Below are 55,761 nucleotides of genomic sequence, written 5' to 3'. Positions count from 1 at the left end.
CCGGGCGAAGTCGATCAGATGGGCGCGAATCGCGTCCTTGTCGTCGGCGTCCGGCCCCAGGATGAGCCGCGCCATCTGCGGTACGGCGTTGGGCCAGGTCGCCATGCCGCACAGGGTCAGCAGGGTGCGTCCGACGTCACCCGAGGGCTCGGCTCCCAGACCGGTCGCCAGCCTCTCCAGCTTCTCGCGGTAGTGGGCGCGCCGCCCCTCCTCGAAGTCCCGCTGGTCGCCGTACTGCAGCGCCTCCCACAGCATCAGGCGCAGCAGGTCCGGGTGCGCCCGGTGGTAGTCGTACATGCGCGCGACATAGTCACCGACGTCGTCGACGTCCTGGGTGACCATCTCGACGACCTCGTCCAGCACCTGGCTCATGACGGCGTCGAACAGCTTCTCCTTGTTGCCGAAATGCCCGTAGATGCGCTCCTTGTTGACTCCCGCACGCTCAGCGATGCGGTCGACCCGGGCCCCGGCGATGCCGTAGGCCGCGAACTCAGCCCGCGCGGCGGTGAGCAGGGCTTCTCTGGTGGCTTCGGCGGTGGATCTCGGCATGGCATGAGCCTATCCGATTTCTCCGTCCAACTGGTTGGTTGACCTCCAACCGGTTGGTTGGCTATCGTTCCGGCCATGACGACGTTGATCTCCTCGAACCGCGCCGCCGCCCCGGAGGCCAACGCCCCGGCGACGACGGCCCACGCCCCGTTCCTGCCGACCCTGGTGACGTTCGTGGCGACGGCGCTCCTGGCCACCGGCCAGCTGTACGGCGTGATCCCCCTGCTGGGCGCGATGGGCCGGGAGTGGCACGCCCCCGCCTCCGCGCTGACGTGGATGGCGAGCGCGTTCGGCTTCGGATACGCCGCCGGGTTCCTCGTGTTCGGGCCGCTGTCGGACCGCTTCGGGCGGCGCCGGATCATCGTGACGGGCATCGCCGCGACGGCGGTGACGACCACCCTGGTGAGCCTGGCCCCCGGCCTCGGCGCGGCGATCGCCCTGCGGGTGCTGCAGGGGATGACGACGGCCGCCTTCGCGCCCGTCGCGTTCACCTACATCGCCGAACGCGTCGAGCAGCGTCACCGCGCCACGTTGTTGTCGGCGGTGATCGGAGCGTTCCTCGCCTCGGCGGTGTTCGGTCAGCTCGCGGCCCAGGGCATCGCGGCGGTGGCGGGCTGGCGCGCGGTGTTCGCGGTCTTCGCGGTGGCCTTCGCCCTGGTCGCGGCGGCGCTCCGGAAGGTCATGCTACCCGGCCACCCCGGCACCGCCGGCTCCCCGCTGGACGCCTACCGCGCCATGCCGAGACTCCTGGCCCACCGGCGGCTCATCCCCCTCTACCTCGCCACGCCGGTCGTCCTCGGCTCGTTCGTGGCCCTCTACACGGGCCTGGCCCTGACCGGCGCGGCCGGCGGAGCAGCGGCCCTGCTCGCGCTCCGCGCCGCCGCGCTGCCCGCGATCCTCGCGATCCCCTTCGTGACGCCCGCGCTGCAGCGCTTCGCCGGAACGCACCGGGCCACCGGCGCCCTGACGCTGACCGCCGTGGCCGCCGCGCTCATCGGGTTCACCCACCCGGGCACGCTGGGCCTCGCCATCCTGCTGAACGCCTTCGTCGCCGGCGTCGGGCTCACCGCTCCGGCCCTCATCGAGACCATCGGCGGCCACGCCGGTCCCGCGCGGGGCACCGCGGTCTCCCTGTTCACCTTCATCCTGTTCGTCGGCGCCAGCGTCGGCCCGCAGGTCGCCGGGGCGCTGAGCGCCCACGGCCTGCCCGCCCTCGCGTACGTCCTCGGCGCCCTGCTCGCCCTCGGCGCGACGCTCACCCTGACCGCCCGCCGCTGAGCACGAGCACCGAGGTCGACGGCGACCGCACCCGCGCTCAGGCGGGCGCGGTCGCCGTGCGGGGATTCGATCCGGGACCTCGGTGCCATAGGAGATCACGCTGCACGCGCGGAGGCGGCAAGGCGGCGCCCCTGCCTCGAACCGCGATCACGTACGACCATCCACGACCGGCTCAGCCCATGGACTTGGCGCCGTCCAGGGACTCGCGGATGATGTCCGCGTGGCCGGCGTGCTGCGAGGTCTCGGCGATCACTTGGAGCAGCACCGTGCGCGCCGACCATCGGGCGCCCGGCTCGAACCACGGCCGCTCCGGCAGCGGCTGGGTGGCGTCCAGGTCGGGCAGCGCGGCCACGATCTCCTCGGTACGGCGCGCCACCTCGTCGTACGCCTCGAGCAGCCCGGCGATGGTCTCCCCCTCGCCCATGCGGAACCCCGCCGCCCAGTCCTCCGGATCGCCGGTCTCCATGGCGCTCGGTCCCTCGACGATGAAGCCCGCCCACCGCCGCTCGACGTCGGTGACGTGCTTGATCAGCCCGCCGAGGCACAGCTCGCTGACCGTCGTGCGCCGGGCGGCCTGCTCGTCCGTCAGGTCGCGGAGCGTGAACCGCAGGAAGTGCCGGCTCTTCCGCAGGCCCGCCAGGAGGTCCACCCGCTCGCCCGTGAGGGTGGTCTCGCCGTTCGTTGTCATGATCGCTGCCTCCGTGGCCATCTGGAACGTCCGTCGGAGACGACGCTACGCTGCCATGCGGACAGTTTCCGGCCTCAATTCGAACCCGGTCCGCTCGGCGGTACCCCCGTCACACCGTCGCGGTGAAGGCACGGCGGTAGGCCGACGGTGACGTGCGCATCGCCCGTACGAAGTGCGAGCGGTAGGTGACCGGACTGGCGAACCCCACGGTGCGGGCGATCTCCTCGACCGGCGCGGCGGTCTTCTCCAGGAGCGGCAGGCTCGCCTGGATGCGCTGGTCGATCAGCCAGCGGGTGGGGCTGGTCCCGGTGCACCGCGCGAAGTGGCGCAGGAAGGTACGGGCGGACATGTGCGCGCGACGCGCGAGGACGTCGACGGTGATCTCCTCGCGCAGGTTGGCCATCACCCATGTCATGGCCTGGGCGATCCGGTCGTCGCCGGCGTCCCTGGGCACGGGCGCCTCGATGAACTGTGCCTGCCCGCCGTCGCGATGCGGCGGGACGACGAGCCGCCGCGCCACCGCGTTGGCGACGCTCGGCCCGTGGTCCCGGCGGACCAGGTGTACGCACAGGTCGAGGCCCGCCGCGCTTCCGGCGCTGGTCAACACGTCGCCGTCGTCGATGTAGAGGACGTCGGGATCGACCCGGACGAGCGGAAATCGGCGGCGCAGCAGGTCGGCGTACTGCCAGTGGGTGGTCGCCGGGCGGTGGTCCAGCAGACCGGCGGCGGCCAGCGCGAACGCCCCCGAGCAGATGGAGACGATCCGGGCGCCCCCGTCGTGCGCCCGGCGCAATGCGGCCACCAGTTCCGGCGAGCACTCGCCCCGTACGTCGCTCACGCCGGGCACGATGACGGTCTCGGCCGCGGCGAAGACGTCCAGGCCGTGCTCGGTGTGGACGGTCGCACCGCCGACGATGGGCACCGGGCCGGGCCGCTCGGCGCAGACCGTCAGGCGGTACCACGGCACGTCCAGCTCCGGCCTCGGCAGGCCGAACACCTCGGTGACGATGCCGGTCTCGAACGGGGACATCCCCTCGTAGGCGAGCACCGCGACCGTCGCACCGGGCTTCGGCTGGATCCGCATGGCGGGATCCTATCGATGGGCGGCATCCACGCCACTGTCCGAGGACGCACGCCGTCGGCCACGATCGTCGGCATGTCGAATGTTCTCGCCACCGCGCCGGCTCCTCCGGAGGAGGCCGCCCGCCACTTCGCCGCACGTCTGGCCTTCGAGACGGACGTGTCCGACGTCCATACCGACCTGGAGGCCGGCGTGCCCGGCCTGGTCGTCGTCGACTCCCGCAGCACCGAGTCCTGGGCGCAGGGCCACCTGCCGGGGGCCGTGCACCTGCCGACGGCACTGATCACCGAGCGGGCGCCCCTGCTCGTCCCCCACGACGCGACCGTCGTCACCTACTGCTGGGGCCCCGGGTGCAACGGGGCGACCCGCGCCGCGCTGACCTTCGCCCGCCTGGGTTACCGGGTGAAGGAGATGATCGGCGGCTACGAGTACTGGGCGCGCGAGGGGTTCGCCGTCGAGACCGCGACCGGCCGGGTCAGCACGCCCCCCGACCCCCTGACCGCCCCAGTGGCGGCGGGCGCGGTCTGCGGCTGCTGATCACCCCTTGGTGGGCGGCCACCACGGTCCGGTGGCCGCGGGCGCGGTCTGCGGCTGCCGATCACCCCGCGGCGGGCGGCCACCGCCGGTTGCGCCATGGTCGTTACAGGAGGGCGGAGAAACGGGCGGCCTGGACCTCCCAGCGCCACTCTCGCTCCACCCAGGAACGTCCTCGCTTGCCCATCGCCTGCGCCGCGGACGGGTCGCGCAGCAGGCCGATGACGGCCTGGGCGATCGCGCGGACGGAGCGGCCGTCGACCACGACGCCGGTCTCGCCGTCGAGGACGGCGTCGGGCGCGCCGCCCGAGTCGCCCGCCACCACCGGGAGCCCGGTGGCGGACGCCTCGAGGTAGACGATGCCGAGCCCCTCGACGTCGAGGCCGCGCCGACGGGTCCGGCAGGGCATGGCGAACACGTCGCCGGCGTCGTAGTGCGCCGACAGCTCTTCCCAGGGGACGGCGCCCGTCAGCCGTACGGCGTGGGCGACGCCCAGCTCGACGCGAAGCCGTTCCAGGTCGGCGCGGTACGGGCCGCCGCCGACGATCAGCAGGGTGGCGTCCGGCACCGCGCGCAGCACGTGCGGCCAGGCGTGGATCAGCGCGTCCTGGCCCTTGCGCGGGACCAGGCGGGAGACGCACACGACGACGGGCCGGTCCGCCAGGCCGTGCCGCGCCCGGATCTCCTCGCCGCCCGCGCCGGGGCGGAACACCGTCTCGTCGACGCCCGGGGCCAGCCGCCGCATCCGCGTGACCGCCGAGGGCGACAGCGCGCGGGCCATCCGGCTGAGGGTGTAGTCCCCCAGGTAGGTCAGGACGTCCACCTCGTCGCCGATCCGGCGCAGCAGCCGCCGCGACCCGGGCAGGGCAGCCCAGCCCGCCTCGTGGCCGTGCGTGATGCCGACGAACCGGTCGACGCCCGACCGCCGCAGCGGCGCGGTGAGCAGTCCGAGGGGTGCCGCCGCGCCGAAGACGACCGAGTCGCAGCCCTCCGCCCGGACGATCTCGCGGGCGCGCCGCAGCACCGCGGGCACGGGGAGCATCAGCGTCGTCGGATGCCGGACCACCGGGAACGGCTGCGCCGCGTCGAACTCCGCCGCGCCCTCCCACGCGGGCGCGTACACGACGAGCGAGCCCGGCGGCCGGCGGACCGCCAGGTTGTGCACGAACGCCTGGATGCCGCCCGGCCGGGGCGGGAAGTCGTTGGTCACGACGAGCGTCTTCCTCATCATTGCCAGCATCGCACGAGTGATCGGATTGACCTGACGCGCCCCCGTGACCAATGCGAAACACGGAGTTAGTGTTAAGGCGCGTCATTTGTGGCCGCCCATCCCCGCCGGGCCCGCGATGTTACGGACCTGACGAGGCACGGCGGTGGGAGCTTCACGACGAGGAGGAGCCACCCATGACCGAGACCCCCCGACCCCCGACCACCCCGCCATCCGGGATCGCCGACCCCGCCCCGCTCGGGCTCGCGGCGTTCGCCCTCACCACGTTCCTTCTCTCCGCCAAGAACGCCGGGTGGACCGACGGCACGGACGCCTGGCTCGGATACGCGTTCGCCTACGGCGGGCTCTGCCAGCTGCTCGCCGGCATGTGGGAGTTCCGCAACCGGAACGTCTTCGGAGCCACCGCCTTCTCGACGTACGGCGGGTTCTGGATCGGCCTGGCCCTGTACGTCCACTGGGTCGTGCCGACGGCCGCCGCGACGGCCGCGGCCACGAAGGCGAACCCGGAGGACCTGGTCCAGAACGACCTCGGCTGGATCCTGCTGGCGTTCGCGATCTTCAACACGTACATGCTCCTGTGGAGCACCCAGGTGAGCACGGCGGTGTTCGGGGTGTTCCTCACCCTGGAGCTGACCGAGATCATCCTGTTCATCGGCAACCTCTCCCACAGCAGCGGCACGGTGAAGCTCGGCGGCTGGATCGGCGTCCTCACCGCCCTGGTCGCCTGGTACACCTCGGCGGCCGGCGTCGCGAACGGAATGGGCGGCCGGCTCGCCCTGCCCGTCGGCGGGCCGCTCGGCGCCCGCCCGGCCGTCGCCACCACCAGCCCCGTCACCGAATAACCGGCGCACTCACCGCCCGTACGCCCCTGGGCTCGAAGTTCAGGGGCGTGCGGGCGGCGGCACGGGGACGTGGTGCAGGCGCGCCCAGGCCCGTCCCATCGCGATGCGCTCCGGCCCCGAAGGATGGGTGTTCCACAGCGCGTAGGCGAACGGGTTCGGCGACAGGTCGTCGAGGTCGGTCACGCCGAGGGACCGCTGCATCGCCGTGAACGTCGCCGGGTCGCGCGTCAGGTCGAGAGAGTGCACGTCGGCCCGTGCCTCGATGCGGCGGCTGATGAGATTCTCCGCGGGCCCGGCGATCTGGGTCAGGACGGTCACCGCGGCCAGCAGCAGCGCGGTGGAGCGCGGGTCGGCCGCCGAGCGCACGCCCGCGCGGCGCAGCAGCCGCGGCGAGGTCATCGCCAGGTAGAGGACGCACGCGCCGACCGCGACCCCGATGCCGCCGACGAGGGTCCCCGTCAGCACGTCGTTCCGCTTGGCGTGGCCGAGCTCGTGCGCGACGACGGCTTCGACCTCCTTCGGCGACTCCGACACGAGGAGGGTGTCGTAGACCACGATCCGCCGGGTCGACCCGAATCCGGAGACGTAGGCGTTCAGCGTGGTGGTGCGCTTGGACGCGTCGGCGACCAGCACGTCGCGGACCGGCACGCCGTCCGCGCGGGCCATCCGGAGCAGATCCGTCCGCAGCGGTCCGGCGGGCATCGAGGTGAAGGAGTTGAACAGCGGCTCGACGACGACCGGGTAGGCGTACGAGACCGCCGTGACGAGCAGGAACCCGCCCGCGGCCGCCGCCGCCCACCAGTGGCGGGGGAAGCGGTGGATCAGCAGGTGGAGCCCCACGAGCGCCACGATCCAGATGACGAGGCTCACCCCGAAGCCCGTGAGCTGGTCGGTGAGCCACGACCCCCAGTTCTGGGTCGACAGGTGATAGCGCCGCAGCACGGACTCCGACCACGCGGCGAAGGGCAGCGTGATGAGCTGGGTCAGCGTGGAGAGCACGACCGCGACGGCGACCACCCGCACGGTCCGCCGCCACAGCGGGACGTTCGCACCCGCCGTGGCGGACCGGCGTGACCCGGTGACCAGGCCGAGCAGCCGGCCGCCCCAGGGCGTCAGCCCCAGGCCGAGGACGACGACCAGGCCGACGACGAGCGAGGCGTACGCGGGGGGATCCAGCGCGGCGCTGAAGGCCTCGCTGCGCGCCATCTGGTCCCGGGTGAAGTCGAGCGCCGGGTCGGCGGCGATCCGGCCGCCGGGCAGCGGATGCCAGGGCGTCACCACCGCGGCCACGACGACGAGCAGCGCGCCGAGCACCGCCGCGGCGACGGCGGCGGTCCGCCGGGAGCCCTCCGACGGCGCTGCGCGGCCGGGTTCGCGATCGGACACGAGAGCGGACGGCGACGCACCGCCCGGCTCCGTCACGCGAGCTCCTCGCGCAGAGAGCCGCCCCGCCACCACGCCGCAAGCTCCGCTGTGGGCTTCATACCGTCCCGCTCCATCACGTGAGCTCCTCGCGCAGGCAACCGCCCCGCCACCACGCCGCAGGCTCCACTGTGGGCTTCATATGGCCCGGTTCGGTCACGTGAGCTCCTTGCGTAGGTAGGCGCGCCACTGCGCGGCGAACTCGCTCGAACGTATGCCGAGTACCGCCCGCAGGGCGCGGTCCTCGATCCGCGGGTCGCCCGCGTCGCCGGGCTCCGCCTCTGCGGTCCGGTACAGCCGCACCAGCCGACCCTCTCCATAGCGTTCCGCGATCATCCGGCACGCCAGCCATGCCTCCTCGTACGCGGCGGACAGGCGCTCGCCCGAGCCGCTGAACGCGTTCCGGTCCGGTGGCGCGGCCGGCACGTCACCGGCGGCCAGTTGCGCGGCGAGCTCGCGTCCCGCCGCACGCGTCGAGACGCCGGCCTTCTTGTAACCGACGTAGTCGGCGAGTCCTTCGATCAGCCACATGGGAGTGCGGCTGTCGCGGGCGCCGCCCATCGCCACGTGCACGAGCTCGTGGGTGAGCACGACGTGCCGTCCCAGTCCGTTCAGGCGGTCGAACGCCGTGGGGGTGATGATGACGCGATCGGCGCCGTGCTCCGAGTCGCCCGCCGTGCCGCTGACGGTGGCGAGCGCGGCGATGTCGCCGAGGTTCCGGACGTCGCCGACGAGCTCTTCGGCCTCCTGCTCCGTCGCCGGCGCGAAGGCGACGACCTGGCGTGACCAGCGGTCGCCGACGACGTCGGAGACCAGGCCGACGCCGGTGTCGAGCCGGCGGGCGATGTCGCGCAGCTCGGCGGTCCGCGTCTCCGGGCCGTCGGTGGCACCGGTGCCGTCCGCGACTCCGGTGTCGTCCTCGCCGATGACGAGGCTTCGCCGGCCGTGGATGACGGTGAGGGCGCCGCCGTCCCAGATCTGCGGGTCGTCGCGCAGGCCGTGCGTGGACCCGTCGCCGGACACGACCCAGCCCGCGTCCTTACTCCGGCCGAAGGTGAGGTACTGGGTGTAGGCGACGTCGGCCGCGTCGAAACCGCCCAGCCGGTAGGTGAGCGTCAGCCGGGCCGTCCAGCCGTCGTCGGCAGCGGCCGCGGCGCGGGTGTCCGCGAGCGACTCGCGCCAGGTCGCCAGGGGGATCTTCGTCAGGTTGTCGAACAACGTCTCCTGCCCGGCGCGGAACGCCTGGACCGACGGGTCGACGGTGGCGAGGAAGGCCGCGCGGTCATGGGCGAGGACCGCGCGGGAACGGCGCTGCAGGATGGCCGTCACCGTGGCCGTGCTGGGCGTGGGCGCCGCCGTGGCGCTGCGCAACGACGCGGCCGTACGGCCGGCGCCGTGGTGCAGCGCGACGTAGCCGACCGCGGTGACCAGGTTCAACGCGATCGCCACCCCGGTCAGCGCGGCGACCCGTGACTGCCCGGAGCCCGCCGACGACATGCGCGCGATAGTAGCGGGCGAAACTGAGAAGCCGGGGCCGCCCACCTGGACGACCCCGGCGAATCGAGCCGGTTCAGCCGGCTCAGTACGGGCGAGCCGCGCCGTAGAACTCGCTCCGGTAGTAGCTGTTGTTGTCGATCCGGACCTGCTTGATCTGCGTGCCGGTGTGCGACGCGTGGATCATCCAGATCTTGTGGCCCTTCACCTTGGAGATGATCCCGGTGTGGTTGTTGTAGTTGAAGTACACCAGGTCACCGACGGCGAGGTTCTGCCAGCGGATGTGCAGCTTGATGTGCCGGTGCTGCTGGCCCGCGGTGCGCGGCAGGCGGACGCCCGCCTTGCGGTAGGAGTACTGCACCAGACCGGAGCAGTCGAACGTCCTGGGGCCGGAGCCCCCGTAGCGGTACCACTTGCCGATCTGCTTACGCGCGACGGAGACCGCCTTCAGACCGACCTTGTGACGCTGGCTCCAGGACTTGTGCTTCTTCTGCGCCGTGACGGTGGTCGACTGGGGGGTCGCGGCGTGCGCCGCGGGGACCGTCAGGGCGATGGGTGCGAGGACCGCACCCGCGGCCACCATGCCTCCGGCGAGGCGCAGGCGCAGGGACGAAGCGGTCGAGGGGTTGCGAGACAGGGGTCTCTCCTTCCACTACGCCTACCGGGTTAGCTGTCGGGTTCGGACGTGGAAGCCGCCCTACGGCATGCCTGTGGGAGAACAGGCGCCCCGATTCACCCCCGTGAAGCCGCGCTCGTGCGCGGTTGGGTCCCCGGTTCCGCGTGCCCGCGGATTAGGCGTTCACGGTCACCCGCGGCCCCCGTCGGACCACGTCGGTGATGACCGTTTCTCTGCATTTCTGACAATCCGGAACCGGCCCGCCATCAGGGCGCTGTCCCTAGCGCCGCCTCTGGCGGAGACCCCGTCCGGTCGAGCGGCGCATGGCGTGCGCCGCAGGTAACACTCCGCACCGTCCCCCGGTGCGGAAGATCGCGATGACGTGACAGGCGGGCCGGATGCGCTCCGTGCCCCCGGTGAACCGGGTCTCTGCCCGGCCTGCCGCGTCCGCTGTTCAGTTGTCCGGCGGTCCTCAGACCAGCCGGCCGCCGCCCACCCAGGTGGAGGTGTACCAGGCGTCGCTCAGGTTGGAGATCTTCACGACGTCGCCGGTGTGCGGGGCGTGGAGGAACTTGCCCTTGCCGATGTAGATCCCCATGTGCCCGAGGTCGTGGAAGAAGACCAGGTCGCCGGGCTGCAGGTCCGCCTTGGACACCCGCTGGCTGGCGTCGTACTGGTCCGGCACCCAGTGGTTGAGCTTGATGCCGACCTTGGCGAAGGCCACCATCGTCAGCCCGGAGCAGTCCCAGACGTTCGGGCCCGACCCACCGAAGACGTACGGCTTGCCGAGCTGGGCACAGGCGAACTTCAGCACGATCTCCGCCTTGCCCGAGGCGAGGATCGAGCAGTTCTCCTTGGAGCTGCCGGGGTCGATGTTGCCGCCGAGCTTGGCGATCAGTTTCAGCTGCTTCTTGACGGCCGCGTCGGCCTGCGACTTCTGCTGCTCGAGCTGGGTCTTCTTCGTCTTGAGCTGCTGGGCCGCCTGCACGCGCAGCGCCTGCTCCCGCTCCAGCCGCTGGGCGGAGGCGAGGTACTGCTGGAACTCCGCCGAACGGTTGTGCGCGATCTGCGTGAACGCCGACATCTGCGAGAGCACGGCGTCCGGGTCCTTCGAGCCGAGCAGCTGGGGGATCGAGCCGTTGTCCCCGGTCTTGTAGGCGTCGACGGCCAGCTGGGCGACCCGCAGCCGCAGCGCCTGGAACGTCTTGCGCTCGGCCTGCACCGACTTGGCCAGGGCGTTGACCCGGCCCTGAGCGGCCTTGTAGTCCGCCTTGGTCTTGTTGTACTGGTTGCCGAGCTGGTCGACCTGGTCGTTGAGCTTCGCCAGCTGCTTCTTCGCCCCGCCCAGTGAGGAGGCGGGGTCGGCGTGCGCCGGAACGGCGGGCAGGGACAGCCCGGCGGCGGCGATGAACCCGGCGGTCGTGACGGACCATCGCGCGGTTCTGGACATGATCGTACGCTCCTTGGCCATGGTGATCGTGTCCTTAGAGCGCGCCCGCGCCGACGTAGTGCGAGCTGTACCAGACGTTGCTCAGGCTGTCGATCTTCACCCACGACCCGGTGTGCGGCGAGTGGATGAACTTGCCGCCGCCGACGTAGATGCCGACGTGCCCGAGGTTGTCGAAGAAGACCAGGTCGCCGGGCGACAGGTTGGCCCGCGAGACCCGGCTGGTCGCGTTGTACTGGTCGGGGACGACGCGCGGGATGCTCACACCGGCCGCAGCGTAGGCCGCCATCGTGAAGCCGGAGCAGTCGTAGCGCGGGCCATTGCCGCCGTAGAGGTACGGGGTGCCGCACTTGCTGTAGGCCCACACCAGCACGGTGCGCGCCTTGCCGGTCGCCGATCCCGTGTAGCCGCCGCCGCAGTTGCTCGGCATCGGACCGCTGTCGTCACCGCCGCCACCGGTGTCGGCAGCGGGGCCCAGCTTCTTGATCAGGGCCTTCTGCTGCTCGATCGTCTTCTCGATGTTCTTCTTGCCGGCGAGTGCGGCGTTCTTCTTCTGCGCCAGATCGGTCTCGGCCTGCTTGGCCTGCGACTCCTGCCGCTGCAGCAGTTGCGCGGCGTTCAGGAACTGGGTGAGCTCGGTGGAGCGGTTCTTCGACACCTGCGCGAACGCCGACATCTGGTCGAGGACGGACTGTGGGTCCTTGGCCGACACCAGGGTGGGGATGTCCGCGTCGTTCCCGCCGTTCTTGTACTGCGACGCGGCCATCTGCGCGACGCGGACCCGCAGGTCCGCCCAGGACTGCCGCTGCTGCTTGACCGAGGCGTTCAGCGCCTTGAGTCGCTTGTCGGCCGCCTCCCACTGGGACTTGGCCTTGTTGTAGACGTTGTCCTGCTGGTCGGCCTGTGAGTTCAGCTTGGTCAGCTTGGCCTTCGCCTGGCTCAGCGTCTGCTTCGGCTTCGCCTCCGCCGTGCCGACGGGCAGAACCAGGGCCGCCGAAGCGGCGATGCACAGGGTGGCCAGGACGCGACCGCCGATGCCGCCACTCACCGACCATCCGACGGCTGAGCCGTCGGCACTGCGCTGTGTTGCCACGATTGCGGCACGCCCCTCTCCCACTGACCGCCTACCGGGTTAGCTGACGGATTCGGGCGTGGAAGGCGCCCTACGGAGCGTGTGGCGCTCCGATTCACCCCGGAAACCTGGTTCCCCGGCTCGTCGTGTCGGTGAGAGGCTGGCGCCCGAACTACGGGCGACCTCACCGAACGTGACGACTCGGCGGTGGCCGTCGCCGTCGCCTGGGGGGCGACGAACCAGCGAGCGGCTCAGCGCGTGAGACTAGTCAAGTCTCACGCTGGTAACAACCGCTTCTCCTGGAATTCTAGCAATTCATATCATTCACGCAACACTGTGCGCGCGAATCGTCACGATGCGCGGTCGATGGAGATCGTCATCCGCAGGGGCGGGACGAGCCCCTCGGCGGCGAGAACTCCCAGCGCCCGACGTTCCAGCGGCCCGATCTTCAGGCCCGACGCCGGGATCAGCGGCATGGCGGAAACGACGCAATCGTCGCAGCCGACGTTGCGTACCTCACACTTCTCGCAGTCGATGAGCACGAATTCCTCCTCGTGTCTTCGTCATGACGAGACGTTAAGAGGACCCACCGACAAAAGGGCCCGGAGCGAGGACGACGCAGCGAGCGGAGTGGGCGGCCGAGGCACGAGGCCACCCGCGTAGCGAGTGAGGAGGACCGAGCGACCAGAAGGCACAGCGAGGACGACGCAGCGAGCGGAGCGGGCGGCCGAGGCAACGAGGCTGACCGAGGAACCGAAAGGCCGTCAGGTGCGGCCGAGGCGGCGCAGGAGGAGGGATGAGGGAGCCGGCCGGGCGTCGGCCCGCCGGGCGGAGTCGCAGACCTCCTGGTCGGAGGAGATGACCACGACGGCGCGCCCGCTGGGCTCCGCGCGTACGAGCTGGGCGATGAGCTCGTCGGCGGTCTGGCCCGGCGCGCTGAACAGCACGCGGACGCCGCGGGGCGCCTGGACGGCGACCGGGGCGTTCAGCTCCGCGCCGTCGAACACGCACGTCACCTCCGCCTTGGTCTGGGCGTGCAGCACGCCCAGGCCCGACACCAGGCGGGTCCGCTGGTCGGCCAGTGGCAGGTCGCCGTAGCCGGTCTTGGTGACGTTGTATCCGTCGACGATGAGGTGGACCTGCGGGAGGGTGAGCAGCTGGTCGAGGAGTGCGGGGTCGCTGTCGGCGAGGGCGCGCCCGGGCAGTGTGCGGTGCCCGGGGCGGGTCGGCGTGATGCCCCCGACGCTGTCGGCGGGCCGGGTGATGCCGGGAGGCAGCGCGATCTCGTCGCGGAGGCCCTTGGCGGCGTCGGTGAGGGCGTCCAGGAGGACGCGCAGCCGGGCCTCGTCGACGTTGCGGCCCTCCCGGGCGGCGCGCCGGGCGTTCTCCGCGGACGACTCGGCGTGGGACAGGCGGCTGCGCAGCCGGCGCAGCTCGGCCTCGGCGGTGGCCGCCGCGACGGACGCGGCCGTGCGCTCCTCGCCGAGGCGGCGGTCGAGGTCCTCCGCGCGCGCGTGCTCGCGTTTGGCCTTGCCCCGGGCTTCGTGCAGGCGTTTGCGGAGCTCGGCGTTCTCGCCGCGGAGGTCGCGCAGCTCCGCGCGGAGCCGGTCGGCCTCCTCGGAGCGGGTGGCCTTCGCGGCGGCGATCTGCTCGCGCAGCTCGGCCACCTGCCGGATGACCTTCGCCTCCTCGGCCGCCGTCGCCGACTGCTCGAGGTCGCGGCGCGCGGTATCGACCCGCTCCGCCCAGCCGGCAGGGCGGAGTAGGTAGGCGAGGGCGGCGACGGTGACGGGGTCGGCGGCCGGGGGCACCGTCCCCGCCAGGATCGCCTCGCCCAGCACGGGTTCGCTCTCTCGTACGACGTCGGCGACGCGCTCGCGGAAGGCGGTGTCGTCCTCGAGCTGGGTCGCGATGAGGGTGGCGGCGAGCCGGGCCCGGCGGCGCGGCTCGAACCGGGCGACGCGCCGGAGCGGTAGGGGTATCTCGTCGGGCCGGAGCGCGCCGATCACGTCGGCCGCGGCCTCGACGACGCGCTGCCGGACCGCTTCGGGGAGCGGCTGATCGAGGTGTTCGCCCGGGCCGGTGTCGATGATCTACTCCTCACGAGTCGAGCGGGTGGGGCTGGTGCGGGACGCGTGCACCGGGCTCCGTGTCGCCGTCGCTGCCCAGCGTAGACGCCCCGGCGACCTTCGGTCCGCAATCCCCTCGACGAATACCCCGCAGTATCCGGCACCGGTCCGTCGAGGGGTTTGTCGGTCGCCGCGCGTACGGTGCCGCCATGGCCTCCGTCGGCCCTGCCGTGCAGGGCACCCTCGATGACCTCGGCACCCCCTTGGCCGGCGTCACCTTCGTCGTCGTCGACCTCGAGACCACCGGGGGCTCGGCCAAGGAGGACGCGATCACCGAGATCGGCGCGGTCAAGGTGTGCGGCGGCGAGGTCGTCGGCGAGTTCGCCACGCTGGTCGACCCGGGGATGCCGATCCCCCCGTTCATCTCGGTGATCACCGGCATCACGCAGCAGATGGTGGTGGCCGCTCCCCCGATCGGCGAGGTCCTGCCCTCGTTCCTGGAGTTCGCCAGGGGCACCGTGCTGGTCGCGCACAACGCGCCGTTCGACATCGGCTTCCTGAAGGCCGCCTGCGCCGCGCAGGAGCGTCCCTGGCCGACGCCGGCGGTCGTGGACACCGCCGACCTCGCACGCCGCCTCCTCACCCGCGACGAGGTCCCCAACTGCAAGCTCGCCACCCTCGCCCGCTTCTTCCGGACCACCGTCGAGCCCTGCCACCGCGCACTCAGAGACGCGCAGGCCACCGTCGACGTCCTGCACGGGCTGCTGGAGCGCGCCGGCGCGTTCGGCGTCGACACCCTGGAGGAGCTGACCGGGTTCACCCGCGCGCCGACGCCCGAGCAGCGCAGCAAGCGCCACCTGGCCGACGGCGTGCCCGCCGCACCCGGCGTCTACCTCTTCGAGGACGCCCGCGGCGAGGTCCTCTACGTCGGCAAGAGCGGCCGGCTGCGCAGCCGCGTCACCTCGTACTTCACCGCGTCGGAGACCCGCCGCCACGTCCGCGAGATGATCGGGATCGCCGACCGGGTCCGGACCATCGTGTGCGCCAGCCCGCTCGAGGCGGAGGTCCGCGAGCTGCGGCTCATCGCGGCGCACAAGCCGCGCTACAACCGGCGGTCGCGCCACCCGGAGCGGGCGGTCTGGCTGAAGCTCACCGCCGAGGTGTTCTCCCGGCTGTCCATCGTCCGGGAGGTGCGCGACGACGGCGCCACCTACCTCGGCCCGTTCGGCAGCGTCCGCACGGCCGAGGAGGCGCGCGCCGCCGTGCACGACGCCGTCCCCCTCCGCCAGTGCACCCAGCGGCTCACCCTGCGGCTCATCGAGAGCGGCCGCGCCGCGACCTGTGCGCTGGGCGAGCTCGGGCGCTGCGGCGCGCCGTGCGAGGGCCGCCAGCCGCCGGAGGAGTACGTGCGGCACGCGTCCCTCGCCCGCACGATCCTGGAGGGCGACGTCCGGCCGGTCGTCGCCGCCGCGCGGGCCCGCATCGACCGGCTCTCCGCCGAGCTGCGTTACGAGGAGGCCGCCGTCCAGCGCGACCGGCTGGCCGCCTTCGTCCGCGGCGCCGCCCGCTGCCAGCGCCTGTCGGCCCTGGCCGGGCTCGCACAGCTGGTCGCGGCCCGCCCGGCCTTCGACGGCGGCTGGGAGCTGCACGTCGTCCGCCACGGCCGGCTCGCGGCCGCCGGCACCGTCCCGCCGAACGCCCACCCCGTCCCGTACGTCGAGGCGCTCGTCGCCACCGCCGAGACCGTCCGCCCCGGCATCGGGGCGACCCCACGGGCCTCCGCCGAGGAGATGGAGTGCGTCCTGCGCTGGCTGGATTCCCCGGGCGTGCGCCTGGTCGAGGTCGACGGCACATGGACCTGCCCGCCCCACGGCGCCGAAAGCGTCCGCCGGTGGATCGAAAATGCCGTTCAGGGCCCCGATTCCCGTAAGGTTGACCGCGCCGGTCGGCCGATGCGATAGGAGCAGGTGTGGCGCTGCCGCTGTACGACAACCAGCCGACGCGGCGCGCGCCCCTGGTCACCTACTTCCTGATCGCCGCCAACGTCGTCGTCTTCCTGCTGTCGCCGATCGCCTCGATCGGGCACCACGACCAGAGCGTGGAGCAGCGCAAGTGCGCGCAGGTGACGTTTCTGCTGAAGTACGGCGCGGTCCCGAACGAGCTGCTCTCCGACCGGGCGAACCCGGTGCCGGAGGAGGTCGCCGCGGCCTGCCACCCGAAGCCGTACCACAAGCGGCCGTGGCTGTCGGCGCTGTCGTCGATGTTCCTGCACGGCGGCGTCGCCCACATCCTCGGCAACATGGTCTACCTGTTCATCTTCGGCGCGGCGACCGAGGACCGTCTCGGACGGCTCCGGTTCCTGGTCTTCTATCTCCTCGTCGGCTACATCGCGGCGTACGGCTTCGCGATCACCTACCCCGACTCGTACACCCCGCTCGTCGGGGCGTCCGGCGCCATCGCCGGGGTGCTCGGCTCGCACCTGGTGCTCTACCCCCGGTCGCGGACGATCGCGCTGATCCTGTCGATCTTCCCGTTCCGGCTGCCCTCGTGGGCGCTGCTCGCCCAGTTCTTCGTATTCCAGTGGCTCAGCCTCGGCGACAGCCAGAGCCAGACCGCGTACGTCGCGCACATCTACGGCTTCGTCGCCGGAATGATCGTCGGCCTGCTCGTCCGGCGCGGCACCGTCGCCCGCAAGTCGGCCGCCCTCAGCTGGCAATAGTTCCATCGGCGGCGCATACGCCCGCCCATGATCGCGTCGAACGGCCTCCACTAGTCTGTGCGACGGGGCGACACCACGCCGCGCGCAACCACCGCAGGAGGCATTCCGTGATCACCGCCATCGTGCTCATCAAGGCCGACGTCTCGCGCATCCCGGAGGTCGCCGAGACCATCGCCGGGCTCGACGGAGTGAGCGAGGTCTACTCCGTGACCGGTGAGTTCGACCTGGTCGCGCTCGTGCGCGTGCGCCAGTACGAGCAGATCGCGGACGTCATCCCCGGCGCCCTCAACAAGGTCTCCGGCGTGACGCACACCGAGACCCACATCGCCTTCCGCACGTACTCCCAGCACGACCTGGAGGCCGCCTTCGCGCTCGGCCTGCCCGACGCGGACTGACGACCGCCTCCCCTGGCCCTGGGACGTCGGCGAACGTACCCCAGGCCGCCCCTGTCGCTAACGCGAATCGGCCCGCCACCCGGATCCTGGGTGGCGGGCCGATCACGTGGGACGGCGACCGTCAGTGGCGGCTGATCGCCTTGCTGTCGCCGGGCTCGACCTCTGCGTCGTGGTGCGAACCCGCGTCGTCGTGACCCTCGTCGTGGCCGTTGACGGACACCTCGTCCTCGGTGAGGGCGCGGTTGAGGCCCTTGCGCAGCTTGCCCAGCGGGCTGCGCGCCGACGGCGCCGGTACGCCGTTCTCGTCCTCTTCCTCCAGCGTCAGCTCGGGCAGCGGGACCTTGCCCGTGAGGACGGCCCTCTGCTCCTCGCCGGCCGGCTCGTGCACCTCGATGAACTCGCCACTCGGCAGCCGCTTGATGATGCCGGACTCCACGCCGTGGTGCGCGATGTCCGCGTCCTTGCGCTGCAGACCCAGGCAGAGCCGCTTGGTGACGAAGAACGCGATGGTGGGCCCGATGAAGACCGCGAACCGGAAGAACCACGTCGTCGCGTACAGGGACACGTGGAACTTGTCGGCGATGACGTCGTTGCCGCCGCCCAGCCACAGCAGCCCGTAGAACGTGACCGCGGTCATGCCCACGGCCGTACGGAACGGGGCGTTGCGCGGACGGTCGGCGATGTGGTGGATCCGCTTGTCACCGGTCGCCCACTGCTCGATGAACGGCCACAGCGCCGCGCCGGTCATGATCAGGCCCAGCGGCACGAGCGCGGGAACGAGGACGTTCCACGAGACCGTGTGACCCCACAGGTTGGTCTCCCAGTTGGGCATGATGCGCAGCGCGCCCTCGAGGAAGCCCATGTAGAAGTCCGGCTGTGAGCCCGCCGTGATCGAGTCGGGCGTGTACGGGCCGAACAGCCAGATCGGGTTGATCTGGGCGAACGTCCCGAGCAGCGCGATGACCATGAAGGTGAACATGAAGAAGGCACCAGCCTTGATCATGAACACCGGGTAGAACGGCTTGCCGAGGACGCTCTTCTCCTCGCGGTTCTTGCCGGGGAACTGCGTGTGCCCCTGGTGCCACAGGATCATGAAGTGCGCGCCGACCAGCGCCAGCAGGATGCCGGGGATCAGCAGCACGTGCACCGTGTAGAGGCGCGGGATGAAGTCGTGGCCGGGGAAGTCGCCGCCGAACGCGAAGTAGAACAGGTACGTGCCGACCAGCGGGATCGACTGCAGGACGCCCTGGGTGATCCGCAGACCCGTGCCGGACAGCAGGTCGTCCGGCAGCGAGTAGCCGAACAGACCCTCCAGCAGGGCGAGGGTGAACAGACCCAGGCCGATCAGCCAGTTGACCTCACGCGGCTTGCGGTACGCGCCGGTGAAGAAGACGCGCAGCATGTGCACCGTGAGCGAGGCCACGAACATGACCGCGGCCCAGTGGTGGATCTGCCGCATGAGCAGACCGCCGCGAACGTCGAAGCTGATGTTCAGCGTCGAGCTGTACGCCTCGCTCATCTTGACGCCGTACAGCTTCATGTAGTGACCCTGGTACACGACCTCCGACATGCTGGGCTTGAACCACAGCGTCAGGAACGTGCCGGTCGCCAGCAGGATGATGAAGGAGTAGAGCGCGATCTCCCCCAGCATGAACGACCAGTGGTCGGGGAAGACCTTCTTCATCTTGCCGCGGAGGAATCCCACGGTGCCGAAGCGCTCGTCGAGCCAGCCGATTGGGGCGTCGACCGCCTTCGGGGGTGCCTGTGTCGTCATTGGTCGCTCACCGATCCTCGCTCACCGAGTCGGTCGCCGATGAGTGTTGTCATGCCTTGGGCCTCCCCCGCTCCCAGAAGCTGGGTCCGACCGGCTCGTGGAAGTCACTCGTCGCGATCAGATAGCCCTCGGAGTCGACGCCGATGGGCAGCTGCGGCAGCGGCCGGGCCGCCGGGCCGAAGATCACCTTAGCGGCGTCGAGCGCGTCGAAGGTCGACTGGTGACACGGGCACAGGATGTGGTGCGTCGTCTGCTCGTACAGCGCGGCCGGGCAGCCGACGTGCGTGCAGATCTTGGAGTAGGCGATGATCCCGCCGACGTTCCAGTTCTCCCGGCCCTTCTTGACCTTGAGCTGGTCCTCCGGGACGTTGATCAGCACGACCGTGGCCTTGGCCAGCTCGTCGAGAGTGGGCTCGCCGTCCGGGTGATCCTTGTCCTTGGGGACTTCCGGGATGACGGTGATGATGCCGCCCGGCGAGTTGAAGTCGGACGGCTTCAGCGGCTGGCCGGTGCCGTCGACGATGAGCCGGGTGCCCTTCTTCCACATGGTGTGGCGGAGCTTCTTCTCCGGGAGCGGGCCCATGTCGCGCAGCAGGATCACCGGGATCAGGCCCAGCGGGGCGGAGGCCAGCAGCAGGGTGCGCCGCAGGAGCGGCCGCTTGGTGAGGCCGCTCTCCTCGGTGCCCTCCATGAAGTACTGGTTGAAGACCTGCCGGTCCTCCTGCGGGGAGGACAGCTCGTGCCGCTCCTGGATGATCTCCTTGGTCGTCATCAGATGACGGACCCAGATCGTCATGCCGACCGCGAGGCCGAGGAAGATCACCGTCAGCGCGGTGCCCAGCGCGTAGTTCGAGTGCATCGCGCGGTCGATGTCGTCGTTGCCGACGTGGCCCGGCCAGACGGCGTAGAAGACGATGAACGCGACGCCCGCGAGGAACGTCAGCGTGAAGAAGAACGCGACCGTGCGCTCGGCCCTGCGCGCCTTGGCCGGGTCGAGCACGTACTGGTCGTGGCCGCTCTCCCCGCCCGTCTCCGCGGACGGCAGCAGGTCATGGTTCTGCACCTGCGGCGGCGTGCCGATGACGCGCTTGGGCGTGCGCTCCTCCTCTTCGGAGGGCGCGCCGTGGGTGTCGTTGGTATCAGACATTGTGCTTCTTCTTGGGCTTCCTGGCGGTGATCCACATGGCCGCGATGATGATCAGTCCGAGTCCGACCAGCCAGCCGACGAGGCCTTCGGCCACCGGGCCGACGCGGCCGAGGCCGTTGCCGCCCGGGTTGGGCTCGGCGCGGGTCTGGGTGACGTACGCGATGATGGCGCGCTTCTGCTCGGGCGTCAGCGTCGTGTCGTTGAAGACCGGCATCGCCTGCGGACCGGTGAGCATGGCCTCGTAGATCTGCTGGGGCGTCGCCTTGGTCAGCGGCGGAGCGTACTTGCCTCCGGTCAGCGCGCCGCCCGAACCGGCGAAGTTGTGACACTGCGCGCAGTTGGCCCGGAAGAGCCTCCCGCCCATGGCCGCATCGCCGGTGTCCGGGTTGACCTGGTCCTTCGACGGGACCTCGGGGCCGCCGCCGAGAGAGGCGATGTACGCGGCGAGCTGACGCGTCTGCTCCTCGTTGAAGACCGGCTTCTTACGCGGAATCTGCGCGCCGAGGTTCATGGCCGGCATCCGGCCGGTGCTGACCTGGAAGTCGACCGAGGCCGCGCCGACGCCGAGAAGGCTGGGGGCGTTCTTCGTGCCCTCGGCGTTCGCGCCGTGGCAGCTCGAGCAGGCCTGGTTGAACAGCTGCTTGCCCTTGGCCACGTCCTGGTCCGACGCCGCGGCGGCGGCCGCCTGTGCCCGGTCAGAGCTCGGCGAAACACCGGCGTAGGCGACGCCGATGATCGCGAGCGCGGCCAGCACAACGGCGTAGCCCGCCCACGGGCGCCGTCGCCATGCGGTGATCCATTTCACGAAAGATCCCTCGTTCTGGGTCAGGTGAAGATCTTGTCGATCCCGTAGATGGTGAAGAACAGCCCCACCCAGACCGCATCGACAAAGTGCCAGTAGTAGGACACGACGATGGCGCTCGTCGCCTGCTCATGTGTCCAGCGCTTCGCGGCGTACGTGCGTCCAAGCATGAAGATGAACGCGATCAGTCCACCGGTCACGTGCAGGCCGTGAAAGCCCGTCGTCAGGTAGAAGACCGAGCCGTACGCGCTGCTGGAGATCGTCGTGCCCTCGCCGATGAGAGTGCGGTACTCATTCAGCTGGCCGGCCACGAAGACCGCGCCCATGAGGAAGGACAGGACGTACCACTCGCGCAGACCCCACCGCTTGAGGTTGAAGAGCGACCCCAGGCGCCTGACCTGCCCACGCTCCGCGGCGAACACGCCCATCTGGCAGGTCACACTGGACATCAGCAGGATGAAGGTGTTGGCCGAGGCGTACGGGATGTCCAAGTGGGCTTCCGGCCACGGGCCGCCGTCCCCCTTGGTCACCGACCGGATCGTGAAGTACATCGCGAACAGCGCCGCGAAGAACATGAGCTCAGACGACAGCCACACGATCGTGCCCACGCTTACGAGGTTGGGCCGGTTGGCGTGGGACCGGGGTGCCGTTTCTGTCGCGGTTGCTGTTGCCACGGGCAGCATTATTGCGGCACCTGTCGGTGCTCCGTGCAGGACCCCCCTGTGGAGGCGATTCCGCTCCTCACGAGGCGCATCCGGGCACGCCAGGGCGGGCGACCCGACCCGCGGTGTCATCTCCCGGTAACATCGGCTCGTATCCCGCGCCCACGTCACCCATGGATGAGCCGATGAGCACCGAAGAGACCATGAAGGTCCTCGTATACAGCGACGACGCGAACACCCGCAATGAGGTCATGCTCGCGATCGGCCGCCGTCCCGCGCCCGGCCTGCCGAAGGTCGAGTTCGTCGAGGTCGCGACGGAGCCCGCGGTGTTCGTCCACCTCGATCGGGGAGACATCGACGTGGTGATCCTCGACGGTGAGGCGCGCCCGGCCGGCGGCATGGGCATCGCCCGGCAGGCCAAGGACGAGATCTACCACTGCCCGCCGATCATGGTGATCATCGCCCGCCGCGACGACGGCTGGCTGGCGACCTGGTCCCGCGCCGACGCCGTGGCGAGCCAGCCGATCGACCCGGTCGCGCTCGCCGAGGGCGTCGCCGACCTGATGCGCCGCCGCCTCGAGGGGCACGTCGGCGACTCCGACCCTCGCCTGTCCCTCCAGTAGCCGTCCGCTCCCCGAAGGGGCACCCATGGACCCGCGTACGACGTGGCCCGCGCTGCTCAACGCGCTGATCGACGGAGAGTCGCTGTCGTCGGACGAGACCGCCTGGGCGATGAACGAGATCATGTCGGGCCAGGCGACCGACGTACAGATCGCCGGTTTCGCCGTGGCGCTGCGTGCCAAGGGCGAGACCGTCGCCGAGGTCGCCGGGCTCGCCGAGGGCATGCTCGCGCACGCACGGCCGATCACCGTCCCGGGGCCGGCGGTCGACCTCGTCGGCACGGGCGGTGACCGGGCGCACACCGTCAACGTCTCCACGATGGGCGCGATCGTCGCGGCGTCCGCGGGCGCGCGCATGGTCAAGCACGGCAACCGCGCCGCGTCGTCCTCCTGTGGAGCGGCGGACCTCCTCGAGGAGCTCGGCGTCGTCATCGACCTGCCCCCGGAGGCGACGGCGAAGGTCGCGGACGAGGTCGGCATCACGTTCTGCTTCGCGCCGCTCTACCACTCCGCGCTGAAGTACGCGTCCAAGACCCGGGGCGAGCTGCGGGTTCCGACCGTCTTCAACTTCCTCGGGCCGCTCACCAATCCCGCGCGTCCCTCCGCTCAGGCGGTCGGGGTCTTCCACCCGCGCATGGCGGGGATCATCGCCGGGGTGTTCGCCGAGCGGGGCTGCTCGTCGCTGGTGTTCCGCGGCGACGACGGGCTCGACGAGCTGACGACCACGTCGACGTCGATCATCTGGGTGGTCCGCGAGGGCACCGCCACCGAGACCGTCTTCGACCCGGCCGACCTCGGCATCCCCCGCGCCACCCCCGACGACCTGCGCGGCGCCGACGCCGCCCACAACGCCCGGGTGGCCCACGCGGTGCTGGGCGGCGAGCACGGGCCCGTACGCGACATCGTGGCTCTGAACGCCGCTGCGGCGCTCGTAGCCGCGGAGGGCACCCCACCGGCGGACACGCTGACCGCGGCCCTCGCCGACGCGTACACACGCGCCCTGCAGGCGATCGACTCCGGCGCGGCCACCGCTCTGCTGGACCGCTGGATCGCCGCCACGCGGCGCCAGGCGCGTTCCTGACGGACCGCCCGTCCGGCTGCGCGGCCGTTCTCCGGTCGCCGGGCAACGTCGCCCAGGCGGCGCGTCGCAGGGCGCCACGAACGGGATTTTCGCCACACCCTGGCCGCCTGACCCTCTCTACGCACGGAAGGCCGGCACCGCGGACGCGGTGCCGGCCTTCCGTGCGTACGGGGGCGTCTCAGTGCGAGAAGTGGCCCCGGTAGTACTCGAAGACGAACCCGATCGCGGCGAGCACGACCCCGAGCATGCCGATCAGCAGCAGCCACCAGCCGAACACGGCGCCGAGAGCGGCGGTCGCGGCGGCCAGCGCCGTGAACAGCGGCCACCAGCTGTGCGGGCTGAAGAAGCCCAGCTCGCCGGCGCCGTCGGCGATCTCCGCCTCTTTGTCGTCCTCCGGCCGCGGGTCGATCCGCCGGCCGGTGAACAGGAGGTAGAAGCCGGTCAGCCCGGCCAGCCCGATGGTCAGGGCCAGGGCCGTCGTACCGGTCGGGTCGTGCGACCACAGCCAGTAGATGACGTCCATGATCGCGAAGAACAGGGCGCAGAAGACGAACAGGTAACCCTCGATCTTCATGTCAGTCCTCCGCCCCGGTGGCGGCCGTCACCGCGGGCTTTTCCTCGTGCGGGTAGTGCAGGTCGAACGCCGGCCGCTCGGAGCGGATCCTCGGGATCGACGTGAAGTTGTGCCGCGGCGGCGGGCAGGAGGTCGCCCACTCGAGCGAGGCGCCGAAGCCCCACGGGTCGTCGACGTCGACCCGCTTGCCGTTCTTGGTGGTGATGAAGACGTTCCACAGGAACGGGATCATCGACACGGCGAGGATGAACGCGCCGATCGTCGAGACGACGTTCAGCGAGGTGAACTCCTTGGCGTAGTCCGGGACCCGGCGCTGCATGCCCTCCGCGCCCAGCCAGTGCTGGACCAGGAAGGTGGTGTGGAAGCCAATGAACAGCAGCCAGAAGTGGATCTTGCCCAGCGTCTCGTTGAGCATCTTCCCCGTCATCTTGGGCCACCAGAAGTAGAAGCCCGCGAACATGGCGAACACCACGGTGCCGAACAGCACGTAGTGGAAGTGCGCGACGACGAAGTAGGAGTCGTTGAGCTGGAAGTCCAGCGGCGGCGAGGCCAGGATGATGCCGGTCAGACCGCCGAACAGGAACGTCACCAGGAAGCCGAGCGACCAGAGCATCGGCGTCTCGAACGTCAGATGCCCGCGCCAGATCGTGCCGACCCAGTTGAAGAACTTCACGCCGGTCGGGACCGCGATCAGGAACGTCATGAACGAGAAGAACGGCAGCAGCACCTGGCCGGTGGGGAACATGTGGTGCGCCCACACCGTCACGGACAGGCCCGCGATCGCGATCGTGGCGCCGACCAGGCCGATGTAGCCGAAGACCGGCTTGCGGCTGAACACCGGCAGGATCTCGGTGATGATGCCGAAGAACGGCAACGCGACGATGTACACCTCGGGATGGCCGAAGAACCAGAACAGGTGCTGCCAGAGCATCGCACCGCCGGTGGCCGGGTCGAAGACGTGCGCGCCGAGCTTACGGTCGGCCTCCAGGGCCAGCAGCGCCGCGGCCAGCACCGGGAACGCCATCAGCACGAGGACCGAGGTCAGCAGGATGTTCCACGTGAAGATCGGCATCCGGAACATCGTCATGCCCGGCGCCCGCATGCAGAAGATCGTGGTGATGAAGTTGACGCCACCGAGGATCGTGCCGAGGCCGGAGAGCGTCAGACCCATGATCCACAGGTCGCCCCCGACCTCCGGGGACCGGACGATGTCCGAGAGCGGCGTGTAGGCGTACCAGCCGAAGCTGGCGGCGCCGCCCGGCGTGAGGAATCCGATGAGCGTGATGCTGCTGCCGAACAGGAAGAAGTAGAAGCTCAGCATGTTCATGCGCGGGAACGCCACGTCAGGCGACCCGATCTGCAGCGGCATGATCACGTTGCCGAAGCCGATGAACAGCGGCGTCGCGAACATGAGCAGCATGATCGTGCCGTGCATCGTGAACAGCTGGTTGAACTGCTCGGCGCTCATGATCTGCAGGCCCGGCTTGGCCAGCTCGCTGCGCATGAGCAGCGCCATGATGCCGCCGATGCCGAAGAACACGAACGACGTGATCAGGTACATGTACCCGATCACCTTGTGGTCCGTGGACGAGAGCCACGACACGAGGACGCGGCCCTTGCTCGGCCGCGGCTGGAAGGCCGGGGCGGAGGGGGTGGAATGAGTGATGGTGGTGGTCACTGAGCGCTCCCGCTCGCCTGGTGGCTCGAGATGAACTGCTGGAACTCCTGCGGCGAGACGATCTTCACCTGGAAGAGCATCCGACTGTGGTCGACACCGCAGAACTCAGCGCAGCGTCCCTCGAACGTTCCCGTCTTGGTCGGGGTGACCTCGAAGTCCTCGCCGGTCTTGGCCCCGGGGAGGATGTCCCGCTTGAAGATGAACGAGGGTACCCAGAAGGAGTGGATGACATCGGTCGAGACGAGGTGGAAACGCACCTTCTGTCCGACCGGGATCACGAGGACGGGCTTGTCGTTGCCGTCGGGGGACGTGGGCTGACCGACGATCGGCTTGGTGTGGTACTGCGGATAGTCGAACTGCCAGCTCCACTGGAAGGCGGTCACGTTCACCTGGGTGACCTGACCCGTCGACGTGCTGCTGCTGACCTTGTTGAGATACGTCTCGTCGCGCGCGGTGAAGTAGAACAGCACCGCGATGATGATGAACGGCACGACGGTGTAGAGCATCTCGATCGGCAGGTTGTACCGCACCTGCGGCGGCAGCTGGTCGGAACGCTTGCGGTGGAACAGCACCGCCCAGATGATCAGCCCCCAGACCAGCGCGCCCACGGCGAACGCCGCGATCCAGGACCCCTGCCACAGGGTCACGACGCGCTTGGCCTGCTCGGTCACCGGCGTCGGCAGGCCGAGACGCTTTTCCTGGTCGGAGCACGCCGTCGTGGCGAGCGCCAGCATCGAGAGCGCCGCAGCGCCCAGCAGGATGCGCCGACGCGGGCTCGGCGCTCCAGTGCGCGCGGGCATGTGCCGCTTCCTACGGCGGGTCGGACTCACGGATTGCCTTCCCACGATGAAGCCCGAATCACCGGGCGATCAGTTCGATGTTCACGCTTGTCGACCAAACATTAGCGTGAGGGTCGCGGACACCCATGTGGGACCCCCATTAGTGTCTGTTCCGTGGCCTACTTCGATGCGGCGTCCACCGAACCTCTGCATCCGGCGGCCCGGGAGGCCCTGATCACAGCCCTGGACGGCGGCTGGGCCGACCCGCAGCGGCTCTACGGTGACGCGCGGCGCGCCCGGCTCCTGCTCGACCAGGCGAGAGCCAAGATCGCCGTCGCGTTCGGCGTACGGCCCGACGAGACGTTCTTCACCACGTCCGGCACCCAGGCGGTGCACCTGGCGATGCTCGGCGCGCTGTCGGCCCGCCGGCGGACCGGCCGGCACCTCGTCGTCAGCGCGGTCGAGCACTCCAGCGTGCTGCACACCGCCGCGCTGCACGAGCGGGACGGCGGGAAGGTGACGACGGTCGGCGTCGACCGTGCGGGGCGCGTCGACCCGGAGGAGTTCGCGGCGGCGCTGCGCCCGGACACGGCGCTGGCCTGCCTGCAGTCGGCCAACCACGAGGTCGGCACCCTCCAGCCCGTCGCCGAGGTGGCCGAGGCCTGCCGGGAGGCGCGGGTCCCGCTGTTCGTCGACGCCGCCCAGTCGGCCGGGCGTACCGAGGTCCCGGCCGGCTGGTCGCTGCTGGCCGCCAGTGCCCACAAGTGGGGCGGTCCGCCGGGCGTCGGCGTGCTCATCGTCCGCAAGAACACCCGGTGGCGGTCGCCGCTGCCGGAGGACGAGCGGGAGGGCCGCCGGGTCCCCGGGTTCGAGAACGTCCCGGGCGCGGTGGCCGCCGCGGCGGCCCTGGAGGCGTACGCCGCCGAGATGAACCGCGACGGGCCCCGGCTGTCCGCGCTCGTCGACCGGATCCGCGAACGCGTGCCCCACCTCATCGAGGACGTCGAGGTCATCGGCGACCCCGTACGCCGCCTTCCCCACCTGGTGACCTTCTCGTGCCTGTACGTCGAGGGCGAGGCGCTCCTGACCGAACTCGACCGACTCGGTTTCGCCGTTTCTTCCGGCAGTTCCTGTACGGCCGATACGCTGCGTCCCAGCCATGTTCTGGAGGCGATGGGGGTGATTACCCATGGGAACGTCCGGGTATCGCTCCCTCGCGGCACAAGCGCGACGGATGTCGACCGGTTTCTGGCGGTTCTGCCCGACGCCGTGGCCCGCCTCCGCCGTACGGCAGGGGTGACCAGTAAGTGAGTAGGGAGATCATGCGATGGGGCTGAGGCGCCGCCGGGCCGAGCGGGAGACCCCCCGGGAGGCGACCCCCCCGGCGTACCACGGACCCATGCCGGTCCTGACCATCGACGCGTTGGGCCGCAAGTGCCCGATTCCCATCATCATGCTGGCCGAGCGCATCCACGAGGTGCCGGTCGGCCAGATCATCGCCGTGCAGGCCGACGACGTCGCCGCGCGCACCGACGTGCCGGCCTGGTGCCGCATGAAGTCACAGGACTTCGTCCGCGAGGAGACACTCCCCCGCGGCTGGGCGTTCCACATACGCCGTAACTACTGAACGACGCGCGAGCGCGGTGTTCGATGGCGCTCGCTCCGCGAGCGCGGTTCGCGGCGCCCCACGCGCCGTCTTCCCTCGTGCCGGATGGCGCTCGCCGACACGAGGGCGGTTCGCGACGCCCGATGTGTCCGTCCTCTGCCGTCTGTTCGCCGCGCTCCGCAGTCCAGATGATGGGGTGCGCTCGCTCCGGTCCGATCGTGAGCGGAGCGAGCGCTGGAGGGGCGGCTCAGAGGTGCTGGGCGACCTCGCCGGCGGCGTCCTTGCCGTACGCGTCGGCGAAGCGCTCGACGAAGTGCTCGCCGTGCAGGGTGTACTCCTGGGGCCCGGCGACCTCCAGGGCATGCGCGGCGAGGAGGTTGCCGGTCTGGGCGGCGCGCTCGAGGGACAGGCCCCAGGACAGCGCCGTGAGGAAGCCGGCGCGGAACGCGTCTCCGACGCCCGTCGGCTCGACCTTCTTGACCTCGGGGGCCGCGTCGACGTGCAGGCTCGGCTCGCCGGCGCGGTCGATCCGGACGCCCTTCGGGCCGAGCGTGGTCACGCGGACCCCGACGCGGGACAGGACCTCCTCGCCCGACCAGCCGGTCTTCTGCTCGCAGAGGGACTTCTCGTACTCGTTGGTGAACAGGTACGCGGCGCCGTCGATGAGCTCACGCACGTCGTCCATGCGGGCGAGCTGCTGCGAGGGGTCGGCCGCGAAGGGGATGCCGCGGGTCCGGCACTCCTCGGTGTGCCGGATCATCCCCTCGGGGTCGTCGGCTCCGATGAGGACCAGGTCGAGGCCGTCGACCCGGTCGACGATCGGCTGCAGCTCGATCTGGCGGGCCTCGCTCATCGCGCCGGCGTAGAAGGACGCGATCTGGTTGTGGTCCTGGTCGGTCGTGCACAGGAAGCGCGCCGTGTGATGGAGCTCCGACACGTGCACCGAGGACGTGTCGACGCCGTGCCGCTCCAGCCAGGAGCGGTAGTCGGCGAAGTCGTCGCCCACCGCGCCGACGAGGATCGGGCGCTGGCCGAGGAGGCCCATGCCGTAGCAGATGTTGGCCGCGACGCCGCCGCGCCGGATGTCGAGCTCGTCCACGAGGAACGACAGGGAAACGGTGTGCAGCTGATCGGGAATGAGCTGGTCCGCGAACCGGCCCGGGAAGCTCATCAGATGGTCGGTTGCGATGGAGCCGGCAACAGCGATGCGCACGACGTCGATCTCCTCGTCGGTTCGGCGGCCCCGTCATTGCCGCGAGGCCGTCTCGAATGGCGGTCCAAACCCGGCAAGGCTACTGCCTCACCGGCTCCGAACACGCCAGATGCCCGTGTCCGGGGGACCCGGTCACGGGCATCATCGCGCACAGCCTTTAAGCCTCGATGTCAGGAGGCCTTAAGGCTTAGTGGAACGAGTCGCCGCAGGCGCAGGAGCCACCGGCGTTCGGGTTGTCGATCGTGAAGCCCTGCTTCTCGATGGTGTCCACGAAGTCGATCGTGGCGCCCGTGAGGTACGGCACGCTCATCCGGTCGACGCGGACGTTGAGGCCGTTGAAGTCCTGGAGGAGGTCACCGTCCACCTCGCGGTCGTCGAAGTAGAGCTGGTAGATCAGGCCCGAGCACCCCCCCGGCTGGACCTGCACGCGAAGCGCAAGGCCTTCCTCGCCCTGCTGCTCGAGCAGGCTCTTGGCCTTCGCCGCCGCGGCGTCGGTGAGGACCACGCCCTGCTGCGTGTCGGTCTCGGCTGGAACCGTCATGTGCTGACTCCCGATTGGCTCGGTCGCTCCGTGGCGGCCGTCGTCGTTGCTTGCCTCTCCGCACAACGTACCCGCTACGGGGAGGCATTCCCCAATGGGCGGGTTCTTTCACCGCGGTCTCAGGCGGCTTGACCACCGCCGCCTACGATGACGTATCGTCAGAAAGACGATAAGTCCTTGCCAAGGGAGCCTCCCAGTGACCATCGACATCGGCAGTCCCCTGCTGCTTCTCGGCCGTGGGGCCGACCCGGCGAGCGAACGCGGCGTCTCCTGCCCCGGTGACCTGCCGCCCGCCTCGGACCCGGCCCTGGTGGAGCGGGCCCGCGCGGCGAAGGCCGCCCTGGGCGACCGGCTGTTCGTCCTCGGCCATCACTACCAGCGCGACGAGGTCATCCAGTTCGCCGACGTGACGGGCGACTCCTTCAAGCTCGCTCAGGCGGCGGCCGCCCGGCCGCAGGCTCCGTACATCGTCTTTTGCGGCGTGCACTTCATGGCCGAGTCCGCCGACATCCTGACCTCGCCGGACCAGCGGGTCGTGCTCCCGGACCTGGCCGCCGGCTGCTCGATGGCCGACATGGCGACCTACGACCAGGTCGAGGAGTGCTGGGAGGTCCTGGAGGACGCGGGCATCGCCGACGACGTCGTGCCGATCACGTACATGAACTCCTCGGCCGACATCAAGGCGTTCGTCGGCCGCCACGGCGGCGCGGTCTGCACGTCGTCCAACGCGCGCCGCGCCCTCGAGTGGGCGTTCTCCAAGGGTTCGAAGGTGCTGTTCCTGCCCGACCAGCACCTGGGCCGCAACACCGCCGTGCTCGAGATGGGCCTCTCGCTGGACGACTGCGTCGTCTACAACCCGCACCGGCCGGACGGCGGGCTCGCCACGGACGAGCTGCGCGACGCCACGATGATCCTCTGGCGCGGGCACTGCTCCGTGCACGGGCGGTTCAGCAAGGAGTCCGTCGACGACGTCCGGGCGCGGATCCCCGGCGTGAACGTCCTCGTGCACCCCGAGTGCCGCCACGAGGTGGTGAAGGAGGCCGATCACATCGGGTCGACGGAGTACATCATCCGCATGCTCGACGAGGCGCCCTCCGGGTCGGCGTGGGCCGTCGGCACCGAGCTGAACCTCGTGAAGCGCCTCGCCGACCGGCACCCGGACAAGACGATCGCCTTCCTCGACAAGACGGTCTGCTTCTGCTCGACGATGAACCGCATCGACCTGCCGCACCTGGTCTGGTCGCTGGAGTCCCTGGCCCGGGGCGAGGTCGTCAACCAGATCACCGTCGACGAGGAGACGGCCCACTACGCCCGCGCCGCCCTCGACCAGATGCTCGCCCTCCCGTAAGCCGGGTGAAAGCCGTCATCTCTGGCGGGTGTCGCCCCTATCGGCGGCGGCGCCCGCCAGGGATCTTGGTCACTCGGACTCGACGACTTCGTCCAGCATGTGCCGCATCGACTCGGGATCGCCGCGCATGATCGCGATGGACGCCTCCAGATTTTGCGCAGCGTCCAGTCGCCGCCAATTGACGGTAAATCCAGCCTCTCGGGCGAGCTGCCCGAAAAAAGCCCGCTGTGTACGACCGTTGCCTTCCCTGAAGGCATGGACCGCGTTGACCTCTCCCAAGTAAAAGGTCAACCGGTTGACGAACTCCTCTCGACCGAGCCTCCGCAGGTAGCCCTCACGGGCGAGCCCGTTGAAGATCTCATCCGAAGCCGACCGGATGAACTGGGGGAGGCAGAAGGCGTGGCCCTTCGCGATCGCTACCGTCCTTAACTCGCCGGCCCAGGGGTAGATGTCGCCGAATATCACCTTGTGGAACGATCGCAGATGCGCAAGGTCGTAGCGCCCGGGCAACGGACGCCTCTCGAGCCGCGCCAACATCAGGTAGGTGAGGTCGGCCTCGGCGCGGGACAACTCGTCCGCATCGGTAATGCCGAGCTTGTTGATCAGAACGCCGGTTGCCGGATCTGTATACGGATCGCTACTCACAGACGCCGATAATGCCGGAGCGTCTCCTCATACACGTCCGTTTCGCTGATCTCACCTCGCGCCCAGCGTTCCGCGCGCGCGATCGTTTCCGCCGAGGGCTCGAGGCCCTCCGCCCGCACAGAGCCTTCGGCGACGTCGAGAGCATGGCGCCGCCGCCGATACTCCACCAACTCTTCGTAGGCGGCGTAGGGAAGCAGGACGGCTTCCGGCTTACGTTGGGACCCGAAGACGACGGGTTCCGCGGAAGCACCCTCGCGCCGGAATCGCGCGACGGTCTCCGAAAGGCGTCGGCGCACCTCGGACAGTGGGTGTACAGAGAGCGCGAAGGACGTCATGTCCCTCAGGATACCTGGTACTTGTACAACTTTCTGTACATCACGCGTCGCGGAGGCGGTGGGCTTCGTCGAAGAGGGCGGACTCGGCGAGGCGGGTGGTGACGTACGCGCTGACGGCGGCGGCCGCGAGCTGCATGTACATCACGACGATCTGGTAGCGGATCGCGGTCAGGGGGTCGACGCCGCCGAGGATCAGGCCGGTCATCGCGCCCGGCAGCGTGATCAGACCGACCACCTTCATGGAGTCGATGATGGGCAGGAGCGCGGTGTGCAGCGCGTCGCGGGTGTGCGGGGCGAACGCCTCGCGGGCGGGCAGGCCGAGCGCCAGACGGGCCTCGATCTTGGGTCGTCCGCTCATGACCGCGTCGCGTACCCGCCGCAGGGCCAGGCCGGTGGCCTGCATCGAGCCGCCGATGATCATTCCGGCCACGGGGACGACGACGCGTGCCTGGGTGGCGATGGTGCCGAGAAGAACCAGGGCGAGCAGGGTGGTGCCGCCGCCGACGGCCAGGCCGGTTGTGGCGGCCACCCGGGATCGGGGGACCCCCGAGCCGCGTCGGCCCGCAACCTGACCCGCGATGACGACCATGATCGCGGCCCAGGCGAACGCTCCGGGCAGGCCGGCGTACTGGAAGATCGCCAGCAGCAGCGCTCCGATGGCGATCAGCTGCACTGCGGCCCGTACGACGGCGACGACGAGTTCCCGGGTGATGTGGAGTCGGGCCCGCGCGACGACGGCCAGGGCGACCCCGACGAGGACGAAGGACGCCACGACGCCCGGCCAGGACGGGACGTGGACGTTTTCGTGGGTCACGGCGCCGCGACCCGCAGGTAGGCGACGGTTTCCGGCGGCCCTTGGTCCTCCAGTCGTCCCGCGCGGAGCACCAGCACATCGTCGGCGAGCCGGCGCGCCTGGCCCGTGTCATGGCTCACCAGCACTGCCGTACCCCCGGCGGCGCGCATGTCGCCGATGACGCGCTCGATCGCCTCGGCACTGGCCCGATCGAGTGCCGAGGTCGGCTCGTCCAGCAGGAGCACCTCCGGTCGGAGGGCCAGCGCGCGGGCGAGGCAGACCCGCTGTGCCTCCCCCCCGGAGAGCCCGGCCGTCTGACGTTCGGCGAAGCCGGGCGGCAGGCCGGTCTCCGCGAGGAGGGAGCGTGCTTCCTCCTCCGTCAGGTCGGGGCGGCCCACCCGGAGGTCGTCCAGGACGGTGTCCGTCAGCAGGGTCGGCTGCTGGGCGACAAGGCCGACGCGGCGGCGCAGCGCCAGGACGTCCAGCGCCGGGAGCGGCGTGCCGTCCAGCAGGACACGGCCGGTGGTCGGGTCCAGCATCCGGTTGAGCAGGCGCAGTAGCGTCGACTTGCCGGCGCCGCTGGGCCCGGCGATCGCCGTGCAGCCTCCCGACCGGATGGTCGCGGTGATGTCCTGGAGGATGGCGGTGTCGCCGCGGCGCACGCCCACGGCCTCCAAGAGGAAGGTCACAGCCCGGGCGCGCCCCATACCGGGAACCACCGGCCCAGGTCGTCCTCGACCGGCAGGTCCGCGCCGACCGCACCGCGTACCTGCAGCTCGAGGGCGTTGTCGCGTTTCTCGCCCGGCAGCGGGGCGAAGGGGTAGAAGGTGCCGCGCTTGTAGAGGTAGACGAGGCCGAAGCGCTTGCCGTCCGGCCCGGTGAAGGCCACCAGCGAGCACAGCAGCTGTGGGCCGAACCCGCCGGACTCCAGCGCGGAGTTGACCGCGTGGATGTCCGTGACGAGCCCTTCCAGGTCGTCGGCCCCGTGCCGGGAGACCAGCCACGTGTAGCCGTAGGCGTCGGTGCTCAGCTCGACCTTGGGCTCGTCGCCGGCGTCGAGGAGCTCGCGTACGTCCTTCTCGATCTGCGCGAACGCCGCGCCCTCGGCGGCCCGGAAGCAGACCGCGCCCACTCCGGTCGGGGTCAGCGCGGCTGCGGCCTCCAGGGTGACGGCCGCGGTCGGCAGCGCGAACAGCCGGTCGAGGTCGGGTTTCTTCGGCTTCGATCGGCCCAGCAGCGTGTCGAGGAACCCCATGTCAGACTCCCTGGCCCGGCAGCGGCGCGTACCCCACGCCCATCTCAGACTCCCTGGCCGAGCTGCGCGGAGATCTTGGCGAGCTGCTGCAGCCGCTGGTCCAGCGACGGGTGGGTGGAGAAGAGCGTCGAGATGCTGAACCCCTTGGTGAAGGCCGGCGCGAAGTAGAAGGCGTTGAACGGCTCGGCGGCCCGCAGGTCCTTGGTCGGGATCCGGGACATCTCCCCGGTGACCTTGGTCAGGGCCGCCGCCAGGGCGGACGGCCGACCGGTGAGCAGCGCCGCGGCGCGGTCCGCCGACAGCTCGCGGTAGCGCGACAGCGCGCGGGTCAGCAGGAAGCTGATGGCGTAGACGGCCGCGCTGACGCCGATGACGATCAGCAGCACCATCGCGGTGCTCTGGTCGTTGTTGTTACGGTCGCGGCTGCTGAAGCCGCCCCACAGGCCCCACTCGAGGCCGAAGCGGGTCAGCAGGCCGGCCAGGATGCCGAGGAACGACGCGATCGTCATGACCGCGACGTCGCGGTGCGCGACGTGGGACAGCTCGTGGGCGAGCACGCCTTCGAGCTCGACCGGGTCGAGCCGCCGGAGCAGGCCTGTGGTGACGCACACCACGGCGTTCTCCTGGTTGCGGCCGGTGGCGAACGCGTTGGGCACGTCGGTGTCCGCGATCGCCACCCGCGGCTTCGTCATATCGGACATGGCGCAGATCCGGTCGATCACGCCGTGCAGCTCCGGTGCCTCCTCCGCCGACACGATCCGCCCGTGCATGGCGAACAGGGCGAGCCGGTCGGAGAAGAAGTACTGGGCGAGGAGGAAGGCCACGGCGATGACCAGGACGACCAGCCAGAGCCCTGGCACGAACACGAAGAAGAACCCGACGAAGGCGACGTACAGCAACCCCAGCAGGAACATCGTCAGCAGCATGCGCGATGTGAGCCCTCGGTCGGGCGCGAAGCGCGAGCGCTCCATTGTGTCCCCTTCCTCCCCGTCCGACACGCTTTCCAGGTACAACGTCCGGACTGGCCTGCTTTGTGCCTGCGGGATCAGTCGGGGATGAGGCCCTCGTCGCCCAGCATCGCGCGGACCTCGTCCATGGTCGCGTCCGCGGGCGGGAGGATCAGATCCGACGGCTCCAGATCCTCCGGCGGCAGCGGCTTGCCCACCTTGCGCACCCGCTCCAGCAGCGCGTGCAGCGCGCCGCGGAACTGCGCCTCGTCGCCGGACTCGATCGCCTTTTCGAGCTCGGCGTCCAGGTCGTTGAGGGCCGCCAGGTCGCCGTCGGCGACGTTGAGCTGGCCCTCGCCCATCAGCCGGACGATCACTGGCCCTCCCCGGGCTGGTGCGGCCGCTGAACCTGCTGCGGGGCGTGCTGCTGGGGCTGAGCCTGTCCCGGCGCGGCGTCGAGCTGCTTGGGCGCCTCGGCCATGCCGAGCTCGGCCTTCATCCGCTCCAGCTCGAGGTCCACCCCGGGGCCGGAACCCATGCGGTCCAGCTCGGCCTGGATGTCGTCGCGCGGCCCGGAGTAGTCCTCGAGGGCACCCGAGGCGAGCAACTCGTCGATGGCGCCGGCGCGCGCCTTCATGTTCTCGGTCTTCTCCTCGGCGCGCTGGATCGCCAGCCCGACGTCGCCCATCTCCTCGGAGATGCCGGAGAACGCCTCGTTGATCTTGGTCTGCGCCTCGGCCGCGGTGTAAGTGGCCTTGATGGTCTCCTTGCGTGTACGGAAGGAGTCGACCTTGGCCTGCAGCCGCTGGGAGGCGAGCGTTAGCTTCTCCTCCTCGCCCTGCAGCTGCGCATACTGGGCGCGCAGGTCGCCCAGCTGGCTGTCCAGGCCGGCCCGGCGTTCCAGCGCTGAGCGGGCGAGGTCCTCCCGGCCCACCTGCAGCGCCTTCCTGCCCTGATCGGTCAGCTTGTTCTGCTGCTGCTCGAGCTGGTTGATCTGCAGCTCCAAGCGCTTGCGGGACGTTGCGACGTCCGCGACGCCGCGCCGTACCTTCTGCAGCATCTCAAGCTGACGCTGATAGGAGTAGTCAAGGGTCTCCCGAGGATCTTCCATTCTGTCCAGCGCCTTGTTGGCCTTGGACTTGAAGATCATCGACATACGCTTCATCACGCTCATCGCGCGTGGCCGGTCCCTTCTGCTGATGCCTCGCAAACGCTGCTGGGGTTCGCTGACCACCCTACGCGTTAACGCTCAAGACAGTCATTATGTTCGCCGCGAGCGCCGGTAGGCTGATCTGCGTGTTCCGACGTCGTACTGATACCGCCACCGAGGAGCCCTCCACCACCCCCGAGGTCGTCAAATCGGGAGGGAAGGGCCGCCCCACGCCCAAGCGCAGCGAGGCACAGAAGCGCAACCGCCAGCCGATCACCGCGCCGCGCACCCGCAAGGAGGCCTACGCGCAGGCCCGCCAGCGGCAGTCCAAGGATCGCCAGAAGGTCAAGGAGGGCATGGCCCGCGGCGACGACCGCTATGTGCCCAAGCGCGACCAGGGTCCGGCCCGCCGGCTCGCCCGCGACTTCGTCGACTCGCGGCGCACCTTCGGCGAGTTCTTCATGTACCTCACCCTGCTGATCCTCCTGGTCGCCATGGTCGCGCCGGTGACGATCAAGGCATACGTCTACCAGTTCGCCTGGCCGGTCATGCTCGTGCTGATCATCGGTGAGTCGATCCTCCTCGGTCGCCGGGTGAAGAAGCTCGCGCTGCAGCGCTTCCCCGACGACAACCTGCGAGGGCTCGGCTTCTACACCGCCACCCGCTCGATGCAGATCCGCCGGTTCCGAATGCCGCAGCCGCGCCTGAAGCCGGGGCAGAAGGACCAGGTCTGACCCTGCCGTTCTAGGGTTCCGGGCATGGAGTTCCGTCATTTGGGCCGCAGCGGCCTCAAGGTCAGCGAAATCTCGTACGGCAACTGGATCACGCACGGCTCCCAGGTGGAGGAGGACGCCGCGAAGGCGTGCGTCCAGGCTGCCCTCGAGGAGGGCATCACCACCTTCGACACGGCGGACGTCTACGCCGGCACGCGCGCGGAGGAGGTCCTCGGCCGGGCGCTGAAGGGACAGCGCCGGGAGTCGCTGGAGGTCTTCACCAAGGTCTACTGGCCCACCGGTGACGGCCCGAACGACCGCGGCCTGTCCCGCAAGCACATCTTCGAGTCGATCCACGGCTCGCTGCGCCGTCTGCAGACCGACTATGTCGACCTGTACCAGGCGCACCGGTTCGACCACGAGACCCCGCTCGAGGAGACCCTCAAGACCTTCGACGACCTCGTACGCCAGGGCAAGGTGCTCTACATCGGCGTGTCGGAGTGGCGCGCCGAGGAGATCGCGCGGGCCCTGAAGATCGCCGACGAGATGGGCTTCGACCGGATCGTGTCGAACCAGCCGCAGTACAACATGATCTGGCGGGTGATCGAGTCCGAGGTCGTCCCGCTGTGCGAGAAGGAGGGCGTCGGGCAGATCGTCTGGTCGCCGATCGCCCAGGGCGTGCTGACCGGCAAATATCAGCCCGGCGCCGCCCCGCCCGCGGGGTCGCGCGCCACCGACGAGAAGAGCGGTGCGGCGTTCATCCAGCGGTGGCTGAACGACGAGGTGCTGACCCGCGTGCAGCGGATCAAGCCGCTCGCCGAGGAGGCGGGCCTGTCGATGGCGCAGCTCGCCATCGCCTGGGTCCTGCAGAACCCCAACGTCTCCTCCGCCATCATCGGTGCGTCCCGCCCGGAGCAGGTGCGCGACAACGTGAAGGCGGCCGGCGTCACGCTCGACGCCGAACTGCTGCGGCGCATCGACGAGATCCTCGAGCCGATCGCCGAGCGCGACCCGGCCAAGACGGTCAGCCCGCCGCAACGCCCGTAGCCCGAGGTTCCGCCGTCCGCACGTGGGTGGGCGCCGTCTCTCCGCGACAGGTCGTGCGTGCCCTCACGCTCGGCGGGGCCTCCGTACGGACGGTTCGTCCGCGCCGCTCCCGGCGGCCGGGGCTGCGCCGCCCGGGCCGCCCTCCTGGTCCGGGCGGAGGGCTCGCGCCACCGCTCCATGCCGGGCGCGGAGAACGTCCAGGACCATGGTCTTGAGCGTCAGCTGGCCGCGCTCGAGCTCGGCGGCCATGGCGGTGAGGTGCTCGGCCACGTGCTCAAGGTCCTGCCGCGCGAGGTCGCGTTCAGTGATCACCGCGGCGAGCAGGAACGTGGTCAGCGCGACGGTGCCGTTGAACAGCTGCAGGTTCACCATCGCGTGCAGCAGCCCACCGTTCGCCAACAGGTGGGGGCGGTGCACCGCGGCGAACGTCGCGCTGACCGAGGCGATGAGGACGCACAACGCGGCGCCGAGGTGCCCGAAGCGGAAGGCCGCCCAGATCAGGAAGGGGAAGACGAGGAACAACAGGTGAAGCGAGACCTGGGTGACGAAGACCGTGACGCCCAGCGTGCCGGCGAGCAGCAACGCGGCCTCCGCCCAGCGGGCCGCGCCGAACCTTGGCAGGCCCGTGTGCCGGACGGCCATCACCAGCGGCACCACCACGAGCACGCCCATCGTGTCGCCGGTCCACCACACCGCCAGCGTCGAGAGCATTCCCGCGGCGTGCACCGCTCCGGCCAGCACCAGGGCCAGCGTCCCCGCGGCGGCGCTGACGAGCATGCCGGCGAAGGCGCCGAGGAAGATCAGCGCCAGAGCGTCCCTCAGCCGGTCCATCTCGCAGCGGAAACCCACCGCGTGCAGGAGGAGGACGGAGCACACGGGGGCCAGCGTGTTGCCCGCGGTGATCATCAGGACGGCGGGCAGCGTCGGGCCGAGCCCGGCGTTCACCGCGAACGCGGCGAGGGCGATGCCCGGCCAGGTCCGCAGGCCGAGCAGCGTCAGGCAGCAGACGGCGACGCCGGTCGGCAGCCAGAGCGGGGTGACCTGCTGGTGCACGAGGGCCAGTAGCAGCCCCAGCCGCGCCGTCCCGTAGTACAGGGCGGCGGTGACCAGGATCCACGACCCCACGCAGGCCGCCTGCCGAAGCCGTCCGCGGTCGATGTCGGCGACGGCGGACACCGGCCTGTCCAATCGCCACGGGCGCCTTGCGAGCGCGTGACCCGCCATGATGCTCACCCTACTCCGCCGACATGGTGAGGGCGCAGGTCAGAGCTGGTGCCGCGGACGCGGCCGGGCTGGTGCCGGCTCCCTCGTGATCAGCCGCCTTCGGGGTGCAGGCTCATCGGACCGTACTCCTTGCGCCCGTCCTCCAGCAGGGTGACCTGATCGACGCCCGCCGCCAGAAGGCCCCGCCAGTTCTCCCCCACCCAGGACTCCGCGTCGGCCTGCGTCGTCCAGGTCTCGTCGCCGAAGCCGGAGGGCTCCACCGGCGTCCCGTCGGCCTTCTCGTACCGCCAGCTCCAGGGCATCGTTCTCCTCACTCTCGTCCGGGCTCGTCCGGCTCAGCCGGCGGCCTCGACCGCGCGCCGCAGCCCGTCCGCGCTCAGCATGTCACTCGTGGTCAGCTTCGTGTTGTTCACCATGACGGTCGGCGTGCCGGTGATGCCGCCCTGGATGGCCGTCCGGCTCCACGTCCGCACGTCCGAGGCGTACCGCTGGCCGCGCACGCAGGAGGCGAAGTCGGAGCTGGTGATGCCGGCGTCGCCGCCGTACGACACCAGGTCGGCGATGGGGTATCCGTTCGAGCTCTCCGCCGGCTGGTGTGCGAAGAGCTGGTCCTGGTAGGCGAGCCAGCGGACGCCGTCGGGGGCACAGCGGGCCGCGGCCGCCGCGCGCGTGGAGCTGCTCGCCATCGGCTCGGCGCTGAAGATCACCATGGGGTGGTAGACGACCTTGGCCTTGCGTTCCCCCGCGAGGCTCCTGAGGGTCGTGTCGTTGGTGTCGTGGACCGTCTTGCAGGGCGGGCACTGGAAGTCCTCGTAGACGTCCACCACCGGACGGGACACCCCCGAGGCGGCCATCGTCACGGTGCCGCCGGTGTCCATGGTGACCGTGACCCCACCGGGCAGCGTCGCCGACCGGCCGCCGCCGTCATCCTTGCGGAACAGCAGGAACGCGGTGACCGCCACGCCGACGACGAGGACCAGCCCGCCCGCGACCAGTCCGATGATCAGCCCGCCCCGTCCGCCCCGGCCACCGGGCGGAGTGCCGTACGGCGCCGGTCCTCCCGTCGGCATGCCCGGCCCGTACGCGCCGTACGGCGCACCCGGACCATACGGCCCCGGCGGCGGTCCGTACGCCGGTCCGGCACCGGGAGGCGGATACGGGCCCGATCCCGGGTCGGACGGCGAATACGATCCCGGTCCGGCACCGGGAGGCGGGTACGGACCCGACCCCGGGTCGGAAGGCGGATACGGGCCCGGTCCGGCGCCGGGGGGCGGATATGGGCTCGGCCCGGACGGTGGCTCGTACGAGGATCCCCCCTGTGGCCCGTAGGGCGAGGGCCCCGGCTGCGGGCCTCCGGGCGAGGGGGTGCCCTCCGGCGGCTGCCAGGGATCTCGGGGGATGTCACTCATGATCCGCAGGCTACCGTTCTGGTGGTTTTGACGTGTTCAGCGCGCCGTGGTCAACTCGTCGGCAGCAGCACACGCGCCGTCGCGGGGGAAGCCGGTCCAAGTCCGGCGCTGACCCGCAACCGTAGGCCGCCCGGGCACCCACCCGGCGGCGAGCCGGAATGCCCGCGCCGGCGCGAGCGGCTCCGTTGTTCCGTCGTGGTCCGCGGATGGAGTCCGGGCGCGTGCGACACTCGGTGCGCCCACTTCACCGGAGACCGCCTTGCCCTCAGAAAGGCGTCCATGCCGAAGATCGCAGCCGGTCTCCTCGTCTCAGCCCTGATGTTCGCGCCCATGCCGGCCGCGCGCGCCGACGCCGTAGCGTTCTGGGGGTACTGGCAGGCGAAGGGCGACAAGTGGGCCTTCGCCACCACGGGCCCGGCCCAGGCCCACCCCAAGGACGGCGCGGTCGAGGGCTGGCGGTTCGCCAAATCCAGCGGCAACACAGGCACCCCGCCGCGCGACAAGCCGGACTTCGCCGCGATCTGCGGCCCTGGTTCCGCTCCGGCGGGCAAGAAGCGCGTCGCCATCGTGGTCGACTTCGGCGAGCCCACCGACGCCCCGAAGGACCAGCACCCGCAGGCCACCGTACGGAGCTGCGCGACGGTTCCGGAGAACGCGACCGGCACCGATGTCCTCTTGGCGGCGGGCCAGCGGACGCTGGCCGACAAGAGTGGGCTGATCTGCGCCATCGACGCGTTCGGACCGTGCGGCGCCCCCAGCGGGCAACCCACCGGCGGAGCCACCTTTGTCGCGACCGCGCCGCCGGCCGCCGGGAAGAAGGACAAGGGCGGGTCCGGCACGCCGGTCGGCCTGTACGCCGGGATCGGGCTGATCGTGATCGTCGCCGCGGGCGGCGGGGCGGTCGCGTGGCGCCGGTCCCGCCGGTGAGCCGGCGGCTGCATCCCGGCGCCTGGTGGCTGTGGGCGCTGGGGCTCGCGACGGCGGCCACGCGGACGACCAACCCGCTGCTCCTCCTGCTGGTCGGCGCGGTCACCGGGACGGTCGTGGCGGTGCGCCGCACGGAGGACCCGTGGGCCCGGGCGTACGGGATGTTCCTGCGGATCGGGCTGGTCGTGGTCGTCATCCGGGTGGTGTTCGGCGCGGTGTTCGCGGCGCAGGTCCCGGGAACGACGCTGGTCACGCTCCCCTCGGTGACCCTGCCGTCGTGGCTGGCGGGGATCCGTGTCGGCGGGCCGGTGACCGCCGAGGGCCTGGCCGTCGCGGGGTACGACGCGCTGCGGCTCGCGACCGTCCTGGTCTGCGTGGGAGCCGCCAACGCGCTGGCGGCGCCGAGCCGGCTGCTGAAGTCCGTTCCCGGGGCGCTCTACGAGGTGGGCGTCGCGGTGGTGGTGGCGATGACGTTCGCGCCCCAGGCGGTGGCGCACGTACGGTGGGTGCGGAACGCGCAGCGTCTGCGCGGCCGCTCCGCTCGCGGCATCCGTGGCCTGGGGCGACTCGCCATGCCGGTCCTGGAAGGCGCGCTGGACCGGTCGGTGCAACTGGCCGCCGCGATGGACGCGCGCGGGTACGGCCGCACGGCCGCCGTGCCGCGGGCGCGACGACGGGCCACCGCCGCGCTGGTCCTGGGCGGGCTGCTCGCGGTGTGCGCCGGACTGTACGGGCTGCTGGACGGGCAGGCGCCCGCGGTGCTCGGGACGCCGATGCTGGTCCTCGGATCGGTCTGCGCTGCGGCCGGGCTGTGGCTCGGCGGCCGCCGCTCGCCGCGGACCCGCTACCGCCCGGACCCCTGGGCGCTGCCCGAGTGGGCGACCGGCGCCTCCGGCGTGCTGGCCGCCGCCGCGATGACCGTCGCGGGTCTCGCCGGCGCGGACGGCCTGCGGCCCCCTCCGGGGACCGCGCCCGGGCTTCCGCCACTGCCGGCCGCCGGAGTACTGCTCGCCCTCGCCCCCGTTCTCCTCCGAGGAGGCAGAACGTGATCCGATTCGACCGGGTCGGCTTCCGCTACGGCACGACGCCCGTCCTCGCGGACGTCGATCTGGAGATCGAAGAGGGCGAGCTGTGCCTCGTCGCCGGGCGGACCGGGACGGGCAAGTCCACGCTGCTGCGCGCCGTGAACGGCCTGGTCCCGCACTTCACCGGCGGCGTGCTGACCGGCCGGGTGACCGTCGCGGGGCGGGACACCCGCGATCACCCGCCGCGTGAACTCGCCGACGTCGTCGGCTACGTCGGACAGGACCCGCGCGCCGGGTTCGTCTCCGACGTCGTCGAGGAGGAGCTGGCGTACGGGATGGAATCCCTCGGCCTGCCCTCGGACGTCATGCGCCGGCGTGTCGAGGAGACGCTGGACCTACTCGGGCTGGCCGGGCTGCGGGACCGGCCCCTGAGCACGCTGTCCGGCGGCCAGGCGCAGCGGGTGGCGATCGGCTCGGTGCTGACCACGCATCCGAAGGTCCTCGTTCTGGACGAGCCGACGTCCGCCCTGGATCCGATTGGGGCCGAGGACGTCCTGGCGACACTGCAGCGCCTGGTGCACGACCTGGGTCTGACGGTGATCCTCGCCGAGCACCGGCTCGAGCGGGTCGTTCACCTGGCCGACACGACGGTGCTGTTGTCCGGCGACGGGTCACCGCCTCTCCACGGCCCGACCGCGGAGATCATGGCGGACTCCCCGGTGGCGCCGCCCGTCGTCCGGCTGGGCCGCCTGGCGGGCTGGTCGCCGCTCCCCCTGTCCGTACGAGACGCCCGGCGCGCCGCCGCCTCCCTCCGTCAGCGCCTCGCCGACACGCCGTCGCCCGAGCGAGACGCCCGACGAACCGGCGCTCCCCTCGGCGAGCGCCTCGCCGACGCGCCGCCACCTGATCGCCAGGACAGGCGCTCGCCTGCGCCTGATCGCGAGAACGGCCGGTCGCCGGAGTCAGGTCAGGGAACCCGCCCGCGGTCGTCCGATCAGGAGGACGTCCGGTCGCCGGCGTCAGGTCCGGGAACCGGCCGGCCGCGGTCGCCTCATCAGGAGGACGGCCGGTCGCCGGCGGAGGTGCGCGGGCTGGAGGTCCGGTACGGCCCGGTGACGGCGCTGCGCGGCGTCGATCTGTCCGTCGCGCCGGGAGAGGTGATCGCGCTCATGGGGCGGAACGGCGCGGGCAAGTCCTCGCTGCTCAGTGCCCTCGTCGGCCTGATCCGTCCGGCCGGCGGACGGGTCCGGGTCGGGGGCGTGGTGCCGCATGAGACGCCGCCGCGGGTCATGGTGCGGAAGGCCGGCCTCGTGCCGCAGGACGCCGCCGACCTGCTGTACGCCGAGACGGTCGCGGCCGAGTGCGCCGCCGCCGACCGCGACATGGGGGCGGAACCGGGTACCTGCCGCGCTCTCCTCGGCCGTCTCGCGCCCGGTGTCGACGACGCGCTCCATCCGCGTGATCTCTCGGAGGGCCGGCGGCTGGCGCTCGCGCTGGCCGTCATCCTCACCGGACGGCCGCCGCTGATCCTGCTCGACGAGCCGACGCGCGGCCTCGACTACACCGCCAAGGGCCGCCTCGTGGAGATCGTCCGCGACCTCGCAGCCGACGGCCACGCGGTCGTCCTGGCCAGTCACGACGTCGAACTGGTCGCCGAGGTCGCGACGCGGACGGTCGTCGTCGCCGAGGGCGAGATCGTCGCCGACGGGCCGACCGGCGAGGTCGTGGTGGGCTCCCCCGCGTTCGCCCCACAGGTCGGCAAGATCCTCGCCCCGGTCCCGATCCTCACGGTGGACCAGGCGCGGGAGGCGATGGCATGGGCGTGAGCCCGATCAACCCGCGGGCGCGGTCCGGGGTGGCGGCATGGGCGTGACGGCGATTCGCCTGCGGGCACGGTCCGGGGCCGCGCTGTTCCTGGTGTCGGTCGCGGGCGCGGCGGCGTTCTGCTGGCCGCTGTTCGTCACGCCCGGCGCGCGGATCGCCCAGTCGAGCATCGCGCCGTGGATGTTCGTGCTGCTCCTCCCCCTCCTCCTCGCGGTGGCGCTCGCCGAGGTCGCCGAGGGCGGCATCGATGCGAAGGCCATCGCGCTGCTGGGCGTGCTCGGGGCGGTCGGTGCGGCGCTCCGGCCGCTGGGCACGAACGTCGCGGGCTTCGAGCCGATGTTCTTCGTCCTCATGCACGGCGGGCGGGTGCTGGGGCGCGGGTTCGGCTTCCTGCTGGGGGCGGTGGCGATGTTCGCCAGCGCGCTGATCACGGCGGGCGTCGGCCCCTGGCTGCCGTACCAGATCCTCGGGGCGGCATGGGTGGGGTTCTTCGCCGGGTGCCTGCCACGCGCCCGTGGGCGGGTGGAGATCGCGATGCTCGCGGGTTACGGAGCGGTGGCCGCGTTCGCCTATGGCTGGTTGCAGAATCTGGGATTGTGGCCGTTCCTGGGGGGAACGTCGAGTTCGATCTCCTATCACCCGGGCGCTCCGCTCGGCGACAATCTCGGGAGGTTCGTCGCGTTCAGCCTCACCACCTCCCTGGGCTTCGACCTGCCACGAGCGATCTTCACGGCGATCCTGGTGGCCGTCACCGGCCGTCCGGTGCTGCTCGCACTGCGCCGGGCCGCTCGCCGGGCGGCGTTCGAGGCCCCGGCCGGGTCCGGCGACCGGAGTGTGTGATGGACGGTATGGAGATCCACCTGCTCGGCAGGGCCGGGCCGCGCGGCTGGCCCGAGCCCGGCTGCCGCTGCGCGTCCTGCACCCGGATGTGCGCCGCGCACCGCCGGATCGAGCCGACCCGCGTGCTCCTCGACGGCGTGCCGCTCGACCAGTGCCGCCGGCGCCAGGTGCCCGGTGGGTACGACGTCCGGACGCCGCGCGGGCACCGGGTCCTGTTCGCGGCCCGTCCGGGCGCCCGTCCCGAGCCCGCCGGACCCGAACCGTACGACGCCGTGCTCCTCGACCTGATCGGCGACCCGTCGCACCTGGGGCGGCTCCGGCGCGCCGGCGCGGTGACCGACGCGACGCGGATCGAGGCCGTCCACGTCGACCACCGCATCGCCACCCCTGCCGAACTCGACCGCCGGATCGGCCTGTGGACCCGTCCGGCGTCCGGGCCGTGGCGGTCGCTGATCCTGGGCGGCGCCCGGTCCGGGAAGTCGGAGGAGGCCGAACTGCGGGTGATGGCCCACCCGGACGTGACGTACGTCGCGACCGGCATCATGCACGCGGACGACCCGGAGTGGCGCGACCGGATCGCCGCGCACCGGCAGCGCCGTCCCGGCTGGTGGGAGACCGCCGAGACGATCGACCTGGCGGGCCTGCTGCGCGGCTCGGCGGGCACGCTCCTCATCGACGGAATGGGAACCTGGCTGACGGCGGTGTTCGACGCGCTGGGCGCCTGGGAGTACCCGCAGGCGGTCGTCCCGCGCCTGAACGAGCTGGTCGACGCGTGGCGGTCCACGCGGGCCCACGTCGTCGCGGTCAGCGACGAGGTCGGCCTGTCGGTCGTCCCCGGCACCGCGAGCGGGCGCGCGTTCCGTGACACGCTGGGACGCCTCAACCAGCGCCTGGCCGCCGAGTCCGAGGAGACCGCCCTCGTCGTCGCCGGCCGCGTGATGGACCTGCCGTGATCGGACAGACGCCATGAGGCCCAGGCATGACCGCGACGACCCCGCGACCGTGGAGGACGCCGGGAGACCCGGGCACGAGCGCGGACGGCACCGCGGGTCCCGAGGACGCCGCGAGAGCGGAGGGCGCCATGAGATCTGACGCGAAGGGGATCGGAGGCGGCGACGGGCTGCGGCTCGCGGTGTCGCTGCTCACCGTCGTACCGGTCCGGTGCGACCGCGTCGACCGGGAGACCGCCCGCCGGGCGATGACGCTCGCCCCCGTGGCCGGGCTCATCGTCGGTGTGGCGGCGGCGCTGGTGCTCACCGTGACGGGCCTGCTCGGCGCCGGCCCGCTGCTCGGCGCGGCCCTGGCCGTCGCGGCCACCGCGCTGCTCACCCGCGGCCTGCACCTGGACGGGCTCGCCGACCTCGCCGACGGGCTGGGCAGCGGGCGCCCCGCCGACGACGCCTTGTCGATCATGAAGCGGTCCGACATCGGGCCGTTCGGGGTGATCGCCCTCCTGCTCACCCTGCTGATCCAGGTCGCCGCCCTGGCACAGGCTCCCCACCGGGCGGTCGCCGTGACGGTCGCAGCCGTCACCGGACGGCTCGCGGTGACCTGGGCCTGCCGCGAGGGGGTGCCTCCGGCCCGCCCGGAAGGGCTCGGGGCGCTGGTCGCCCGGACGGTACGGCGCCGGGACGCAGTCGCCGTCACGGCGGCCGTCGTGGTGGCCGCGGCCGTCGCGGGCCTGCTCGCGGGAGGCGTACGGCCGGCCGTCCTCGCCCCGGTCGCGGTGGCGGCCGGGCTCCTGGCCGCGGCGGCGCTGCTCCGGCACGCCGTACGCCGCCTCGGGGGCGTCACCGGTGACGTCCTCGGCGCCCTCGTCGAGACGTCGGTCACCGCCGCGCTTCTCGTCATGTCGGTCGCCTGAGCAACCCGTGGCCTGAGCGACGCCCACGGTCCGCTGTACCCAGGGGCTTACGGCGCCTCCGGCGGATCTTCGTCCGGCTGCGCGGCGTCCAGAGCGCGCCTCGCCGCGTTGTCGCCCCGCCCCACGAGAACGCTCGGAGGCGGCTTCGCCGACAGTCGCGGTTCAGACGACGTCCGTACGCCGGCGATCTCCGCTGCCTGAGGACTGCGCGCGGCCGTCGATGGTGCGGCCACCGGGCACACAGGCCCGCATCGGCGCGGGAGCGTCCCTGTGGAGCTCCCGCGCCGGTCGCGGAACGCGCCGTGGCCACGGAACATGCTGCGGCGCTCCGCGGGCCGCCGTCCTGGGGACGAGTCGCCGCTGCCCGCTTCCCCTCGGCCAGAGGCGACCCTCGATCTCCCAGGACGACGGGGTCGAGGAACCGGTCCGCGATCGCCCGCGGCAGGACGTGACCCGCGGCCGGCCATCCGACGAATGGTATTCGACGAGCCGGCGACGTACGTCCTTCCCAGCGCCCGCCGAAGATCACCGAAGTCCGGGCCATTCGAACAAAGAACTGCGGGGCAGGACTACCATCGGGCTGTGTGACGAACCTCAGCCTTACCAGTGCGGAATCCGCTTCTCTTGATGTCGACGCCGTCGTGATCGGTGTCGTGTCCGACGACTCCGGCCCGGTGTTGGCGCCCGGCGCCGCAGGAGTCGACCAGGCCTTCCAGGGCCGGTTGATCGACGCGCTCAGCGGGTTGGGTGCCGCCGGCAAGGCGGGTGAGGTCACGAAGGTTCCGACGCTCGGCAACCTGGCCGCTCCGCTCGTGGTGGCCGTCGGCCTGGGCGAGGCGTACGACGGCGAGGCCCTTCGCCGGGCCGCGGGGGCCGCGCTGCGCTCGCTCGCCGGTTCCGGTTCGGTCGCGGTCCTGCTGCCCGCCGCCACCCCGGTCGAGGTGGCCGCCGTGGCGACCGGCGCCCTGCTCGGCAACTACGCCTACTTGAATTACCGGACCGGTGACGGTCACAAACGGCCGGTCGAGGAGATCACGGTCGTGTCCGAGGCCGTGGCGATCGGTGACGCCCAGGCCGCTCTCGAGCGCGCCCGGACCCTCGCCGACGCCGTGACCCTGGTCCGCGACCTGGTCAACACCCCGCCGTCCGACCTCAACCCCGAGGCGCTGGCCGACGCCGCGCGCCAGGTCGGGGAGGAGTCCGGCCTGTCGGTCGAGGTCCTCGACGAGAAGGAGCTGGTCGAGGGCGGCTTCGGCGGGATCGTGGGGGTCGGTCAGGGCTCGGTCAACCCGCCGCGCCTGGTCCGGCTCGCCTACGAGCACCCCGAGGCGGCCAAGACGGTCGCGTTCGTCGGCAAGGGCATCACGTTCGACTCCGGCGGCCTGTCGCTGAAGCCCGCCGACTCCATGGACTGGATGAAGTCCGACATGGGCGGCGCCGCCGCGGTGCTCGGCGCCCTGAAGGCGATCGCGGCGCTCGGCCCGAAGGTCAAGGCCGTCGGCTACCTCGCCATCGCGGAGAACATGCCCAGCGGCACCGCGCAGCGTCCCTCCGACGTTCTCACCATCTACGGTGGCAAGACCGTCGAGGTGCTCAACACCGACGCCGAGGGCCGCCTCGTCATGGCCGACGCGATCGTGCGGGCCGGTGAGGACGAGCCCGACCTGATCGTCGACGTCGCCACCCTGACCGGCGCCCAGCTCGTCGCGCTCGGCACCCGTACGGCCGGCGTCATGGCCAACGACGACGACGTGCGCGAGAAGGTCGTCGACGCCGCGGGCCGCGCCGGTGAGTCCGCCTGGCCGATGCCGCTGCCCGACGACATGCGCAAGAACCTGGACTCGGCCGTCGCCGACATCGCCAACATCAGCGGTGAGCGCTGGGGCGGCATGCTCACGGCCGGCATCTTCCTGAAGGAGTTCGTGCCGGAGGGGGTGCGCTGGGCGCACCTCGACATCGCCGGCCCCTCCTTCAACCAGGGCCAGCCGTACGGTTACACCCCGAAGGGCGGCACCGGAGCCGCCGTGCGCACGCTCGTGCAGGTCGCCGAGGACGTCGCCGCCGGGGCGCTGTGACGGCCGGACGGCCGGAAGTGGAAAGATGCGTGCCGGAACAGAAATCGCGCCGGGCCGAAGGTGCCCGAGCGGGCATCGAAGGAGCGTCCTGTGTCGAATAGCCCCTACGACATCGTCGTCCTAGGTGGCGGCAGCGGCGGATACGCGTGCGCCCTACGGGCGGTCGAGCTGGGCCTGAGCGTCGTGCTCATCGAGAAGGACAAGCTGGGCGGCACGTGCCTCAACCGCGGCTGCATCCCGACCAAGGCGCTGCTGCACGCCGCCGAGGTCGCCGATCAGACGCGTGAGTCGGCCACGTTCGGGATCAAGGCCCGGTTCGAGGGCATCGACCTCCCGGGCGTGCACGCCTACAAGGACAAGGTCGTCAGCACGACGGTGAAGGGCCTGACGGGCCTGATCAAGTCCAAGGGCATCACGATCGTCGAGGGCGAGGGCCGCCTCACCGGCCCCACCACGGTCCAGGTCGGCGACACGACGTACGAAGGCCGGCACATCGTGCTGGCCACCGGCTCGGTTCCCCGGTCGCTGCCCGGCCTGGGGATCGACGGCGAGCGGGTCATCTCCAGCGACCACGCGCTGGTCCTCGACCGGATCCCGCAGTCCGTGGTGGTCCTGGGCGGCGGCGTCATCGGCGTCGAGTTCGCGAGCGTCTGGCGCTCGTTCGGCGCCGAGGTGACGATCGTCGAGGCGCTTCCGCACCTGCTGCCGCTGGAGGAGGAGTCCAGTTCCAAGCGGCTGGAGCGGGCGTTCCGCAAGCGCGGCATCAAGTTCGAGCTCGGCGCGCGGTTCGAGAGCGTCAAGCACACCGAGTCCGGGGTCATCGTCACGCTCGAGGGCGGCAAGACCCTCGACGCCGACCTCATGCTCGTCGCCGTGGGCCGCGGCCCGGTCTCCGAGGGCCTGGGCCTGGAGGAGGTCGGCGTCCAGACCGAGCGCGGCTTCGTCAAGGTCGACGAGTACTGCCGCACGACCGTCCCGACCATCTCCGCCGTCGGCGACCTGGTCCCGACGCTCCAGCTGGCGCACGTCGGCTTCGCCGAGGGCATCCTCGTCGCCGAGCGGCTGGGCGGCCTGGACCCCGCGCCGATCGACTACGACGGTGTGCCGCGCATCACCTACTCCGAGCCCGAGGTCGCGTCGGTGGGCGTCACGTCCGCGATCGCCCGGGAGCGGGGCCACGACATCGTCGAGTTCACCTACGACCTGGCCGGCAACCCCCGGAGCAAGATCCTGGGCACGCAGGGCGAGGTCAAGGTCATCGCTCAGAAGGACGGCCCCGTGCTGGGCGTGCACATCGTCGGCAGCCGCGTCGGCGAGCTCATCACCGAGGGCCAGCTGATCTACAACTGGGAGGCCCTGCCGTCCGAGGTCGCCCAGCTCATCCACCCGCATCCGACCCAGTCCGAGGCGATCGGCGAGGCTCATCTCGCGCTCGCCGGCAAGCCGCTGCACGTCCACGGCTGACCCGCCACTACCCGATAAGACGTCTCTAGAGGAGTCGCAGAGAACCATGCCGGTCTCCGTAACCATGCCCCAGCTCGGCGAGAGCGTGACCGAGGGCACCGTCACCCGCTGGCTCAAGAAGGAGGGTGAGCGCGTCGAGGCCGACGAGCCGCTTCTCGAGGTGTCGACGGACAAGGTCGACACCGAGATTCCGTCGCCGGCCGCGGGTGTCCTGAGCAGCATCACCGTCGCCGAGGACGAGACCGTGGAGGTCGGTGCCGAGCTGGCCGTCATCGCCGAGGAGGGCGAGGCGACCGGCGGTGCCGCTCCGCAGCAGGAGCAGGCCCAGCCGGCCCCGGCCCCGCAGGCCGCTCCGGCCCCGGCACAGCCTGAGCCGCCGCAGCAGCCGACCGCGCCGTCCTGGCCGCCGCCCGCCCCGGCCGCGCAGCCGGCCGCCGCCGCGCCGCAGCCGGAGCTTCGGCAGGAGCCCCCGGCGCCCGCGCCGGCCCCGCAGCCGGAGCCGGCCGCCGAGCAGCCGTCCGGCGACAGCCCGTACGTCACGCCGCTCGTCCGCAAGCTCGCGGCCGAGCACGAGGTGGACCTGGGCACCGTCAAGGGCACCGGCGTCGGCGGGCGCATCCGCAAGCAGGACGTTCTCGAGGCCGCGCGGGCCAAGCAGGCGCCGCCGCCGCCCGCCCCGGCCCCGCAGGCCGCTCCGGCGCCCGCCCAGCCCGCTCCGGCTCCGGCCGCGGCGCAGGCCCCGGCGGCTCCGGCGGCCCGTCCGGCCGTGACGGTGCCGGCGGAGGTGTCGCGCCTGCGCGGGACGACCGAGAAGATGTCCCGGACGCGTCAGTCGATCGCCCGGCACATGGTCGAGTCGCTGCAGGTGTCGGCGCAGCTGACGACGGTCGTCGAGGCGGACGTCACCAAGCTCGCGCGGCTGCGTGACCGCGCCAAGGCGGACTTCCTGGCGCGGGAGGGTGTGAAGCTCAGCTTCCTGCCGTTCTTCGCGCAGGCGGCCATCGAGGCGCTGAAGGTGCACCCGAAGCTCAACGCGGTCATCGACTCCGAGACCAACGAGGTGACCTACCACGACGTCGAGAACCTCGGCATCGCGGTGGACGCCGAGAAGGGCCTCATGGTCCCGGTGATCCACAACGCCGGCCAGCTGAACCTCGCCGGTCTGGCCCAGCGGATCGCCGACCTCGCCGAGCGCACCCGCACCAACAAGGTCAGCCCGGACGAGGTGACCGGCGGCACGTTCACGATCACCAACACCGGCAGCCGGGGCGCGCTGTTCGACACGCCGATCCTCAACCAGCCGCAGGTCGGCATGCTGGGCACTGGCACGGTCGTGAAGCGCCCGGCGGTCATTGAGGACCCGCAGCTCGGTGAGGTCATCGCGGTGCGCTCGATCGTGTACCTCGCGCTGACCTACGACCACCGCCTGGTGGACGGCGCTGACGCCGCCCGGTTCCTCACGACGGTGAAGAACCGCCTCGAAGAAGGAAACTTCGAGGCCGAGCTCGGACTTTAGACACAGCCGAAAACTAAGCTGCGATCGTGCAGATCGCCATTACCGGTTCGACCGGACTCATCGGTACGGCCCTCGTTCGCGCGCTGCGCGGCGAGGGCCGTACCGTTCTCAGGCTCGTACGACGACGGCCCTCGGCCGACGACGAGATCCGCTGGGACCCGTTCGGCGAGGTCGACACGGCCTCGCTGGAGGGCGTCGACGCGGTCGTCCACCTCGCCGGCGCGGGCATCGGCGACCGCCGGTGGAGCGACTGCTACAAGCAGGAGATCCGCGACAGCCGCGTCGAGGGCACCCGTACCCTCTCCCGCGCCCTGGCCGCGCTCCGCGACGGGCCGGCGGTCCTGGTTTCCGGGTCGGCGAGCGGCTACTACGGCGACACCGGCGACCGTACGGTGGACGAGGACTCGCCCTCTGGCGAGGGGTTCCTCGCCGCGCTCTGCCGCGACTGGGAGGCCGCCACGGCCCCTGCCGCCGAGGCCGGGATCCGGGTGGTCCTCCCCCGCGCCGGGGTCGTCCTCGCCCGCGAGGGCGGCGCTCTCGGCCGGTTGCTGCCGGTCTTCCGCGCCGGGCTCGGCGGGCGGCTCGGCTCCGGCCGCCAGTGGATGAGCTGGATCTCCCTCACCGACCAGATCGCGGCGCTGCGCTTCCTGATCGACGGCGACGTCGCCGGGCCGGTGAACCTCACCGCCCCCGCCCCCGTCACCAACGCCGCCTACACGGCCGCCGTGGGCCGCGCGCTGCACCGCCCGACGTTCTTCGCCGTACCGGCCGCCGTACTGCGGCTGGCGCTCGGCGGACTGGCCGACGAGGGCGCCCTCGTGAGCCAGCGCATCATGCCCGCCCGCCTCACGGCGGCGGGATTCCGGTTCCAGCATCCGGACCTCGACACCGCGCTCGCCGACCTCCTCCCGTGACGTCCGCGCCGGAAGGTGTCGTCTCGCCCAGGAAGTAGCAAGAAACGTCCCACCCCCGCTGCGCCGCCCGGCCCGCGCCCGTACCGTGACGGGTGACCGCACCAGGTGAGGGTGAAGAACGATCGCTAAGGAGCGAGCGATGAGCACAGACGGTGAACCGCACATCGTGGCGATCGGCGGTGGGGGGTTCGTCCCCAACGGCCGCAACGGCGTGACGCCGGGGCCCCTCGTGCGGTACGCCCTGGACCTCACCGGGCAGGACCGCCCCAGGGTGTGCTTCCTCGCGACGGCGCTGGGCGACTCCACCGAGGCGGTCGCCCGCTTCTACGCGGCCTTCGCCGGGGTGGACGCCGAGGTCACCCACCTGGCGCTGTTCCCGATGCCGAACCACGAGGACCCGGCGGCGCACCTGCTCGCCCAGGACTTCGTGTACGTCTCCGGCGGGAGCGTCGCGAACCTTCTGGCCCTGTGGCGGCTGCACGGCCTCGCCGACGTGTTCGCGGAGGCCTGGCGGTCGGGTGTCGTCCTCTGCGGGCAGAGCGCGGGTGCCCTGTGCTGGCACGTCGGCGGCACGACCGACTCCTTCGGCCCGGAGCTGCGGCCGCTCACCGACGGGCTCGGCCTGCTGCCCTACGCCTGCGGCGTCCACTACGACAGCGACGAGCAGCGCCGGCCGCTGCTGCAGCGGCTCGTGGCCGAGGGCACGCTGCCCGACGCGTACGCGGCCGACGAGGCGGTCGGGCTGCACTACGTCGGGACGGAGTTCGTCCAGGCCGTGACCTATGTGGCGGGCCAGGGCGCGTACCAGATCGGCGCGGACGCCGCGGGCGGGGTCAAGGAGACGCGGATCGAGCCTCGGCTGCTGGCCTCCTTCGATGAGGTCGTACGCTGAGGGACGTGAGCGCCAGCGAAGAATCCACCATCACGGTCCTCGGCGAGCGCCCGGCGGCCGTCGGCACGAGCGACCTGGTCTTCATCCACGCCGGTTTCGGCGAGCGCGCCGTCCCGTACGAGGAGGCGTGGGAGCTGCAGCGGCGGCTGCACGAGCGCCGGGTCGCCGACGAGATCCCTGATGTCTGCCTGCTGCTGGAGCATCCGCCGGTCTACACGGCGGGCAAGCGGACCGAGCCGCTGGACCGGCCGATCGGGGACCCCGGCGCGCCGGTGATCGACGTCGACCGGGGCGGGAAGATCACCTGGCATGGCCCCGGCCAGCTGGTCGGCTACCCGATCGTCAAGCTGCGTGAGCCCGTCGACGTCGTCGCCTACGTCCGTACGATCGAGGAGGCGCTGATCGACACGTGCGCCGACCTCGGGCTGGCCACCAAGCGGGTCGAGGGCCGCAGCGGCGTGTGGGTGCCGGGTGTTCCCGACCGCAAGGTCGGCGCGATCGGCATCCGGGTGTCACGCGGTGTCACGATGCACGGGTTCGAGATCAACGCCAACTGTGACATGGGATGGTTCGACCGGATCGTCCCTTGCGGCATCCGCGACGCGGGCACGACGTCGCTCTCCGCCGAGCTCGGCCGCGACATCACGGTCGCCGAGGTCCTCGGCCTGGCCGAGCGACGGCTCACCGAGGTGCTCGGCGCCACGGAGGCCGCGCACCGCTCACTGGAAGCGATGCTCGGCGGCCCCGTCCCATCCTGACGCGCCGCCCGCACTCAGCCACGTAGACGGCCGGTCCCTCGTCCCGAGGGTCGGCCCGTCCACGACCGGGATTCAGCCCGTCGCGTTGTGGCCGGCCCGTCGTCTCTCGCCCGGGGTCAGCCCATCGCCTTGAAGACGGCCTGACCCTCGGCCGAGGCGGCCTCGAAGAAGCGGGTGAGCCGCTCGTACACCACGCGCAGCTCCCCGTCACGGATCGCCTCGGCGGGCTCGCCCACCCAGTCATCGGCGCCCTGGACGCCGAGCTCGGCCATCCGCTCGGCGTCATAGCGGCCGGAGATCGACGCGAACTCGGTCGCGGCAAGGTGATCGGCGGCCAGCTTGACCCGCTCGGCCGTCAGATAGATGACGTCGACGCCGAGTTCTTCGGCACCGTCCTCGGTGAGCAGCCGCCCACCGCACACCACGTCGGCGGCCGGGTGCGGGCCGTCCCACGGGTCACCGGTCAGCAGGTAGTGCAGTGCCTGCCACGCACCTGCGACGGGAAGCACGGGATGCTTCTCCCGCCAGTTCCCGCCTCCGAACACCGCGCGTGCGCGGGTCCCCGGATCGCCTGCGCCCTCGGCCTCCGGAAGCCTGAGGTACGTCATGGCCACTCGCACGCCTGACCTCCGTCATACGCCCTCTATACGCGACACCCACGTCACCTTAGAGAGATCCACAGCTACGTATGGTGAGAACGACATAAAACACCCCGGAGATCGTCCACTATGCCAACCACTTGCGCAACACGGGCGAATCCGGACATACCCTGAGCAAGTGACAGCCGTATCTCCTGAGGGCCGGAAGTTGCTGCGTGTCGAGGCCCGCAACGCCACGACACCGATCGAACGCAAACCACCCTGGATCAAGACCCGGCTGTCAATG

General features: G+C 71.2%; 57 protein-coding genes, 1 pseudogene and 3 riboswitches (1 of these 61 only partly in view). Of the genes and pseudogenes, 26 read left to right on the top strand and 32 right to left on the bottom strand.

Features of this window, described 5'->3' with window-relative positions:
- Positions 1-549: the 5' portion of a TetR family transcriptional regulator gene (locus tag AB0I04_RS02535; protein ID WP_360877761.1), read on the bottom strand. The gene continues 30 nt to the left of window position 1, outside the view; only the first 549 of its 579 coding nucleotides appear in the window; it begins with the start codon at positions 547-549; its stop codon lies beyond the left edge, outside the window.
- A 75-nt stretch (positions 550-624) separates the two neighbouring features.
- Between AB0I04_RS02535 and AB0I04_RS02530 the strand changes: the two genes are divergently transcribed.
- Positions 625-1,827: an MFS transporter gene (locus AB0I04_RS02530; RefSeq protein ID WP_360877758.1), complete on the top strand. Its 1,203-nt coding sequence runs from the start codon at positions 625-627 to the stop codon at positions 1,825-1,827.
- Between the two features lie 172 nt (positions 1,828-1,999).
- Here AB0I04_RS02530 and AB0I04_RS02525 read toward each other — a convergent pair whose 3' ends face one another.
- Together AB0I04_RS02525 and ftrA are read right to left on the bottom strand one after the other, a co-directional pair.
- Positions 2,000-2,515: a DinB family protein gene (locus AB0I04_RS02525; protein WP_360877755.1), complete on the bottom strand. Its 516-nt coding sequence runs from the start codon at positions 2,513-2,515 to the stop codon at positions 2,000-2,002.
- A gap of 109 nt (positions 2,516-2,624) precedes the next feature.
- On the bottom strand, positions 2,625-3,599 hold the full coding sequence (ftrA, locus tag AB0I04_RS02520; protein WP_360877753.1) for a transcriptional regulator FtrA: 975 nt from the start codon (positions 3,597-3,599) through the stop codon (positions 2,625-2,627).
- A 72-nt stretch (positions 3,600-3,671) separates the two neighbouring features.
- On the opposite strand from ftrA, the gene AB0I04_RS02515 reads away from it, so the two are divergent.
- The gene (locus AB0I04_RS02515) at positions 3,672-4,133 is read left to right on the top strand and encodes a rhodanese-like domain-containing protein (protein ID WP_360877750.1); all 462 of its coding nucleotides are present in this window, start codon (positions 3,672-3,674) and stop codon (positions 4,131-4,133) included.
- Positions 4,134-4,236: 103 nt separating this feature from the next.
- Here AB0I04_RS02515 and AB0I04_RS02510 read toward each other — a convergent pair whose 3' ends face one another.
- Positions 4,237-5,358, bottom strand: a complete 1,122-nt coding sequence (locus AB0I04_RS02510; protein WP_360878789.1) for a glycosyltransferase family 4 protein — start codon at positions 5,356-5,358, stop codon at positions 4,237-4,239.
- A 176-nt stretch (positions 5,359-5,534) separates the two neighbouring features.
- Here AB0I04_RS02510 and AB0I04_RS02505 point away from each other — a divergent pair, with 176 nt between their 5' ends.
- Positions 5,535-6,200 carry an acetate uptake transporter gene (locus AB0I04_RS02505; protein ID WP_360877747.1) on the top strand — a complete coding sequence of 222 codons (666 nt, stop codon included), beginning with the start codon at positions 5,535-5,537 and terminating at the stop codon, positions 6,198-6,200.
- A gap of 39 nt (positions 6,201-6,239) precedes the next feature.
- On the opposite strand, the gene AB0I04_RS02500 is transcribed toward AB0I04_RS02505, so the two are convergent.
- The 7 genes from AB0I04_RS02500 to AB0I04_RS02470 form a co-directional block, all read right to left on the bottom strand.
- Complete coding sequence (locus AB0I04_RS02500; protein WP_360877744.1) at positions 6,240-7,622, bottom strand: M48 family metallopeptidase; 1,383 nt, start codon at positions 7,620-7,622, stop codon at positions 6,240-6,242.
- Positions 7,623-7,778: 156 nt separating this feature from the next.
- Positions 7,779-9,119 carry a hypothetical protein gene (locus AB0I04_RS02495; RefSeq protein WP_360877742.1) on the bottom strand — a complete coding sequence of 447 codons (1,341 nt, stop codon included), beginning with the start codon at positions 9,117-9,119 and terminating at the stop codon, positions 7,779-7,781.
- A gap of 82 nt (positions 9,120-9,201) precedes the next feature.
- Positions 9,202-9,699 (bottom strand): C40 family peptidase, encoded by a 498-nt coding sequence (locus tag AB0I04_RS02490; RefSeq protein ID WP_360877739.1) that lies wholly within the window; start codon positions 9,697-9,699, stop codon positions 9,202-9,204.
- Between the two features lie 57 nt (positions 9,700-9,756).
- A riboswitch (cyclic di-AMP (ydaO/yuaA leader) is annotated at positions 9,757-9,924 on the bottom strand.
- A gap of 280 nt (positions 9,925-10,204) precedes the next feature.
- On the bottom strand, positions 10,205-11,182 hold the full coding sequence (locus AB0I04_RS02485; RefSeq protein WP_360877737.1) for an NlpC/P60 family protein: 978 nt from the start codon (positions 11,180-11,182) through the stop codon (positions 10,205-10,207).
- Positions 11,183-11,216: 34 nt separating this feature from the next.
- Positions 11,217-12,227: an NlpC/P60 family protein gene (locus AB0I04_RS02480; RefSeq protein ID WP_360877734.1), complete on the bottom strand. Its 1,011-nt coding sequence runs from the start codon at positions 12,225-12,227 to the stop codon at positions 11,217-11,219.
- 57 nt (positions 12,228-12,284) lie between these two features.
- Positions 12,285-12,416: riboswitch (cyclic di-AMP (ydaO/yuaA leader) on the bottom strand.
- A gap of 185 nt (positions 12,417-12,601) precedes the next feature.
- Entirely contained in the window at positions 12,602-12,793 is a 192-nt protein-coding gene (locus AB0I04_RS02475) for a hypothetical protein (RefSeq protein ID WP_360877731.1), read from the bottom strand.
- Positions 12,794-13,015: 222 nt separating this feature from the next.
- Positions 13,016-14,260 carry an NYN domain-containing protein gene (locus AB0I04_RS02470; RefSeq protein WP_360877728.1) on the bottom strand — a complete coding sequence of 415 codons (1,245 nt, stop codon included), beginning with the start codon at positions 14,258-14,260 and terminating at the stop codon, positions 13,016-13,018.
- Between the two features lie 269 nt (positions 14,261-14,529).
- On the opposite strand from AB0I04_RS02470, the gene AB0I04_RS02465 reads away from it, so the two are divergent.
- From AB0I04_RS02465 to AB0I04_RS02455, 3 genes are all read left to right on the top strand, one after another.
- Complete coding sequence (locus AB0I04_RS02465) at positions 14,530-16,281, top strand: DEDD exonuclease domain-containing protein (protein ID WP_360877726.1); 1,752 nt, start codon at positions 14,530-14,532, stop codon at positions 16,279-16,281.
- Positions 16,282-16,289: 8 nt separating this feature from the next.
- On the top strand, positions 16,290-17,039 hold the full coding sequence (locus AB0I04_RS02460) for a rhomboid family intramembrane serine protease (RefSeq protein ID WP_360877723.1): 750 nt from the start codon (positions 16,290-16,292) through the stop codon (positions 17,037-17,039).
- Between the two features lie 107 nt (positions 17,040-17,146).
- Positions 17,147-17,434: an Lrp/AsnC ligand binding domain-containing protein gene (locus AB0I04_RS02455; RefSeq protein WP_345431382.1), complete on the top strand. Its 288-nt coding sequence runs from the start codon at positions 17,147-17,149 to the stop codon at positions 17,432-17,434.
- A 121-nt stretch (positions 17,435-17,555) separates the two neighbouring features.
- On the opposite strand, the gene AB0I04_RS02450 is transcribed toward AB0I04_RS02455, so the two are convergent.
- From AB0I04_RS02450 to AB0I04_RS02435, 4 genes are read right to left on the bottom strand one after another with little or no spacing between them, the layout of a single operon-like run.
- The gene (locus tag AB0I04_RS02450) at positions 17,556-19,208 is read right to left on the bottom strand and encodes a ubiquinol-cytochrome c reductase cytochrome b subunit (protein ID WP_360877719.1); all 1,653 of its coding nucleotides are present in this window, start codon (positions 19,206-19,208) and stop codon (positions 17,556-17,558) included.
- A gap of 49 nt (positions 19,209-19,257) precedes the next feature.
- Positions 19,258-20,355, bottom strand: coding sequence for a Rieske 2Fe-2S domain-containing protein (locus AB0I04_RS02445; protein WP_360877716.1), 1,098 nt, complete (start codon positions 20,353-20,355; stop codon positions 19,258-19,260).
- Positions 20,348-21,160 (bottom strand): c-type cytochrome, encoded by an 813-nt coding sequence (locus AB0I04_RS02440; protein WP_360877713.1) that lies wholly within the window; start codon positions 21,158-21,160, stop codon positions 20,348-20,350. Before AB0I04_RS02440 ends, AB0I04_RS02445 begins: the two co-directional genes overlap by 8 nt.
- Before the next feature lie 20 nt (positions 21,161-21,180).
- A complete protein-coding gene (locus AB0I04_RS02435; RefSeq protein WP_360877710.1) occupies positions 21,181-21,840 on the bottom strand; it encodes a heme-copper oxidase subunit III in 660 nt (219 codons plus the stop codon).
- A 164-nt stretch (positions 21,841-22,004) separates the two neighbouring features.
- Here AB0I04_RS02435 and AB0I04_RS02430 point away from each other — a divergent pair, with 164 nt between their 5' ends.
- Both AB0I04_RS02430 and trpD read left to right on the top strand, forming a co-directional pair.
- Positions 22,005-22,442 carry a hypothetical protein gene (locus AB0I04_RS02430; protein ID WP_360877708.1) on the top strand — a complete coding sequence of 146 codons (438 nt, stop codon included), beginning with the start codon at positions 22,005-22,007 and terminating at the stop codon, positions 22,440-22,442.
- Between the two features lie 25 nt (positions 22,443-22,467).
- Entirely contained in the window at positions 22,468-23,520 is a 1,053-nt protein-coding gene (gene trpD, locus AB0I04_RS02425; RefSeq protein ID WP_360877705.1) for an anthranilate phosphoribosyltransferase, read from the top strand.
- A gap of 178 nt (positions 23,521-23,698) precedes the next feature.
- On the opposite strand, the gene AB0I04_RS02420 is transcribed toward trpD, so the two are convergent.
- From AB0I04_RS02420 to coxB, 3 genes are read right to left on the bottom strand one after another with little or no spacing between them, the layout of a single operon-like run.
- Positions 23,699-24,094: a cytochrome c oxidase subunit 4 gene (locus AB0I04_RS02420; protein WP_360877703.1), complete on the bottom strand. Its 396-nt coding sequence runs from the start codon at positions 24,092-24,094 to the stop codon at positions 23,699-23,701.
- A 1-nt stretch (position 24,095) separates the two neighbouring features.
- A complete protein-coding gene (gene ctaD / locus AB0I04_RS02415) occupies positions 24,096-25,772 on the bottom strand; it encodes a cytochrome c oxidase subunit I (protein ID WP_360877700.1) in 1,677 nt (558 codons plus the stop codon).
- The gene (coxB, locus tag AB0I04_RS02410; protein WP_360877698.1) at positions 25,769-26,572 is read right to left on the bottom strand and encodes a cytochrome c oxidase subunit II; all 804 of its coding nucleotides are present in this window, start codon (positions 26,570-26,572) and stop codon (positions 25,769-25,771) included. Before coxB ends, ctaD begins: the two co-directional genes overlap by 4 nt.
- Before the next feature lie 153 nt (positions 26,573-26,725).
- On the opposite strand from coxB, the gene AB0I04_RS02405 reads away from it, so the two are divergent.
- Together AB0I04_RS02405 and AB0I04_RS02400 are read left to right on the top strand one after the other, a co-directional pair.
- Complete coding sequence (locus tag AB0I04_RS02405) at positions 26,726-27,862, top strand: cysteine desulfurase family protein (protein WP_360877695.1); 1,137 nt, start codon at positions 26,726-26,728, stop codon at positions 27,860-27,862.
- An 88-nt stretch (positions 27,863-27,950) separates the two neighbouring features.
- Positions 27,951-28,178, top strand: coding sequence for a sulfurtransferase TusA family protein (locus tag AB0I04_RS02400; RefSeq protein ID WP_345431458.1), 228 nt, complete (start codon positions 27,951-27,953; stop codon positions 28,176-28,178).
- A 226-nt stretch (positions 28,179-28,404) separates the two neighbouring features.
- Here the strand turns inward: AB0I04_RS02400 and AB0I04_RS02395 are convergent, their stop codons facing one another.
- Positions 28,405-29,370, bottom strand: coding sequence for a carbohydrate kinase family protein (locus AB0I04_RS02395; protein WP_360877693.1), 966 nt, complete (start codon positions 29,368-29,370; stop codon positions 28,405-28,407).
- Positions 29,371-29,557: 187 nt separating this feature from the next.
- Positions 29,558-29,911 (bottom strand): iron-sulfur cluster assembly accessory protein, encoded by a 354-nt coding sequence (locus AB0I04_RS02390; protein WP_360877690.1) that lies wholly within the window; start codon positions 29,909-29,911, stop codon positions 29,558-29,560.
- A gap of 196 nt (positions 29,912-30,107) precedes the next feature.
- Here AB0I04_RS02390 and nadA point away from each other — a divergent pair, with 196 nt between their 5' ends.
- Positions 30,108-31,259 carry a quinolinate synthase NadA gene (gene nadA, locus AB0I04_RS02385; protein ID WP_360877688.1) on the top strand — a complete coding sequence of 384 codons (1,152 nt, stop codon included), beginning with the start codon at positions 30,108-30,110 and terminating at the stop codon, positions 31,257-31,259.
- Positions 31,260-31,328: 69 nt separating this feature from the next.
- Here the strand turns inward: nadA and AB0I04_RS02380 are convergent, their stop codons facing one another.
- From AB0I04_RS02380 to AB0I04_RS02345, 8 genes are all read right to left on the bottom strand, one after another.
- Positions 31,329-31,904 carry a Fic family protein gene (locus tag AB0I04_RS02380; protein ID WP_360877685.1) on the bottom strand — a complete coding sequence of 192 codons (576 nt, stop codon included), beginning with the start codon at positions 31,902-31,904 and terminating at the stop codon, positions 31,329-31,331.
- The gene (locus tag AB0I04_RS02375) at positions 31,901-32,239 is read right to left on the bottom strand and encodes a hypothetical protein (RefSeq protein ID WP_360877682.1); all 339 of its coding nucleotides are present in this window, start codon (positions 32,237-32,239) and stop codon (positions 31,901-31,903) included. The genes AB0I04_RS02380 and AB0I04_RS02375 overlap by 4 nt, the downstream gene beginning before the upstream one ends.
- 40 nt (positions 32,240-32,279) lie before the next feature.
- Entirely contained in the window at positions 32,280-33,053 is a 774-nt protein-coding gene (gene fetB, locus AB0I04_RS02370; protein ID WP_360877679.1) for an iron export ABC transporter permease subunit FetB, read from the bottom strand.
- Complete coding sequence (locus AB0I04_RS02365) at positions 33,050-33,721, bottom strand: phosphate ABC transporter ATP-binding protein (RefSeq protein ID WP_360877677.1); 672 nt, start codon at positions 33,719-33,721, stop codon at positions 33,050-33,052. Before AB0I04_RS02365 ends, fetB begins: the two co-directional genes overlap by 4 nt.
- Complete coding sequence (locus AB0I04_RS02360; RefSeq protein WP_360877674.1) at positions 33,718-34,287, bottom strand: hypothetical protein; 570 nt, start codon at positions 34,285-34,287, stop codon at positions 33,718-33,720. The genes AB0I04_RS02365 and AB0I04_RS02360 overlap by 4 nt, the downstream gene beginning before the upstream one ends.
- A 44-nt stretch (positions 34,288-34,331) precedes the next feature.
- Positions 34,332-35,258: a zinc metalloprotease HtpX gene (htpX, locus tag AB0I04_RS02355; RefSeq protein ID WP_360877671.1), complete on the bottom strand. Its 927-nt coding sequence runs from the start codon at positions 35,256-35,258 to the stop codon at positions 34,332-34,334.
- 74 nt (positions 35,259-35,332) lie between these two features.
- Positions 35,333-35,611 (bottom strand): hypothetical protein, encoded by a 279-nt coding sequence (locus AB0I04_RS02350; RefSeq protein ID WP_360877668.1) that lies wholly within the window; start codon positions 35,609-35,611, stop codon positions 35,333-35,335.
- On the bottom strand, positions 35,608-36,408 hold the full coding sequence (locus AB0I04_RS02345; protein ID WP_360877665.1) for a PspA/IM30 family protein: 801 nt from the start codon (positions 36,406-36,408) through the stop codon (positions 35,608-35,610). The genes AB0I04_RS02350 and AB0I04_RS02345 overlap by 4 nt, the downstream gene beginning before the upstream one ends.
- Positions 36,409-36,530: 122 nt before the next feature.
- Between AB0I04_RS02345 and AB0I04_RS02340 the strand changes: the two genes are divergently transcribed.
- Together AB0I04_RS02340 and AB0I04_RS02335 are read left to right on the top strand one after the other, a co-directional pair.
- Positions 36,531-37,118, top strand: a complete 588-nt coding sequence (locus AB0I04_RS02340) for a DUF3043 domain-containing protein (protein ID WP_360877662.1) — start codon at positions 36,531-36,533, stop codon at positions 37,116-37,118.
- 24 nt (positions 37,119-37,142) lie between these two features.
- Positions 37,143-38,144, top strand: coding sequence for an aldo/keto reductase family protein (locus tag AB0I04_RS02335; RefSeq protein WP_360877659.1), 1,002 nt, complete (start codon positions 37,143-37,145; stop codon positions 38,142-38,144).
- Positions 38,145-38,207: 63 nt separating this feature from the next.
- On the opposite strand, the gene AB0I04_RS02330 is transcribed toward AB0I04_RS02335, so the two are convergent.
- The 3 genes from AB0I04_RS02330 to AB0I04_RS02320 all read right to left on the bottom strand — a co-directional run bounded on the left by AB0I04_RS02330 (position 38,208) and on the right by AB0I04_RS02320 (position 40,438).
- Positions 38,208-39,368 (bottom strand): MASE1 domain-containing protein, encoded by a 1,161-nt coding sequence (locus AB0I04_RS02330; RefSeq protein WP_360877656.1) that lies wholly within the window; start codon positions 39,366-39,368, stop codon positions 38,208-38,210.
- A gap of 89 nt (positions 39,369-39,457) precedes the next feature.
- Positions 39,458-39,670 (bottom strand): hypothetical protein, encoded by a 213-nt coding sequence (locus AB0I04_RS02325; protein ID WP_360877653.1) that lies wholly within the window; start codon positions 39,668-39,670, stop codon positions 39,458-39,460.
- A gap of 33 nt (positions 39,671-39,703) precedes the next feature.
- Complete coding sequence (locus AB0I04_RS02320) at positions 39,704-40,438, bottom strand: thioredoxin domain-containing protein (RefSeq protein ID WP_360877650.1); 735 nt, start codon at positions 40,436-40,438, stop codon at positions 39,704-39,706.
- 423 nt (positions 40,439-40,861) lie between these two features.
- Positions 40,862-40,941: riboswitch (cobalamin riboswitch) on the top strand.
- 115 nt (positions 40,942-41,056) lie between these two features.
- On the opposite strand from AB0I04_RS02320, the gene AB0I04_RS02315 reads away from it, so the two are divergent.
- The 12 genes from AB0I04_RS02315 to lipB all read left to right on the top strand — a co-directional run bounded on the left by AB0I04_RS02315 (position 41,057) and on the right by lipB (position 54,876).
- On the top strand, positions 41,057-41,704 hold the full coding sequence (locus AB0I04_RS02315; RefSeq protein WP_360877648.1) for an SCO2322 family protein: 648 nt from the start codon (positions 41,057-41,059) through the stop codon (positions 41,702-41,704).
- A complete protein-coding gene (locus AB0I04_RS02310; protein ID WP_360877645.1) occupies positions 41,683-42,753 on the top strand; it encodes an energy-coupling factor transporter transmembrane component T in 1,071 nt (356 codons plus the stop codon). The genes AB0I04_RS02315 and AB0I04_RS02310 overlap by 22 nt, the downstream gene beginning before the upstream one ends.
- Positions 42,750-44,555 carry an ATP-binding cassette domain-containing protein gene (locus AB0I04_RS02305; RefSeq protein ID WP_360877642.1) on the top strand — a complete coding sequence of 602 codons (1,806 nt, stop codon included), beginning with the start codon at positions 42,750-42,752 and terminating at the stop codon, positions 44,553-44,555. The genes AB0I04_RS02310 and AB0I04_RS02305 overlap by 4 nt, the downstream gene beginning before the upstream one ends.
- Before the next feature lie 37 nt (positions 44,556-44,592).
- Positions 44,593-45,393, top strand: a complete 801-nt coding sequence (locus AB0I04_RS02300) for an ECF transporter S component (protein ID WP_360877640.1) — start codon at positions 44,593-44,595, stop codon at positions 45,391-45,393.
- Entirely contained in the window at positions 45,393-46,346 is a 954-nt protein-coding gene (locus AB0I04_RS02295) for a bifunctional adenosylcobinamide kinase/adenosylcobinamide-phosphate guanylyltransferase (protein WP_360877637.1), read from the top strand. The genes AB0I04_RS02300 and AB0I04_RS02295 overlap by 1 nt, the downstream gene beginning before the upstream one ends.
- 128 nt (positions 46,347-46,474) lie before the next feature.
- On the top strand, positions 46,475-47,257 hold the full coding sequence (gene cobS, locus AB0I04_RS02290) for an adenosylcobinamide-GDP ribazoletransferase (RefSeq protein WP_360877634.1): 783 nt from the start codon (positions 46,475-46,477) through the stop codon (positions 47,255-47,257).
- A 584-nt stretch (positions 47,258-47,841) separates the two neighbouring features.
- Complete coding sequence (locus AB0I04_RS02285; protein WP_360877631.1) at positions 47,842-49,332, top strand: leucyl aminopeptidase; 1,491 nt, start codon at positions 47,842-47,844, stop codon at positions 49,330-49,332.
- 90 nt (positions 49,333-49,422) lie between these two features.
- Positions 49,423-50,796, top strand: coding sequence for a dihydrolipoyl dehydrogenase (gene lpdA / locus AB0I04_RS02280; protein WP_360877628.1), 1,374 nt, complete (start codon positions 49,423-49,425; stop codon positions 50,794-50,796).
- 46 nt (positions 50,797-50,842) lie between these two features.
- Positions 50,843-52,312 carry a 2-oxoglutarate dehydrogenase, E2 component, dihydrolipoamide succinyltransferase gene (sucB, locus tag AB0I04_RS02275; protein ID WP_360877626.1) on the top strand — a complete coding sequence of 490 codons (1,470 nt, stop codon included), beginning with the start codon at positions 50,843-50,845 and terminating at the stop codon, positions 52,310-52,312.
- A 26-nt stretch (positions 52,313-52,338) separates the two neighbouring features.
- Positions 52,339-53,226, top strand: a complete 888-nt coding sequence (locus tag AB0I04_RS02270) for a TIGR01777 family oxidoreductase (protein ID WP_360877623.1) — start codon at positions 52,339-52,341, stop codon at positions 53,224-53,226.
- Between the two features lie 139 nt (positions 53,227-53,365).
- Positions 53,366-54,118, top strand: coding sequence for a peptidase E (locus AB0I04_RS02265; protein WP_360877620.1), 753 nt, complete (start codon positions 53,366-53,368; stop codon positions 54,116-54,118).
- A gap of 29 nt (positions 54,119-54,147) precedes the next feature.
- Positions 54,148-54,876, top strand: a complete 729-nt coding sequence (gene lipB / locus AB0I04_RS02260; RefSeq protein WP_360878786.1) for a lipoyl(octanoyl) transferase LipB — start codon at positions 54,148-54,150, stop codon at positions 54,874-54,876.
- 116 nt (positions 54,877-54,992) lie between these two features.
- On the opposite strand, the gene AB0I04_RS02255 is transcribed toward lipB, so the two are convergent.
- The gene (locus tag AB0I04_RS02255; RefSeq protein ID WP_360877617.1) at positions 54,993-55,496 is read right to left on the bottom strand and encodes a DUF1877 family protein; all 504 of its coding nucleotides are present in this window, start codon (positions 55,494-55,496) and stop codon (positions 54,993-54,995) included.
- 157 nt (positions 55,497-55,653) lie between these two features.
- On the opposite strand from AB0I04_RS02255, the pseudogene AB0I04_RS02250 reads away from it, so the two are divergent.
- Positions 55,654-55,761: pseudogene (locus AB0I04_RS02250) on the top strand (lipoyl synthase); the annotation flags it as partial.

The sequence above is a fragment of the Actinoallomurus sp. NPDC050550 genome (assembly GCF_040655075.1).
Classification (GTDB): Bacteria; Actinomycetota; Actinomycetes; order Streptosporangiales; family Streptosporangiaceae; genus Actinoallomurus.
Note: the sequence above shows the minus strand (reverse complement) of the source record. Positions and strands in the feature narration are given on the sequence as shown.

Coding starts and splice junctions, on each gene's coding strand:
- AB0I04_RS02530 (WP_360877758.1), top strand. CDS start 625: ATGACGACGTTGATCTCCTCGAACCGCGCCGCCGCCCCGGAGGCCAAC.
- AB0I04_RS02525 (WP_360877755.1), bottom strand. CDS start 2,515: ATGACAACGAACGGCGAGACCACCCTCACGGGCGAGCGGGTGGACCTC.
- ftrA (WP_360877753.1), bottom strand. CDS start 3,599: ATGCGGATCCAGCCGAAGCCCGGTGCGACGGTCGCGGTGCTCGCCTAC.
- AB0I04_RS02515 (WP_360877750.1), top strand. CDS start 3,672: ATGTCGAATGTTCTCGCCACCGCGCCGGCTCCTCCGGAGGAGGCCGCC.
- AB0I04_RS02510 (WP_360878789.1), bottom strand. CDS start 5,358: ATGAGGAAGACGCTCGTCGTGACCAACGACTTCCCGCCCCGGCCGGGC.
- AB0I04_RS02505 (WP_360877747.1), top strand. CDS start 5,535: ATGACCGAGACCCCCCGACCCCCGACCACCCCGCCATCCGGGATCGCC.
- AB0I04_RS02495 (WP_360877742.1), bottom strand. CDS start 9,119: ATGTCGTCGGCGGGCTCCGGGCAGTCACGGGTCGCCGCGCTGACCGGG.
- AB0I04_RS02490 (WP_360877739.1), bottom strand. CDS start 9,699: ATGGTGGCCGCGGGTGCGGTCCTCGCACCCATCGCCCTGACGGTCCCC.
- AB0I04_RS02485 (WP_360877737.1), bottom strand. CDS start 11,182: ATGTCCAGAACCGCGCGATGGTCCGTCACGACCGCCGGGTTCATCGCC.
- AB0I04_RS02465 (WP_360877726.1), top strand. CDS start 14,530: ATGGCCTCCGTCGGCCCTGCCGTGCAGGGCACCCTCGATGACCTCGGC.
- AB0I04_RS02450 (WP_360877719.1), bottom strand. CDS start 19,208: ATGACGACACAGGCACCCCCGAAGGCGGTCGACGCCCCAATCGGCTGG.
- AB0I04_RS02445 (WP_360877716.1), bottom strand. CDS start 20,355: ATGTCTGATACCAACGACACCCACGGCGCGCCCTCCGAAGAGGAGGAG.
- AB0I04_RS02435 (WP_360877710.1), bottom strand. CDS start 21,840: ATGCTGCCCGTGGCAACAGCAACCGCGACAGAAACGGCACCCCGGTCC.
- AB0I04_RS02430 (WP_360877708.1), top strand. CDS start 22,005: ATGAGCACCGAAGAGACCATGAAGGTCCTCGTATACAGCGACGACGCG.
- trpD (WP_360877705.1), top strand. CDS start 22,468: ATGGACCCGCGTACGACGTGGCCCGCGCTGCTCAACGCGCTGATCGAC.
- AB0I04_RS02420 (WP_360877703.1), bottom strand. CDS start 24,094: ATGAAGATCGAGGGTTACCTGTTCGTCTTCTGCGCCCTGTTCTTCGCG.
- coxB (WP_360877698.1), bottom strand. CDS start 26,572: ATGCCCGCGCGCACTGGAGCGCCGAGCCCGCGTCGGCGCATCCTGCTG.
- AB0I04_RS02400 (WP_345431458.1), top strand. CDS start 27,951: ATGCCGGTCCTGACCATCGACGCGTTGGGCCGCAAGTGCCCGATTCCC.
- AB0I04_RS02390 (WP_360877690.1), bottom strand. CDS start 29,911: ATGACGGTTCCAGCCGAGACCGACACGCAGCAGGGCGTGGTCCTCACC.
- AB0I04_RS02375 (WP_360877682.1), bottom strand. CDS start 32,239: ATGACGTCCTTCGCGCTCTCTGTACACCCACTGTCCGAGGTGCGCCGA.
- AB0I04_RS02360 (WP_360877674.1), bottom strand. CDS start 34,287: ATGGGGTTCCTCGACACGCTGCTGGGCCGATCGAAGCCGAAGAAACCC.
- htpX (WP_360877671.1), bottom strand. CDS start 35,258: ATGGAGCGCTCGCGCTTCGCGCCCGACCGAGGGCTCACATCGCGCATG.
- AB0I04_RS02345 (WP_360877665.1), bottom strand. CDS start 36,408: ATGAGCGTGATGAAGCGTATGTCGATGATCTTCAAGTCCAAGGCCAAC.
- AB0I04_RS02335 (WP_360877659.1), top strand. CDS start 37,143: ATGGAGTTCCGTCATTTGGGCCGCAGCGGCCTCAAGGTCAGCGAAATC.
- AB0I04_RS02330 (WP_360877656.1), bottom strand. CDS start 39,368: ATGGCGGGTCACGCGCTCGCAAGGCGCCCGTGGCGATTGGACAGGCCG.
- AB0I04_RS02325 (WP_360877653.1), bottom strand. CDS start 39,670: ATGCCCTGGAGCTGGCGGTACGAGAAGGCCGACGGGACGCCGGTGGAG.
- AB0I04_RS02320 (WP_360877650.1), bottom strand. CDS start 40,438: ATGCCGACGGGAGGACCGGCGCCGTACGGCACTCCGCCCGGTGGCCGG.
- AB0I04_RS02315 (WP_360877648.1), top strand. CDS start 41,057: ATGCCGAAGATCGCAGCCGGTCTCCTCGTCTCAGCCCTGATGTTCGCG.
- AB0I04_RS02300 (WP_360877640.1), top strand. CDS start 44,593: ATGGGCGTGACGGCGATTCGCCTGCGGGCACGGTCCGGGGCCGCGCTG.
- AB0I04_RS02295 (WP_360877637.1), top strand. CDS start 45,393: ATGGACGGTATGGAGATCCACCTGCTCGGCAGGGCCGGGCCGCGCGGC.
- cobS (WP_360877634.1), top strand. CDS start 46,475: ATGAGATCTGACGCGAAGGGGATCGGAGGCGGCGACGGGCTGCGGCTC.
- sucB (WP_360877626.1), top strand. CDS start 50,843: ATGCCGGTCTCCGTAACCATGCCCCAGCTCGGCGAGAGCGTGACCGAG.
- AB0I04_RS02265 (WP_360877620.1), top strand. CDS start 53,366: ATGAGCACAGACGGTGAACCGCACATCGTGGCGATCGGCGGTGGGGGG.